This is a genomic window from Rhizobium sp. AN73 (genome assembly GCF_030757975.1).
GTDB lineage: Bacteria > Pseudomonadota > Alphaproteobacteria > Rhizobiales > Rhizobiaceae > Agrobacterium > Agrobacterium arsenijevicii.
In genome coordinates this window covers 757,844-814,914 of sequence record NZ_JARWME010000001.1, presented here as the reverse complement: position 1 = coordinate 814,914, position 57,071 = coordinate 757,844, and the positions used below count along the sequence as shown (strand labels likewise).

General features: G+C 59.6%; 50 protein-coding genes and 2 pseudogenes (1 of these 52 cut by a window edge). 18 read left to right on the top strand and 34 right to left on the bottom strand.

Translation table 11 applies throughout. The features are described 5' to 3' along the window. Window positions 1-199: 199 nt before the first annotated feature. Window positions 200-1,315: an RHE_PE00001 family protein gene (locus RBH10_RS03525; RefSeq protein ID WP_281039008.1), complete on the bottom strand. Its 1,116-nt coding sequence runs from the start codon at window positions 1,313-1,315 to the stop codon at window positions 200-202. Between the two features lie 224 nt (window positions 1,316-1,539). Here RBH10_RS03525 and RBH10_RS03520 point away from each other — a divergent pair, with 224 nt between their 5' ends. Continuing rightward, window positions 1,540-2,844, top strand: a complete 1,305-nt coding sequence (locus tag RBH10_RS03520) for an MFS transporter (RefSeq protein WP_045015641.1) — start codon at window positions 1,540-1,542, stop codon at window positions 2,842-2,844. 63 nt (window positions 2,845-2,907) lie between these two features. On the opposite strand, the gene RBH10_RS03515 is transcribed toward RBH10_RS03520, so the two are convergent. The 5 genes and pseudogenes from RBH10_RS03515 to RBH10_RS03495 form a co-directional block, all read right to left on the bottom strand. Continuing rightward, window positions 2,908-4,245 carry a HAMP domain-containing sensor histidine kinase gene (locus RBH10_RS03515; RefSeq protein ID WP_281039009.1) on the bottom strand — a complete coding sequence of 446 codons (1,338 nt, stop codon included), beginning with the start codon at window positions 4,243-4,245 and terminating at the stop codon, window positions 2,908-2,910. A 22-nt stretch (window positions 4,246-4,267) separates the two neighbouring features. Then, a complete protein-coding gene (locus tag RBH10_RS03510; RefSeq protein WP_045015643.1) occupies window positions 4,268-4,921 on the bottom strand; it encodes a response regulator transcription factor in 654 nt (217 codons plus the stop codon). A 65-nt stretch (window positions 4,922-4,986) separates the two neighbouring features. Then, window positions 4,987-6,643, bottom strand: a pseudogene (locus tag RBH10_RS03505) (phosphoethanolamine transferase). 211 nt (window positions 6,644-6,854) lie between these two features. Then, window positions 6,855-7,118 (bottom strand): hypothetical protein, encoded by a 264-nt coding sequence (locus RBH10_RS03500; RefSeq protein WP_281039011.1) that lies wholly within the window; start codon window positions 7,116-7,118, stop codon window positions 6,855-6,857. Window positions 7,119-7,375: 257 nt separating this feature from the next. Then, window positions 7,376-8,287, bottom strand: a complete 912-nt coding sequence (locus RBH10_RS03495) for a LysR family transcriptional regulator (protein WP_281039012.1) — start codon at window positions 8,285-8,287, stop codon at window positions 7,376-7,378. Window positions 8,288-8,479: 192 nt separating this feature from the next. Here RBH10_RS03495 and RBH10_RS03490 point away from each other — a divergent pair, with 192 nt between their 5' ends. The 6 genes from RBH10_RS03490 (at window position 8,480) to RBH10_RS03465 (ending at window position 15,623) form a co-directional block, all read left to right on the top strand. Beyond that, on the top strand, window positions 8,480-10,612 hold the full coding sequence (locus tag RBH10_RS03490; RefSeq protein WP_281039013.1) for a TonB-dependent siderophore receptor: 2,133 nt from the start codon (window positions 8,480-8,482) through the stop codon (window positions 10,610-10,612). Between the two features lie 26 nt (window positions 10,613-10,638). Then, window positions 10,639-11,541: an iron-siderophore ABC transporter substrate-binding protein gene (locus RBH10_RS03485; RefSeq protein WP_281039014.1), complete on the top strand. Its 903-nt coding sequence runs from the start codon at window positions 10,639-10,641 to the stop codon at window positions 11,539-11,541. Beyond that, window positions 11,538-13,502: a Fe(3+)-hydroxamate ABC transporter permease FhuB gene (gene fhuB / locus RBH10_RS03480; RefSeq protein ID WP_281039016.1), complete on the top strand. Its 1,965-nt coding sequence runs from the start codon at window positions 11,538-11,540 to the stop codon at window positions 13,500-13,502. The genes RBH10_RS03485 and fhuB overlap by 4 nt, the downstream gene beginning before the upstream one ends. A 34-nt stretch (window positions 13,503-13,536) precedes the next feature. Continuing rightward, window positions 13,537-14,346 (top strand): ATP-binding cassette domain-containing protein, encoded by an 810-nt coding sequence (locus RBH10_RS03475; RefSeq protein ID WP_281039017.1) that lies wholly within the window; start codon window positions 13,537-13,539, stop codon window positions 14,344-14,346. A gap of 248 nt (window positions 14,347-14,594) precedes the next feature. Further along, complete coding sequence (locus tag RBH10_RS03470) at window positions 14,595-15,122, top strand: DUF992 domain-containing protein (RefSeq protein ID WP_281039018.1); 528 nt, start codon at window positions 14,595-14,597, stop codon at window positions 15,120-15,122. Between the two features lie 90 nt (window positions 15,123-15,212). Next, window positions 15,213-15,623, top strand: a complete 411-nt coding sequence (locus tag RBH10_RS03465) for a cytochrome c family protein (RefSeq protein WP_372339765.1) — start codon at window positions 15,213-15,215, stop codon at window positions 15,621-15,623. A gap of 3 nt (window positions 15,624-15,626) precedes the next feature. Here the strand turns inward: RBH10_RS03465 and recX are convergent, their stop codons facing one another. The 6 genes from recX to RBH10_RS03435 all read right to left on the bottom strand — a co-directional run bounded on the left by recX (window position 15,627) and on the right by RBH10_RS03435 (window position 21,705). Beyond that, the gene (gene recX / locus RBH10_RS03460) at window positions 15,627-16,217 is read right to left on the bottom strand and encodes a recombination regulator RecX (RefSeq protein ID WP_281039019.1); all 591 of its coding nucleotides are present in this window, start codon (window positions 16,215-16,217) and stop codon (window positions 15,627-15,629) included. Window positions 16,218-16,288: 71 nt separating this feature from the next. Beyond that, window positions 16,289-17,209 carry an SMP-30/gluconolactonase/LRE family protein gene (locus tag RBH10_RS03455; RefSeq protein WP_281039020.1) on the bottom strand — a complete coding sequence of 307 codons (921 nt, stop codon included), beginning with the start codon at window positions 17,207-17,209 and terminating at the stop codon, window positions 16,289-16,291. A 35-nt stretch (window positions 17,210-17,244) separates the two neighbouring features. Beyond that, window positions 17,245-18,192: an ABC transporter permease gene (locus RBH10_RS03450; RefSeq protein ID WP_045015654.1), complete on the bottom strand. Its 948-nt coding sequence runs from the start codon at window positions 18,190-18,192 to the stop codon at window positions 17,245-17,247. Then, entirely contained in the window at window positions 18,189-19,130 is a 942-nt protein-coding gene (locus RBH10_RS03445) for an ABC transporter permease (RefSeq protein WP_112356988.1), read from the bottom strand. Before RBH10_RS03445 ends, RBH10_RS03450 begins: the two co-directional genes overlap by 4 nt. Beyond that, window positions 19,127-20,590: an ATP-binding cassette domain-containing protein gene (locus tag RBH10_RS03440; protein WP_281039021.1), complete on the bottom strand. Its 1,464-nt coding sequence runs from the start codon at window positions 20,588-20,590 to the stop codon at window positions 19,127-19,129. The genes RBH10_RS03445 and RBH10_RS03440 overlap by 4 nt, the downstream gene beginning before the upstream one ends. Window positions 20,591-20,688: 98 nt before the next feature. Beyond that, the gene (locus tag RBH10_RS03435; protein ID WP_045015656.1) at window positions 20,689-21,705 is read right to left on the bottom strand and encodes a substrate-binding domain-containing protein; all 1,017 of its coding nucleotides are present in this window, start codon (window positions 21,703-21,705) and stop codon (window positions 20,689-20,691) included. 295 nt (window positions 21,706-22,000) lie between these two features. Here RBH10_RS03435 and RBH10_RS03430 point away from each other — a divergent pair, with 295 nt between their 5' ends. Continuing rightward, on the top strand, window positions 22,001-23,236 hold the full coding sequence (locus tag RBH10_RS03430) for a sensor histidine kinase (RefSeq protein WP_281039022.1): 1,236 nt from the start codon (window positions 22,001-22,003) through the stop codon (window positions 23,234-23,236). A gap of 1 nt (window position 23,237) precedes the next feature. Beyond that, complete coding sequence (locus RBH10_RS03425; RefSeq protein WP_281039023.1) at window positions 23,238-23,960, top strand: response regulator transcription factor; 723 nt, start codon at window positions 23,238-23,240, stop codon at window positions 23,958-23,960. A gap of 3 nt (window positions 23,961-23,963) precedes the next feature. On the opposite strand, the gene RBH10_RS03420 is transcribed toward RBH10_RS03425, so the two are convergent. Together RBH10_RS03420 and RBH10_RS03415 are read right to left on the bottom strand one after the other, a co-directional pair. Beyond that, window positions 23,964-24,980, bottom strand: a complete 1,017-nt coding sequence (locus RBH10_RS03420) for a DNA topoisomerase IB (protein WP_281039024.1) — start codon at window positions 24,978-24,980, stop codon at window positions 23,964-23,966. A 104-nt stretch (window positions 24,981-25,084) separates the two neighbouring features. Beyond that, entirely contained in the window at window positions 25,085-26,314 is a 1,230-nt protein-coding gene (locus RBH10_RS03415; RefSeq protein ID WP_281039025.1) for a PQQ-dependent sugar dehydrogenase, read from the bottom strand. Window positions 26,315-26,502: 188 nt separating this feature from the next. On the opposite strand from RBH10_RS03415, the gene RBH10_RS03410 reads away from it, so the two are divergent. After that, window positions 26,503-26,688, top strand: coding sequence for a hypothetical protein (locus tag RBH10_RS03410; protein WP_045015661.1), 186 nt, complete (start codon window positions 26,503-26,505; stop codon window positions 26,686-26,688). Here the strand turns inward: RBH10_RS03410 and RBH10_RS03405 are convergent, their stop codons facing one another. The 3 genes and pseudogenes from RBH10_RS03405 to RBH10_RS03395 all read right to left on the bottom strand — a co-directional run bounded on the left by RBH10_RS03405 (window position 26,689) and on the right by RBH10_RS03395 (window position 28,635). Then, on the bottom strand, window positions 26,689-27,315 hold the full coding sequence (locus RBH10_RS03405; RefSeq protein ID WP_281039026.1) for a class I SAM-dependent methyltransferase: 627 nt from the start codon (window positions 27,313-27,315) through the stop codon (window positions 26,689-26,691). A gap of 8 nt (window positions 27,316-27,323) precedes the next feature. Further along, window positions 27,324-27,991: pseudogene (locus RBH10_RS03400) on the bottom strand (pseudouridine synthase). Window positions 27,992-28,047: 56 nt separating this feature from the next. Beyond that, window positions 28,048-28,635 (bottom strand): YigZ family protein, encoded by a 588-nt coding sequence (locus RBH10_RS03395; protein WP_281039028.1) that lies wholly within the window; start codon window positions 28,633-28,635, stop codon window positions 28,048-28,050. 67 nt (window positions 28,636-28,702) lie between these two features. On the opposite strand from RBH10_RS03395, the gene RBH10_RS03390 reads away from it, so the two are divergent. After that, on the top strand, window positions 28,703-29,932 hold the full coding sequence (locus RBH10_RS03390; RefSeq protein ID WP_281039029.1) for a TIGR03862 family flavoprotein: 1,230 nt from the start codon (window positions 28,703-28,705) through the stop codon (window positions 29,930-29,932). Here the strand turns inward: RBH10_RS03390 and RBH10_RS03385 are convergent. The 13 genes from RBH10_RS03385 to RBH10_RS03325 all read right to left on the bottom strand — a co-directional run bounded on the left by RBH10_RS03385 (window position 29,929) and on the right by RBH10_RS03325 (window position 45,798). Continuing rightward, window positions 29,929-30,984: a glycine betaine/L-proline ABC transporter ATP-binding protein gene (locus tag RBH10_RS03385; protein ID WP_281039030.1), complete on the bottom strand. Its 1,056-nt coding sequence runs from the start codon at window positions 30,982-30,984 to the stop codon at window positions 29,929-29,931. The genes RBH10_RS03390 and RBH10_RS03385 overlap by 4 nt on opposite strands. Next, a complete protein-coding gene (locus tag RBH10_RS03380; protein WP_045015666.1) occupies window positions 30,977-31,864 on the bottom strand; it encodes a proline/glycine betaine ABC transporter permease in 888 nt (295 codons plus the stop codon). The genes RBH10_RS03385 and RBH10_RS03380 overlap by 8 nt, the downstream gene beginning before the upstream one ends. Before the next feature lie 225 nt (window positions 31,865-32,089). Further along, a complete protein-coding gene (locus RBH10_RS03375; RefSeq protein ID WP_281039031.1) occupies window positions 32,090-33,088 on the bottom strand; it encodes an ABC transporter substrate-binding protein in 999 nt (332 codons plus the stop codon). A 199-nt stretch (window positions 33,089-33,287) separates the two neighbouring features. Continuing rightward, window positions 33,288-34,232, bottom strand: coding sequence for a glyoxylate/hydroxypyruvate reductase A (locus RBH10_RS03370; RefSeq protein WP_281039032.1), 945 nt, complete (start codon window positions 34,230-34,232; stop codon window positions 33,288-33,290). Window positions 34,233-34,363: 131 nt separating this feature from the next. Continuing rightward, a complete protein-coding gene (locus RBH10_RS03365) occupies window positions 34,364-36,712 on the bottom strand; it encodes a polysaccharide biosynthesis tyrosine autokinase (RefSeq protein WP_281039033.1) in 2,349 nt (782 codons plus the stop codon). Window positions 36,713-36,819: 107 nt separating this feature from the next. Then, window positions 36,820-37,725 carry a UTP--glucose-1-phosphate uridylyltransferase gene (locus RBH10_RS03360; RefSeq protein WP_045015670.1) on the bottom strand — a complete coding sequence of 302 codons (906 nt, stop codon included), beginning with the start codon at window positions 37,723-37,725 and terminating at the stop codon, window positions 36,820-36,822. An 82-nt stretch (window positions 37,726-37,807) separates the two neighbouring features. Next, window positions 37,808-38,803, bottom strand: coding sequence for a glycosyltransferase family 2 protein (locus RBH10_RS03355; RefSeq protein WP_281039034.1), 996 nt, complete (start codon window positions 38,801-38,803; stop codon window positions 37,808-37,810). Next, entirely contained in the window at window positions 38,803-39,747 is a 945-nt protein-coding gene (locus RBH10_RS03350) for a glycosyltransferase family 2 protein (RefSeq protein WP_281039035.1), read from the bottom strand. The genes RBH10_RS03355 and RBH10_RS03350 overlap by 1 nt, the downstream gene beginning before the upstream one ends. After that, window positions 39,744-40,742 carry a glycosyltransferase family 2 protein gene (locus RBH10_RS03345; protein ID WP_281039036.1) on the bottom strand — a complete coding sequence of 333 codons (999 nt, stop codon included), beginning with the start codon at window positions 40,740-40,742 and terminating at the stop codon, window positions 39,744-39,746. The genes RBH10_RS03350 and RBH10_RS03345 overlap by 4 nt, the downstream gene beginning before the upstream one ends. A gap of 17 nt (window positions 40,743-40,759) precedes the next feature. Then, a complete protein-coding gene (locus RBH10_RS03340) occupies window positions 40,760-41,941 on the bottom strand; it encodes a glycosyl transferase family 1 (RefSeq protein WP_281039037.1) in 1,182 nt (393 codons plus the stop codon). A 60-nt stretch (window positions 41,942-42,001) separates the two neighbouring features. Beyond that, on the bottom strand, window positions 42,002-42,793 hold the full coding sequence (locus RBH10_RS03335; RefSeq protein WP_281039038.1) for a glycoside hydrolase family 16 protein: 792 nt from the start codon (window positions 42,791-42,793) through the stop codon (window positions 42,002-42,004). Between the two features lie 4 nt (window positions 42,794-42,797). Beyond that, a complete protein-coding gene (locus RBH10_RS03330) occupies window positions 42,798-43,946 on the bottom strand; it encodes an acyltransferase (protein WP_281039039.1) in 1,149 nt (382 codons plus the stop codon). Window positions 43,947-44,319: 373 nt separating this feature from the next. Further along, window positions 44,320-45,798, bottom strand: coding sequence for a lipopolysaccharide biosynthesis protein (locus RBH10_RS03325; protein ID WP_281039040.1), 1,479 nt, complete (start codon window positions 45,796-45,798; stop codon window positions 44,320-44,322). A 119-nt stretch (window positions 45,799-45,917) separates the two neighbouring features. On the opposite strand from RBH10_RS03325, the gene RBH10_RS03320 reads away from it, so the two are divergent. Then, window positions 45,918-46,883: a glycosyltransferase family A protein gene (locus RBH10_RS03320; RefSeq protein ID WP_045015678.1), complete on the top strand. Its 966-nt coding sequence runs from the start codon at window positions 45,918-45,920 to the stop codon at window positions 46,881-46,883. Window positions 46,884-46,934: 51 nt separating this feature from the next. After that, complete coding sequence (locus tag RBH10_RS03315) at window positions 46,935-47,888, top strand: polysaccharide pyruvyl transferase family protein (RefSeq protein ID WP_281039041.1); 954 nt, start codon at window positions 46,935-46,937, stop codon at window positions 47,886-47,888. 210 nt (window positions 47,889-48,098) lie between these two features. Here the strand turns inward: RBH10_RS03315 and RBH10_RS03310 are convergent, their stop codons facing one another. Continuing rightward, a complete protein-coding gene (locus tag RBH10_RS03310; RefSeq protein ID WP_045015680.1) occupies window positions 48,099-49,091 on the bottom strand; it encodes a glycosyltransferase family 2 protein in 993 nt (330 codons plus the stop codon). A gap of 109 nt (window positions 49,092-49,200) precedes the next feature. Then, window positions 49,201-49,479 (bottom strand): exopolysaccharide production repressor protein, encoded by a 279-nt coding sequence (locus RBH10_RS03305; RefSeq protein WP_045015681.1) that lies wholly within the window; start codon window positions 49,477-49,479, stop codon window positions 49,201-49,203. A 340-nt stretch (window positions 49,480-49,819) separates the two neighbouring features. On the opposite strand from RBH10_RS03305, the gene RBH10_RS03300 reads away from it, so the two are divergent. Then, entirely contained in the window at window positions 49,820-50,086 is a 267-nt protein-coding gene (locus RBH10_RS03300) for a DUF6074 family protein (protein ID WP_045015683.1), read from the top strand. A gap of 74 nt (window positions 50,087-50,160) precedes the next feature. On the opposite strand, the gene RBH10_RS03295 is transcribed toward RBH10_RS03300, so the two are convergent. Together RBH10_RS03295 and rpsU are read right to left on the bottom strand one after the other, a co-directional pair. Then, entirely contained in the window at window positions 50,161-51,057 is an 897-nt protein-coding gene (locus tag RBH10_RS03295) for a tetratricopeptide repeat protein (protein ID WP_281039042.1), read from the bottom strand. Window positions 51,058-51,192: 135 nt separating this feature from the next. After that, entirely contained in the window at window positions 51,193-51,420 is a 228-nt protein-coding gene (gene rpsU / locus RBH10_RS03290) for a 30S ribosomal protein S21 (RefSeq protein ID WP_006313768.1), read from the bottom strand. A 317-nt stretch (window positions 51,421-51,737) separates the two neighbouring features. Between rpsU and RBH10_RS03285 the strand changes: the two genes are divergently transcribed. The 4 genes in view from RBH10_RS03285 to RBH10_RS03270 are tightly spaced (at most 12 nt apart) and all read left to right on the top strand, a layout consistent with a single transcriptional unit that may run on beyond the window. After that, the gene (locus RBH10_RS03285; RefSeq protein WP_004431781.1) at window positions 51,738-52,991 is read left to right on the top strand and encodes a sarcosine oxidase subunit beta family protein; all 1,254 of its coding nucleotides are present in this window, start codon (window positions 51,738-51,740) and stop codon (window positions 52,989-52,991) included. Then, the gene (locus tag RBH10_RS03280) at window positions 52,991-53,401 is read left to right on the top strand and encodes a hypothetical protein (protein WP_281039043.1); all 411 of its coding nucleotides are present in this window, start codon (window positions 52,991-52,993) and stop codon (window positions 53,399-53,401) included. The genes RBH10_RS03285 and RBH10_RS03280 overlap by 1 nt, the downstream gene beginning before the upstream one ends. A 12-nt stretch (window positions 53,402-53,413) precedes the next feature. Then, a complete protein-coding gene (locus tag RBH10_RS03275; protein ID WP_306180414.1) occupies window positions 53,414-56,686 on the top strand; it encodes a sarcosine oxidase subunit alpha family protein in 3,273 nt (1,090 codons plus the stop codon). Continuing rightward, on the top strand, window positions 56,679-57,071 hold the 5' portion of the coding sequence (locus RBH10_RS03270) for a sarcosine oxidase subunit gamma (protein WP_281039045.1). Its footprint extends 162 nt past the window's final position; the window shows 393 of its 555 coding nt (coding positions 1-393); the start codon lies at window positions 56,679-56,681; the stop codon falls past the right edge of the window. The genes RBH10_RS03275 and RBH10_RS03270 overlap by 8 nt, the downstream gene beginning before the upstream one ends.

Here is a 57,071-nt window from a genome sequence, read left to right as displayed (position 1 = left end):
AGGTTGCCAGAGCCGAATGCGGCCGCGTTGCCGGAGAAAAAATCGTTGCTGCAACGCAGCGAGAACATAGCCGCTTCACCCACCTACGCAATAGTTAAATTTTGTTAAGTTTCGTGATCGCGGCATTTTTCAGCCGGAAAAGGGGTCGAAAAAATATGATTTTTCGGAGTTTTAGCGGATTAAGGCGGAGCGCTGGACACTAAAGCATACCCCAGGCGCGGAAGCGGCCACGGCCGGTAACCTCCCGTAATTCCAGCTGATTGGCGAGCCCGATCGCCCCTTGCGGCGTGGTGCCGAGTTCCTTGACGATCATCGCCGCCGAGACCACCGGCCGGGAGACCACCAGCTCCACCAGCTCGGGCAGGCGCGAAGACGAGCGCCGGCCGGCCAGTTTGCGCATCATGCGCTCTCTGGCGTGGGTCAGCCTGTCATGTTCCTTCATGCTGGCCAGAGCGGCTTCGTAGAAACTGTCGAGGAGGGCTGCGAGGCGTTGTGTCTGGTTTCTGGCATGCCGACGCTCGCGGGGGACTGCGCGAAGACCGGCGCTGAGTGCCGGCAGGTGATCGGGCGCGACGGCCCCGTCGCGCAGAAAAGCGGCGGCCATAAGCCTGCCGAGCCAGGGGCTGCGTTGCAGAACCTCGATCATGTTCCAGGCATCCAGCAGGATTGCGGTCCGCAGGATCGCCGGCAGTTCGTCCGTCCGGCTGTGGACCTGCCGCCATTCTTGCAGCCTTTCCTCCTCGTCCCAATCGGGATCGTTGACCATTGGATTGCCTTCGTCCCGATGTATCACGGGCGGTAGCGCGTTGCCGGCAGTGATCGCGTTCAGCGTGGCAGCACTTCGCGCGAGAAGCGCGTCCAGTTCGGAAAAGGCCCCATCCAGCGGTGTTTCCCCGTCTGTGTCGACCTCTTCATCGCCGGAATGATCCACGGTTTCCGGGGTAAATGCCGTCTCGTCGGCGGCAATTGCCATCCTGCCGCGCAGGCGGGAAAGACCCGGTGCGGTGAAGGCCCAGCCTGGCGCGTTGGAAAAAATCAGCCGTCTCGACCGGAGAATCCGGTGCGCCGCCGTCATTTCATGGGTGGGCGCCCGCACATCCATATGGGCGTCATGCAGGACGAGATCTTCCATATGGACGAGTTCACCATCGACCCACATGGAGGAAATCGCATCGGTGAAATCCTGTCTCTCGATGAAACCGTGTTTCATCGGTGACCGGCTTATCCGCTCGTCCAGCCGCGCCAGCGCTTCGCCCGCGCGGGCGGCGGCAATGAGAAGCTTTTCGATCTGGATGTCCGATATATCGTAAATCATTGATATTTTTTAGTTTGAGCACGGCCGGGTGACAAGGTGGCTTGCAATGGTCCGGTGCGGAAGATGGGAAACCAAGGTGTCCGTCACTATGTTGCATTGCAGCGTAAACTTGCGCATTGCAATATGCCGGGTATATACCCCCTCCGAGAGCGACAAATTATCACACCTTCCGTTCGCCCTTCCATCTCCAGGCGAAGATGAATTGGAGTCAACCCGTGAATATTATGGCAAATGGTCCCGCCGCGGCACCGGATCAGAAAACCCGTTTGAAATCCATTATCGGTGGATCGGCGGGCAACCTCGTCGAATGGTACGACTGGTACGTCTATTCGGCCTTCACCCTTTATTTCGCACCGGTGTTTTTCCCCTCCGGTAACCAGACCGCCGAATTGCTGAGCGCCGCCGCCGTGTTCGCCGTTGGCTTTCTGATGCGGCCCATCGGGGCGTGGTTCATGGGAACCTATGCCGATCGCAAGGGCCGCAAGGCTGGCCTGACATTGTCAGTCACGCTGATGTGCCTCGGCTCGCTCCTGATCGCGATTACGCCCGGCCATGAGACGATCGGTATTGCAGCACCCGCCATTCTGGTGTTCGCGCGTCTTCTGCAGGGCATCAGCGTCGGCGGCGAATATGGCGCCAGCGCGACATATCTCAGCGAAATGGCCGGCAAGAACCGTCGCGGCTTCTTCTCCAGCTTCCAGTATGTGACGTTGATTTCTGGTCAGCTTCTGGCGCTGGCGGTGCTTTTGGTCCTGCAGCGGGTTCTGACACCGGAACAACTCGGCTCCTGGGGCTGGCGCATTCCCTTCTTCATTGGCGGCGTTCTTGCGATTGCGGTGTTTTACATCCGTCGTGGCCTCGCCGAGACGCAGTCCTTTGCAAACGCCAAGGCGGGCGCAGCAGACAAGCCGAAATCCAGCGGATGGGCGCTGTTCAAGCACTACCCGCGGGAGGCGCTGATGGTCATGGCGCTGACATCAGGCGGCACGCTCGCCTTTTACGCCTATACGACCTATCTGCAGAAATTCCTCGTCAACACCTCCGGCTTCAGCAAGGAAAGCGCGACCGAAATTACCACGGCGGCACTCTTCGTCTTCATGCTGTGCCAGCCGATCGCCGGTGCGCTGTCGGACAAGGTGGGTCGCAAGCCGCTGATGGTGGGCTTCGGTATTCTCGGAACGCTGTTCACCTATCTCATCTTCACCACGCTGGCGACGACGACCGATCCGATCATGGCTTTCGCTCTCGTTCTGGTCGGCCTGCTGATCGTCACCGGCTACACGTCCATCAATGCGGTGGTGAAGGCGGAAATGTTCCCCGCCCATATCCGGGCGCTCGGCGTTGCTCTGCCCTATGCGCTGGCGAACACCATTTTCGGCGGAACGGCGGAATTCGTTGCCTTGAAGTTCAAGCAGATCGGCCACGAAAACTGGTTCTTCTGGTATGTGACGATCATGATTGCACTGTCGCTGGTGGTTTATGTGAAGATGCGCGATACGCGCGATCACAGCCATATCCACGAGGATTGAGCGATCAAAATTTATATCAACGAAAGCCCCGTCTTCTGGCGGGGCTTTTTTGTTTTCAGGGATTCAGGCGGCCTCGACCGGAAGCACGATGCGAGCCTCGAACCCGTCCTGTCTGCCCGGTGCCGGAGATGAAAGTACCAGTTCGCCGCCGATCTGTTCCATCAGGCTTTTGACGATGGCAAGCCCAAGCCCGGTGCCGTCCGCTTCTGACGGACCTCTGACAAAACGTGTCGTCAGTTTGGGAAGCAGCGCCTTGTCGATGACCGCGCCGGAATTGATGACACGGATCGTGCCGTTCTCGTCGGCCAGTATCTGCACCGGGCTTTCCGCCGGGCTGTGAATCAGGGCATTTTCGAGCAGGTTGCGTACGATTATGCCAAAGGCATCCGTGCCCAGCTTGCAGTAAAGGCCGCCTTCGCAGCGATTGGTGAAGCGGATACGGGACGTGCCGATCGCCGTTCTCATCATGTCGTCGATGACGAGTTCGAGAACGGGGATCAGGTCGGTTGCCGTATCGGTTACCCCGATCCGGGCTTCCGCACGCGACATCTGCAGCAGTTTTTCGGCGAGATGGCCAAGATGCAGCAGTGATTTTTCGATATTTTCCACGCGCGGCGCAAGTTCGGGCGGAATATCGGCATGCAGCCGCTGCGCCTGCGCCAGCGCGCCGGCAATCGGCGTGCGCAATTCATGGGCGCTGTTGGCGGTAAATTCCCGCTCCGCCTCGATTGTCGATCTCAGCCTTCTCAGCAGCAGATTGACCGACCGGGCGATCGGGTGGAGTTCGGCCGGAAACGGCTGGGTTTCCACAGGCGCGAGATTGCCGCCGTCCTTTCTCCCGATCTCGTCGCGCAGCGTCTGTATCGGTTGCAGGGTTTTCCGCACCACGACGATGACGGCGAAGATGCTGGCGGGGATAAGAATGAGAACGGGGAGCAAAAGTGCGGTACCCGCTTCCTCGATCGCCTCACGCCGGTTGGCGAAGGCATCTGCGACCTGAAGGAAATAATTCCCGTCCGGTGTCGCGACCGTATAGATGCGCTTTGTGGCCGTTTCGGAAAAACCGGGGTCGAGCGAGACCTCGAAAGGTTCGGTCGAGCTGTCGTGCGAATGTAATACGACCTGTCCCTCGCGGTCGCGAACCTGATAGGTCAGATATTCCGCCGCATGCGCCGACTGGTTGAGTTTTTGCGAGGCGGGGCCTGTGTTGTTTTCCCTGAGATCGTCCACCAGCAGCGGCAGCAGCCTTTCGGCGGTTTCCTCGACGCCGGAGTCGAAAATCTCGGCGAACTCGTCCTGCATCACCATCACGCCAAGTCCGCAGGCGATAAGCCAGGATATGGCGACAACGCTGGTCAGCGCCGTGACGAGCTTGCGGGTCATGCTGGTCGGTCTGGCCATCTCTGCCTACTTGTAGTTCTGCTTACCTGATGGTGTAGCCGACGCCGCGCACGGTCTCGACGCGGTCATGGCCGATTTTCTTGCGCAGTCGGCTGATATAGACCTCGACCGTGTTGCTCTCTATTTCAGCGCCGAATTCGTAGAGCGTGTCGTGCAATTGCGATTTCGAAACGACCGCGCCGGGATGTTCGACCAGCTTTTCAAGCACGGCCCATTCTCTGGCGCTGAGTGTCTGCGCCGTTCCGTCGACGACGATATTGCGCGCTACCTGGTTGATTTCGATACCCGGTAGGCGAATGACCGGGGCGGAACGCCCCTCGTAACGCCGCGAGACCGCCAGCATGCGCGCTGAAAGCTCGTTGAGATCGAAGGGCTTGACCAGATAGTCGTCCGCGCCGGCATTCAGCCCGGCAATTCTGTCGGAGACCTGATCGTGCGCCGTCAGAATGATAACCGGTGTCGAGTCGTCACGGTTGCGCAGCGATTGCAGAAGGGTAATACCCTCGCCATCCGGCAACCGCATGTCGAGCAGGATCAGGCCGTAAGCCATGGTCAGCGTCGCCGCCGTGGCATCATCCAGCATCTTGAACCAGTCGACTGCGTGGCCAGCCGCAGCGACATGGTCCCGCAGCGCCTCTCCCAGCACATGATCGTCTTCAACAAGCAGAACCCGCAAGACAGCTCCTTTATCGCGTCGTCCTGCGTATCGCTTTCACGGGATAAGCGTCAAGCACTGTCTGTTCAGCTATTCTGGCGCTGGGTGCAGCCGCCGAACACGTCCTGCGAGGAATCGTAGACGGAAGTGGAGACGTTCATCATTCCAAGGATGCTGTGGAAATAATTGTCGTGGGAGCGACCGCCCTGTGCCGCGCCTTTGGCAAGGCAGGCCCGATCCAGTCCCATGGATTTGGCGAAATCGTCGTCGAACCATACGAGAAACGGCACATGCGTCTGCTGGTCGGGCGCGAGCAGATAGGGTGCGCCGTGCAGATAGACGCCGTTTTCGCCAAGCGATTCACCGTGGTCCGAGGCATAGATCATGCCCGTTGCCAGCTTGTTCGAGCGCGCCTTCAGCTTGTCGATCACGGTCGCCAGGAAATGATCGGTGTAGAGAAGCGTGTTGTCGTAGGAATTCACGATCTCGGCGTCGGTGCAATTGCCAAGTTCGGCGGTCCGGCAGTCCGGGGTGAATTTGCGGAATTCGTCGGTGTAGCGCAGATAATAAGTCGGCCCATGGCTACCCATCTGGTGCAGCACGATGACGCTGTCCTTCTTGACGTTGTCGAGCCAGGCGTCGAGCTTGTCGTAGAAAATGTCGTCGCGGCATTCGCCACCGGTGCAGAAGCGGGCGTCATTGGTGGAAGGCAGGTCCAAAAAAGGGAATGCGGTCGGCCACGTTCTTGCTGCCGGTATTGTTGTCCAGCCAGGTTGCACCGACACCGGCATGAACGAGAACATCCATGACGTTTTCGTTGGCAAGCGCCTTCTTGTGGCTGTACTCCGAACGCGGGAATTTCGAGAACATGCAGGGAATGGAAATTGCCGTCGCGGTGCCGCAGCTCGTCGTGTTCGGGAAATAGATCACATCGCGCTTTGCCAGTTCGGGGTTGGTGTCGCGCCCATAGCCGTTCAGGGAAAAGTTCGCGGCGCGGGCGGTCTCGCCCGCCACGATGACGGTGATGCGCGGCTTGTGGATGCCGCCCAGTGCCGGCAGAACCTTAGCATCCGTGCCGATCGGGCTTACCTGTATGTCGGCTTCCGTTTTGGCCTGCGTCAGATAATGAACGGTGGATATGATCGGCGACAATGGATTGGCGCTTTTGACGATATCCTTGTGCTGGCGCACGGCAGTGGTGAATGTTTTGGAATTCGCGAAACTGATGATGCCGGCAACGGTGAGACAGATCAGGATGCTGATGGTGTTCCACAGCAGCGTGCCGAGGATCGGCCGATGCCGAACCCGGACGGCAATGATGACGAGCGACGGCACCAGCCCATAGATTGCCAGATGCCAGAGAAAGCCCGGCGTCATCAGGTTGCCCGCTTCTGCCCGCGTCGTCTCCATGGCGTTACGGATCATGTCGCTGTCGATGATGATGCCGTATCGATCCATGAACCAGGAGGCTGCGGCCGCGGCAAATACCAGCAGGATCAGAAACGGCTTGATGAGATATTTGGCGGAAAAAATCGTGATGAGGGCGCCGAAAAGCGCCGCCATGGCAACATAAAGCCCGACGATGGCGACCGGATAGGCGGAAAGATAGGTGTGAACCTTCGACCAGAACGTCTGGTTCGTGAAAAACAGCAGATAAGCCGACGTCAGCAGACAGAGCGGCACACTGCCGATTTCCGGACGAAAATTTACAGTTCCTGTCGCTTTCGCGGAAAAAAGAGCCAATATCAGGTCCCACCGGTTTCATAAGAGCGGGCGCAAGCAAAGATGGTGCTTGAGCGCCCGTATTTGAGCTGCCTCAGAGGCTAATTGATGGCGGTTGCATCATTTAGCTGACGTCAACCTGAATGATTGTCATATATTTGTCATGTTGCGCCGCGTCATTCGGTGACGATTGGGTTTTCAAGTCGATGACGAGATGGCGATGGAGTGTCATTTAGTTCAGCCCGACGATGCCCGTTGCGGTCGTGCGCGTTGAAAAGACGCGCGTGGCGCGAACCGGCAGCAGGCTGCCTGCGGGCAGGTTCTGGAAAGTCACCGTCGCCCCGGAGAGCAGGGTCAGGCACAGCTGCCCGCCATTGCCGACATAAATGGCGCGTGTGACTGACGGAAGCGGGTTCGTATCATCAGGAACGATATCGAAACCGTGGGATGCCGGTGATTCGAGGCCGGCGGCATAATGTGTGTAAGTCTCAGCCATTGCTGTCTCCCGTAAATCAAAATCCGCCGTGATTATGCGGCGGCCCGGGATGGCGGGGAAAAGCGGGGAAGACAAATGTCAGGCCGGGGCTCCGGTCCTGCACCCGGCTCAGCTGAAGAGAATGTCGTAATCTCATGCGGTTGGCGACACTGGTGGTATCGCCATCCATACCGGCCAAACGGAAGACGGCAGATTTTTCGTCCCCGGATCGGGAGGCATGGTTTGGCCGTTCGGCATCCGGGCGGACGTCTTCGGCCTCAGTTACGCGTATGGAGAATAAAGGCTCTCACGGCGGGAGAGGCTTCCGTCTTCCGATGGGCGATGGCGAGGTCCGAGGTTGTCGAACTTGCCGCAAGCGACACGTAACGCACGCCCGGAAGCCGCAGGCAATCGAGCGAGCGCGGCACCAGCGCGACACCGAGGCCGATGGCCACCATGCTGGCAATGGTGGTGTAGTCCCGGCCATCCGGGCTGATGACGGGCTGGAACCCGGCCTCGTTACAGGCCTCGATCGTATTGTAGTGAAAGCCGACATCCGGCGGCTGTCGCGGGGTGATGAAGGTTTCTGCGGCGAGGTTCTTGAGATCGATCTGTAACGCAAAGGCCAGGGGATGATTTTCCGGCAGCGCGGCCATCAGCGGTTCGCGCAGGACCACATGCATCGCAACGCCTTCCGGGATGGGCGCGGGCGGGCGGATGAAGGCGAAATCCAGATTGCCGTCGGCGATCTTGGCCAGTTGCAGCCGCATCTCCATTTCGATCAGCTGCAATTCGACATCCGGATGGGAGGCGCGGAAACTGGCGATCGACTGGATGAGCAGGCCGGAATAGGCAGCGGATGCCACATAACCGATGGAGATGCGGCCGGTTTCCCCACGGTCGACGCGCTTCAGCGCCGCAAGCGTCGCTTCGGCATTGGCAAGGATTTTCCGGGCGTCCTCGTAGAGAAGCTGGCCGGGGGTTGTCAGCTTCACCGACCGGCGCGTCCGGTCCAAGAGCGGCATCCCAACAATGTCCTCCAGCGCCATGATCTGCTGGCTCAGCCCCGGCTGGGCAATGCCGAGGCGGGCGGCGGCGCGCTCGAAATTGCGTTCATCCACCAGCACGGTGAAATAGCGCAGGTGTCGCAGCTCAAATGTTTCCGCCCGGCTTGCCGGTTTCCTGCCCATCGTCACGGCCTTTTTTAGCAGATTTGAATAATTCCAAGCTATTATCCGGCGACATTTTCATAATCAATACTTCTGAAAAAAACCGGCGTCGCTTATTGGATCAAAATCTACACCTTGCGTAATAAGATGAGTTAAATTCTCCAGAAAAATATCCGCCCTTGTGGCGGCGCGGGTTGATAAAGGGTCTTGGCGGTGCAGGGAAAAACCAAACACATTTCCATTCTGGCGGGCGGTTGCGCCGCCATTGCCTATGTGGCGTTTTTGTCCGCGGGCGTCGCCCTTGCGCAGGAGGCCGGCACCACGGTGCTGCAGACCATCACCGTAGACGGCGTAAAAAAGCAGGATCCCAAGGCCCCGGTGAAGGGCTATGTGGCAAAAACCAGCGCCAGCGCCACCAAGACGGGGAGGTCCCTGATCGAGACACCGCAGTCGGTTTCCGTCATCACCAAAGATCAGATGGATGCACAGAACGTTCGCAATCTCAGCGAGGCGCTGAATTATGTTCCCGGCGTCGTCGCGCAACCGTCAGGTTCCGATCCGCGTTTCGATGCGCCGCGCATTCGCGGTTTCGCGGGAAACCAGCTGCAATTTCTCAACGGTCTTCGGCTGATGCGCACGGCGGGTGCGCCCTCTTACGAGGTCTACGGTCTGGAGCGTGTGGAGGTCATTCGCGGGCCGGCTTCCGTGCTTTATGGTCAGGGTAATCCTGGCGGCCTCATCAACCTCATCAGCAAGCGGCCGACCTTCGAGCGTTTCGGCGAGGTGGGCGCGCAGATCGGCAGCTTCGATTATTACCAGTCGATGTTCGATATTGGCGGGCCGGTGGCGGATAGTGACAGCCTTGCCTATCGCCTGACCGGGGTTGCCCGCAACGCCCATGCCCAGACGGACAATCTGCAGAACGACCGTTATTTCATCGCGCCGGCGCTCACATGGCAACCCGATGAAGACACGAAGCTGACGGTCCTTTCTTCTTATCAGCACGACAATCCAAGCTCGCCCTCCGGCCTTCCGCCGGCACTCACCTTTTCCCGCCCGGGCAACATGCTGGACCGCAGCTTTTATGTCGGTGATCCGTCGTTTGATACGTCAAACCGCAAGTTCACCAATATTGGCTACGAATTCGAGCACCGTTTCGATGAGACCTTCACCTTCCGGCAGAATGCGCGTTATTCCAGTTTCGACTGGTCCTACCGGGCACTTGGCATGTCCTCGACCAATAGCGGCATGATCGGCAACCTCATCCGCCGCAATGCGACGTTCCAGGACGAGTTGCTGAACACCTTCAACATCGACAACAGCCTTCAGGCCGATTTTTCGACGGGACCGGTCGATCATACTCTGCTCGTTGGGCTGGATTATCGCTATTTCGACAATAACGTAAAAACCGAATTCTGGGCGGCGACGTCGCTTGATCCTGTCAATCCGGTCTATGGCGGGCCGATCAGCCTGACTTCGCGCACGCTTTATGCCGATGTGAAAACGGACATATCCCAGATCGGTCTTTATGCGCAGGACGAGATTTCCTACGAAAACTGGCGGGTTACCGCCGGCCTGCGGCAGGATTGGGCCAGCACCAGCGGCACCACCTTCAACGGCACCACCTATCGCGCGCTCGACAAGGATGACAATAAGCTGACCGGCCGCGCCGGCATCAGCTATCTCTTCGATGGCGGCATCGCGCCCTATATCAGCTATGCCACCTCTTTCGAGCCGGTGCCGCAGCCGGCTGTCGGGGATGCGCCGAAGCCCACCACCGGCGAACAGTGGGAGGCGGGCATCAAATACCAGCCCGAAGGCTTTGACGGTTTCTTCTCGGCCGCGATCTACGATCTGAAGCAGAAAAACGTCACGACAACAGTCGGCGGCGTGACACAGCAGATGGACGAGGCGCATGTGAGAGGCCTCGAGCTTGAAGGCGTCGCAAGCCTTGCTGATGGGCTCGACCTGCGCGCGGCCTATACCTACATGGACAGCGAAGTTTCCGGCCGCGTGAACAATGGCAGGGAGCTGGACAACACGCCACGCCATTCCGCTAGCCTCTGGCTCGACTATACCTTCGCGGAGGATACGGCGCTTGAGGGCTTCGGCATCGGCGGCGGTGTCCGTTACATCGGCGAGCGTTACGGTGATGCCGCCAATGCATTTGAAATGAAGGGGCTTACCCTTCTCGATCTCGGCGTTCATTACGAGAAGAACGGCTACCGCGCCTCGCTTCTCGTGCAAAACTTGACTGATAAAGAATATATTTCTAGTTGCTCCACTTTCGGATGCTATTACGGTGACGGAAGAACCGTTATGGGCAAGCTGACCTACCGGTGGTGACCCAAATCAAGTGAAGCAGCAGGGGCATGAAGCGTAAGGATCGATGGATGTCGCCCCTCTGGGGGCGGCGGGAGTTTTTGGGCCTGCTTGCCGCTTCGGCGCTTGCGGGCAAGGCGCGGGCGGCGGTGACGCCGCGCATTGCCGCTATCGACTGGGCCATGCTGGAAACATCCGTGGCGCTCGGCGTCATGCCGGTTGCCGCAACCGAACTCATCCAGTTCAGAGCAGGTGCCGTCGAACCTGAAATTCCGGAAACCGTCGCAGATCTTGGTCTGAGAGGCGCGCCGAATTTCGAGCTGCTGCAACTGACCCGGCCGGACCTTATTCTCATTTCGCCTTTCTACACGCGCTACACCGGCCGGCTGGAAGCAATAGCGCCGGTGTTTTCACTGCCTTTCTACGTGAAGGGCGAGCCGCCATTTGAAAAGGCGCTTGCCGCTGTTTCCGCGCTTGGTGAAAAGCTCGGGCGGGCCGAGGAAGCACGAAAGGTTCTGGAGGAAACGAACCATGCGCTGCAAGCCATGCGGACGCGCCTCGAAGCCTTTGCGGCAAGGCCGACCTATGTGATCAATATCGGCGACTCCAGGCATTTCCGGGCTTTTGGCGCAGACAGCATGTTCGGTGATGTCATTGGCCGGCTGGGGCTGGCCAATGCCTGGGCGAACCGTTCGCAATTCACCTTCGCAGCGCCTGTCCCGCTCGAAAATCTTGCCGGCTCAGCCGATGCACGCATCGTCATCGTTTCAGATATTCCAGTCGAGGCCCGTGAGGGCCTGCGCAACAGCGCCATCTGGCGCGCGCTTCCGGCCGTGCGGGAAAACCGTGTGGTCATGCTCGGCAATGTGGCCCCCTATGGCGGCATCACTGCGGCCATGCGTTTCGCGCGGCTTCTGACCGAGGCCCTGACAACGCGGGGAGAGGCATTGTGACGGCACGGCCTCTCCAGTTTCTCTTCGGCTTCGTCTTTCTTCTGGCCTGTGGTCTTTCCCTTCATGCCGGCCTGTTGCGGCTGCCTTTTGGCGCATGGCCGGGCCTGCCATTCGATGCCGCGAGCATGTCGATGGATCAGGTCATTTTCGCCTTCAGTCTGATGCCGCGTGTGGCGGTCGCCATTCTGGCGGGCGCGATGCTGGGATTGTCGGGCGCGCTGTTCCAACAGTTGCTGCGCAATCCGATTGCCGATCCCTCCACGCTCGGCATCTCCGCCGGTGCCCAACTGGCGATCGTTATCGCAACCCTGTTCTTTCCCGCGGTGCTGGATGGTAACCGCGCATTGGTGGCGCTCGGCGGCGGTGCCGCTGCGGCTGGTGTGGTGTTTCTTCTCGGCTGGCGGCGATCCTTCGAGCCCGTGACCATGGTGGTGTCGGGGCTCCTTGTCGGCATTACCGCTGCTTCCGTCTCCGCCGCGCTGACGCTTGCGCAGGGCGAATATCTGATGTCGCTCGTCGTCTGGAATGGCGGCTCGCTCAGCCAGCAGGACTGGTCGAATGCGTTTCTGCTTGCCGCTCAACTTCTTGCGGGCCTTGTTCTCACCGGGCTGCTGATAAGACCACTCACGGTTTTCGGCCTTGGTGATTCCGGTGCGCGTTCGCTTGGCGTATCGCTGTTTTCAATCAGGCTGGCGGTTGCCGCGGTTGCGGTCATGCTGGCTGCCTTCGTTGCCGCAGCGGTCGGCCTTGTCAGCTTCATCGGCCTTGCAGCACCTGCGCTTACCCGCGCGCTCGGCGTGCGGCGGGCATCCTCCGTGCTGTTCGTTTCACCGCTGCTGGGCGGTCTGCTGCTCTGGTTCTGCGATGGTCTCGTGCAGCTTCTGGCGAGTACGACGGCTGAAGTTTTCCCGACAGGTGCGGTGACCGCTCTTATCGGTGGACCGCTGCTACTGTGGCTGCTGCCGAAAATCCGGCCGACCGATGTGCATCGCGCCGAAGGTGTGGACCTTGCGACAAGACGCCGGCTCGCGACCCTTTTGCCAGTGCTTGTCATCATGGCCGGGCTGGTTTTTGCCGCGCTCGCCATCGGCAAGGGGCCGGATGGCTGGACGGTGCTGAAAGCCGGCGACCTGCAAAGTCTTCTGCCTTTCCGCTGGCCGCGGCTGATGGCGGCTTGCGCTGCCGGCGGTCTTCTGGCGATGGCTGGTGCGCTTCTACAGCGGCTCACCGGCAATCCCATGGCAAGCCCGGAAGTGATTGGCGTCAGCGGTGGCGCGGGCCTCGGTTTTGCCGCCGCCATCACGCTTTTTCCGGCTGCCGGTCTGTTCGAGCTGTTTTGTGGTGCGGGCATCGGATCGGCCGCCGTTATGATCCTCGTTTTGTTTTTTGCGGTGCGCCGGCATCTGGCGCCGGAAAAAATATTGCTCGCCGGCATCGCCATCAGTTCGCTCTGCTCGGCGGTGCTTTCGGCGCTGCTTGCGATCGGCGACCAGCGCGCCTGGCAAATTCTTTCCTGGCTCAGCGGTTCGGGTTCGACGGCAACGCCCACTTCGGCGATCTTTCTTGCCGTGCTTTCCGTGGTGTTGCTTGCCGCCGCTTTGTCGGTAACGCGCTGGTTGACGATCCTGCCACTTGGCCGGGATGTGCCGCTCTCCCTCGGTTTGCCATTAAGCGCGGCGCGCATCGCCGTCATCGCGGTGGCCGGCATTGCCACCGGGGCCGCCTCGTTGCTGGTGGGTCCGCTGAGTTTCGTCGGGCTGATGGCGCCGCACATCGCGCTTCGCGCCGGTTTCACCACGCCGCGTGACCACCTGTTCGCCTCGTTCCTGTTCGGTGCGGTGCTGATGGCGCTTTCCGATCTCGGGGCGCGAACCGTGACATTTCCCTATGAGCTGCCGCTGGGTCTCTTTGCGGCGCTCGCCGGTGCGCCTTACCTGATCTGGCTTTCAGGCAGGCGATGATGATATTTTTGAATGACTTCTGGAGATGACATCCATGGCCCAGGCAACGCTTGCCGTCGATTATGACGATGTTCCGCTTTTTTCGCTGGAAAAAGTGACGATGGAAGTGCCGGGCAGGACATTGCTGCATCCGCTGACCGCAAGCTTTGCAACCGGCAAGACCATCGGCCTGATCGGTCATAACGGTTCGGGAAAGTCGACGCTGCTCAAAATCCTTGCGCGTATCCAGGAGCCGACGGCGGGCAAGGTATCGTTCGAGGGTCAGGCGCTGGGGAGCTGGGGCAACCGCGAATTTGCGCGGAAGCTCGGCTATCTGCCGCAATATACGCCGGCCGCCTCGGGCATGCTGGCCAAAGAGCTGGTGGCGCTCGGTCGTTATCCCTGGCACGGCGCGCTTGGCCAGTTCACCAGGGCCGATCAGGAGAAGGTGGATGAGGCGATTGAGCTGACCGATACCGTGGCCTTCAGGGACCGATTGGTGGACACGCTTTCCGGCGGTGAGCGCCAGCGCGTGTGGCTCGCCATGCTGGTTGCCCAGAACGCCGAAAGCCTGCTTCTGGACGAACCCATTTCGGCGCTCGACATGGCGCATCAGCTGGAGGTTCTGTCTCTGGTCCAGAGACTGTCGCGCGAAAAGGGTCTCGGCGTCATCGTGGTGCTGCACGATGTCAACATGGCGGCGCGGTTCTGCGATGAGATCGTCGCACTGCATTCCGGCCATCTGATCGCAAGGGGAACGCCGCAGGACATCATGACGCCGGAGACGCTGGAACGTATCTACGGCGTCCGAATGGATGTCATGACCCACGCCGCAACCGGCTTTCCCGTCGCCTTGCCGCTTTGATGCTGTTGCAGCAAAACAACGCGCGGAAACGCTCGTCTTTGACAGCAATTCCACAAGCGTTTCCCGCCCTAACAATGTCTTAATGGCATCCTACCGCCGGTAGACATTGTTAACTGTTTTGCTTTCCTTGCATCCAATTCAGTTGTTTTGGATCGATTTCGGGGAACAAACGTTAACAGTGCGGAATTCAATATCCGGAGAGGGCAAGAAGGGCTGCTGCGGGTAGGAATAAAACAGGAGAAAATCAGATGAAAAAGGCTGTTGCCGTAACTTTTGCCGCATTGACCATGGGCCTCGGCGGAACCGTTTCCGCTCTCGCTGCTGACCTTGCAAGATATGAGCCGGCTCCTCAGGAGCAGGACGACCGCAACGGCGTCAAGATCGGCTATCTCACCTGCGATATCGGCGGTGGCGTCGGTTACGTGATCGGCTCGGCCAAGGAACTGGATTGCACGTTCCAGTCCACCATGGGCGCACGCCGCACCGACCGTTACACCGGTGCTATCCGCAAGATGGGCGTTGACCTTGGCTTCACCACGCAGGGCCGTCTGGTCTGGGCCGTTTTCGCCCCGACAGCCGGTTACCACCGCGGTTCGCTCGGCGGCCTTTATCAGGGCGCAACGGCTGAAGTGACTGTCGGTCTCGGCGTTGGCACCAACGTTCTCGTTGGCGGCACTTCCGGTTCCATCCAGCTTCAGACGGTCAGCGTGACGGGTCAGGTTGGCCTCAACCTTGCAGCGACCGGTACTTCCGTGACGCTCACGGCCATGAACTAATTGGCAAGCGCGCCCGGTGTATTGCACCGGGCATTCTGTCGCATGTCAAAACGCGCCCTCTTCGTTGTCAGACGGGGAGGGCGTTGTATTATGCGGGTCATGACGACCTTCGCATTAAAAACTCTCCGGGTTTCTTTCGCTTTTTCCCTCTTTCTTGCTGCGACTGCCTTCGCCGAAGGCGATGCCGTCCATGGCGAGAAGGTTTTCAGCCGCTGCTCCACCTGTCACAGCATCGATGCGCCGCGCACCCGCATGGGTCCACATCTGATGGGCGTTGTCGGCAGGCCAATGGCTGGGGTGGCTGATTACGGCCATTATTCGCAGGCGCTTACGGATGCCGGTGCGGCTGGCCGGGTGTGGACGGAGGAGGAACTGCAAAAGTTCATCGCCAGTCCGAAGAGGGCAATGCCGGGAACCTCGATGCGGTTTTTCGGGCTCTGGAGCGAAACGGATATCGCAGATCTGATCGCCTATCTGAAAATGCATCCGATGCCGCAATAACCTTCAGAACGGCGCATCCGCGAGAATCTCTTCGGCATCCTCCACCGTCATCGCCATGACCTTTGAACCAATCTCAAAGCCGAAGCCGTTGCGGGCAAAGGCGGAAAATTCCTTCGACTTGCGTTTTTCATCGAGTTCGACACGGCGAAAGGGTCCGAAGGCGCGTTTGCGCGCGAAGATGACGGCCGCAACCAGATCGTTGGTTTCCTCAAGCGCGACTGCTGCCGTTTCCCGGTCGATGCCCTTGATCTGAAGCTTCTGCGCAAGGCCGCGTTTCGACTTGCCGCTGCGCTGGCCGCTTCGCACGGCAATTTCGGCGTAAGCCGTGTCGTCAAGCGCCTTGATGCCATAAGCGAAAGTCACGGCAAACTCGCCGAGCGCCTTGGCCTGTGCCGTGCTGATATCCTCGAATTTTTCTCGCGCCTTGCGCGTGATCGCGTCGCGCAGCTGCTTTTCCGTCATCATGCGCTGTTCCAGCCGGTAGAGAGCGGAATTGCGCGCCCAAGAAAGCATCCTGCTGGTGGGTTCGCTGGACTGCGTTTCGCCATCCAGGGCCATATCGTCGGTCAGGAAGGGGCTGGAATCATCGTTCATCCCGCTTTTATAGCGCGGTAAACCTGTCTTGCCAGTTCCTTCCTGCCCAATGAATTTCGGTTTTCAGCGCCTCACGGCGTCTGCGCACCGGTTGCTGCGACATAGACCGAATAGAGCGATTTCGTTGCGGTAATGAACAGGCGGTTCTTTTTCGGGCCGCCGAAGGTGAGGTTTGCGACCGTCTGCGGCACCTTGATCTTGCCGAGCAGCGTACCATCAGGCGAAAAGCAGTGGACGCCGTCGCCGGCACTGGTCCACAGGTTGCCCGCCGTATCCAGGCGGAAGCCGTCGGGCAGGCCATTGTCGAGATTGCAGAATTCCCGGCCATTGGTGAGCTTCACGCCGTCCACCACGTCGAAGACGCGGATATGGCGCGGGCGGGATACGTCATGGCTGTAGGAGCTGTCGGCAACATAGAGCTTCGTTTCATCAGGCGAAAAAGCAAGGCCGTTCGGCTGCACGAAGTCGTCGATGGCGATCGTGATCTCTCCGGTTGCAGGATCGAGCCGGTAGACGTTGCGCGTCTTCTGCTCGGGTTCCGCCTTGTACCCCTCGTAGTCGGAAAGAATGCCGTAGGTGGGGTCGGTGAACCAGACGCTGCCATCGGATTTCACCACCACGTCATTGGGTGAGTTCAGCCGTTTGCCGCCGTAGCTGTCGGCAAGAACCGTGATCGAACCGTCAACCTCGGTGCGGGTGACGCGGCGGCCGCCATGTTCGCAGGAAACCAGTCGTCCCTGCCGGTCGCGGGTATTGCCATTGGTGAAGTTGGAGGGCTGGCGGAACACCGAAACCCCACCATCAGGCACCCAGCGCAGCATGCGCTCATTGGGAATATCGCTGAACAGCAGGCAGTTCAGATCGGCAAACCACACCGGGCCTTCGGCCCAGCGGCAGCCGGAATAAAGCTCTTCGAGTTCCGCGTTGCCGACGATCAGCAGGCGGAAGCGGTCATCGTGAATTTCGAAAGGGGAGGTGTTGTCTGTGGTCATGAGCGTGGTCCGCTTGAGGGCTTGTCGTTCGGGGTTCAGCGTGTGGCCTTGGGGCCGCTTGCCAGAAGGATGACGGAAATGATGATGAGGCCGGTAAGAATGAGGCGGATGCCCGCGCCGAAACCATAGGTGTTCAGCATCGAGACCACCAGGAACATGAAGAGCGAAGCGCCCCATATGCCGGGAACGTTGGAATCACCGCCCGCAACCGCCGTGCCGCCGATCACGACCACGGCGATGGACATCAAGAGATATTCCGATCCCATGTTGAGCGCCGCACCGCCGGAGAAGCTGGCGAGCAGATAACCGGCAATCGCCGCCAGCACCGCGCAGAGCACATAGGTGATGAAGCGGGTTCCATCCACCGGAATGCCGGTCATGCGGGCGGCGAAGGTGCTCTGGCCGATGGCGGAGATCCAGCGTCCGTAAAATGTGCGGTCGAGCAGCAGCCAGGCGATGACCGAGAGCAGCAGCGCGACAAGCGCCACGTTCGGAATGCCGAAAGAACTTGATGTGGCGAAAGTGGCCAGTGTTTCCGGCGGCTTGATGCGCAGGCCGCGGTTGGACCAGATGGCGATGGACTGCACAATGAAGCTCATGGACAGCGTCGCGATGATCGGCGGGATGCGCAGGAGCTTGATCAGCGTGTAATTGCCGATGCCGATAGCGATGCCGATCAGGATGGCGATCAGCAATCCCGGCAGGATGAGACCGTCCGACACATCCATGAATTTGAGCGCCAGCGTGCCTGATAGCGTCATCGTTGCGGGAACGCAGAGGTCGATATTGCCCGGTCCGAGCGTGATGACGAACATCTGGCCGATGCCGACGATCACGGAAAAGGCCGCGAAGGTCAGCGCTGCGTGTGACAGCCCGAAGGAGCTGGCGCCGCCGGTGAACATGACGGTTACGATCCAGACCGCAGCCGTTGCGGCAAAAGACCAGATCCATGGTTTTTTCGAGAAGGACGAAAGCCCGTTCATTGGTTTTTCTCCCGCTTTTCGAGACGGTTGAGCAGGAGGCGCAAGGCAAGCACGATGATGAGGATCGCGCCCTGGGCGCCGATCTGCCAGTCCGGCGAAATGCGCATGAATGACAGGAAGGAGCCGGCGAGCGTCAGCGTCAGCGCACCGATGACGGCGCCTATCGGTGAAACCCGGCCGCCGACGAATTCGCCGCCGCCTAAAATGACACCCGCAATCGATAGCAGCGTGTAACGAAGCGCGATGTTGGCGTCAGCCGATGTCGTCAGCCCGACAAGTGCGATGCCGGACAGCACCGCGAAGAAACCGGCCAGCGCAAAGGTGGCGGCGCGTATGCCGATGACCGACCAGCCGGAGCGCTCGACGGAACGGAAGTTACCACCGACGCCGCGCATCAGCACGCCGAAGGAGGAGCGCATGACGATGTAGTGTGCGACCACCGCGATCACGATGCTGGCGACGATGGCGATCGGCACGAGCGGCGGTTTTGCCGTCATCAGTGCCCGGATGAAGGCAGGTGCCTGGCCGCCGGGCGAGGGGAGGATGAGGACGGCAAGGCCGCCCCAGACGAAACTCATGCCGAGCGTGACGACAATGGATGGCAGGGCGCGGATATGGATGATGGCGCCAAGCAGTGCGTAAACCGCAATCGCACCGGCAAAGATAGCAATACCAAGCAACGGCGTGGTTTGCAGGAAGGTGGCAGTGACGCAGGCGCAGAAACTGACGAAGGTGCCCATCGACAGATCGAGATCGTTGACGGACATGATCAGCATCTGCGCAATGGTGGCAAGCGCAATCGGCACCGCCAGATTGAACAGCAGGTTGAGGCCGTTATAGCTCATGGCGCGCGGCTGCATGTAGAAAACGGCGGCGAGCAGGAAGGCGAGCGAGGCGGCGGGAATGATGAGGCGAAGGGCGCTGGCGGAGAGTTTCATGCGTGCTCTTCTCCGGAAAAGGAGGCGGCCAGCACATTCTGCTCGGTGATGTCCTCGCCCACCAGTTCGGCCTGAATGGCGCCGTCACGGAAGACATAGACGCGGTCACAAAGACGGATTTCGTCCATTTCGGTGGAGTACCAGATGAAGGTGCGGCCGTGGGAGGCTTCGGTTCTCAAGATATCGTAGACTTCCTGTTTGGTGCCGATATCGACGCCGCGCATCGGGTCGTCCATCAGCACGGTGCTGGCCGTGGTGGCGAGTGCGCGGGCAAAAAGCACCTTCTGCTGGTTGCCGCCGGAGAGCGAAAGAATTTTGTTGCCCATGTCGGGTGTGCGGATTTCGATGCGCTTTTTCCACTGCGCGCCAAGTTCGGTTTCCTTGCCCCTGTCCACCATGCCTGCCGATGAAATATCCCGCAGCGAGGCGATGGAAAGGTTCTTCAGGATGCTCCACAGTGGAAAGGTGCCGTTCAGGCTGCGATCGCCTGCGACGAAGGCAATATCCGTCTTGCGTGCGGGTAGCCAACTGCTGTTGCGGGCAAGGTAGAGATCGAGAAGCGCTTCCGTCTGGCCGTGGCCGCCGAGACCGGCAAGGCCGATGATTTCGCCGCGGAAAGCCTCGAATGCGAGGCCTTCGCCCCGGCGTGCCGGCATGGCAAGCACCTTTTCTCCGGTCTTGCGGCTTTCGCCCTTTTGCCTGTCCTGTTCCTTGACGACGCTGCCCATGGCTTCCACCAGCGTGCGTGTCGTGAATTCCGCAGCCGCCCGATCGGCGACCACGCGGCCGTCCTTCATCACGACGATGCGGGTGGCTGTCGAAAGAATCTCGCCGAGGATATGCGAAATCAGTAGAACAGAGCCGCCCGTGCGCACGAAACGGCGCACATAATCCATTAACTGCTCGGCGAGACCGGCATCAAGCGAGGAGGTCGGCTCATCGAGGATGACAAGTCTCGGGGCCTCCGGGGTTCGACAGAAATTGATGGCGATTTCCACCATCTGCCGCTCGGCGATGGAAAGTTCGGCGATCGTCAGTTCGCAATCGATGCCGTGGCCGGGAAAAATCTCGTCCAGCGTATGCCGGATCATGGTGAGCGCACGTCCGCGCCAGTTCCGCCCGCTCATCGCGGCATGCATGATGCGGACGTTTTCGCTGATCGTCAGGTTGGGGCAGAGCGACAATTCCTGAAACACGCAGCGAACGCCGCTGGCGCGCGCTGCGGCAATGCCGTGGCGACCTTGCTCGCCGCGATAGGAAATGGAACCCTCATGCGGTGTCAGCCCGCCATTGATGACGTTGACGATGGTGGATTTGCCCGCGCCATTATGGCCCACGAGCCCGAGGCATTCCCCTGCGCGGATGACGAGATCGGCCCCATCCAGCGCCCTTACCGCGCCAAATACGACCTTCACGCCGCGCGCAGCGACGACTTCTTCCGCCTCGATGATGTCATTCATGAGCATTTACGCCAGTGATCTGAAAATGGGATATCGGTGGCCGTTGCGGCGCCCGTTCAGGGAGCGCCGCAATCGTTCATGTCCGGAGAGTGTCCAGACTATTTGGCGGAGGCGATGGCCTTCTCAGCGTCTTGCTGTGAATATTCCACATTCGCCACGCCACCCTTCTGGGTGTTCTTGAGGTTGTCCTCAAGATTGCCCTGGTCGATGCGCAGGAACGGAACCGTCAGGTCCTTCTTCACGTCCTTGCCGTCGAGGATCTGCTGCGCAACCCAGAAAGCGAGTGTGGAGACGCCGGGAGCGATGGAAACCGACATGGTCTCGTAGCCGCCCGCATCCTTCTGCTGTTTCCACCATTGCAGTTCGTCTTCGCGGTTGCCCATGACGATGGTGGGTGTCGGGCGCTTGGCGGCGGCGAAAGCCTGTGCCGCACCGTAACCGTCGCCACCCTGCGTCACGACTGCCGCAACTTCGGGAAGGCTAGGCAGAATGCCTGCGACGGCACGCTGTGCGACGTCCTGCGCCCAGTCACCATTGACCGAACCGACGATCTTGAACTGCGGGTTCTTGGCGACGGCATCGACGATGCCGGCATGGATTTCATCGTCCACCGAAACGCCCGCGAGGCCGCGGATTTCGAGCAGGTTGCCACCCTTCGGCATCGCCTTGGCGAGATAGTCGATCTGGCTTGCGCCCATCGCCTTGAAATCGACCGCAATGCGCCATGCGCAGGGCTCGGTGACGATGCCATCGAACGAGACGACGGTGATGCCGGCGTCACAGGCTTCCTTGACAGCGCCGTTGAGGGCGGTTGGCGAGGCGGCGTTGATGACGATGGCGTCGTAACCCTGAAGAATGAGGTTCTGGATCTGTGCTGCCTGCTCGGTCGCCTGGTTTTCGGCTGTCGTGAAGGCGTCAGCGGCAGCAACCTTTTTGTCGGCAACCGCCTGCTTGGTGATCTTGTCCCAGCTCGTCAGCATTGCCTGACGCCAGGAATTGCCCGCGTAATTGTTCGAGAGCGCGATTTTCTTAGCCGACGTGTCGGCGTGAGCGGTGATCGGCAAAGCTGCGCATGCGACAGCGGCCGATGCCAGAAGCATCTTTCTGAAAGCCATTGATTTTCCTCCCTGGTGGCTTGCCCTTTTTGAGCTCGGAACCCGCTTTCCCGCAAATCTCCTCGACGGCAGGCGGAATTCCTTTGCACTGGAGCTCCTTTCCCCAGTAAAAGCGAGAATGACCAAGAAGGTTTGGCTTGTACAGGCGGATCACGGCAATCTTCCTGCGGGTTTCCGCAGAAAGCATGCGGGAACCCGCAGGACGAAACGCCACCGCCGGGCGCAGAATAGCCGATACGGGGCAGGTCGCGCCGCCACAAGTTGACGACGCAGGCGCTTGGGAGGGTGTCCGCACATGCTGGATACGCCGAAAAGCGCTCTTTTCCATCACTATATGGGTATTTCGCGGCTGCTTGCCGGGCAGCTCGAATTCAACGCCATCATTCAGGCGGTGGCCACCGAGATCACCCATATCATTCCGCACGTCCATCTGGATGTCTGCATCAAGCAGCTGGATGACAAATTTCACATCGCCTATGAAAGCGGTCTGGAGAGTGCCTGGAGCCGGCAGCCGCCGGCACTTCTGACCGGTAGCCCGATCCGTTCCCTGCTCTCCGGCGAGGTCGAGTACCTCCTGAGCGGCGACGCCTGCGCCGATCCGCGCTTTCATTTCGAAGGGGCATTTTCCAGCCCGATCATCGAACTCGATCTGCATAGCCGCCTGCATGTGCCGATGAAGGTGCATGGCGACATTATCGGTGCGCTCAGTTGCTCCTCGCACCAGTCGGACGCCTATACGATGGAGGATGTCGCCAATGCCCGCGCGGTTGCGGATCTGCTGGCGCCCTATTTCTATGCCATCCGCGCCGCCGAACAGGCCAAACGGTCTGCCATCGAGGAAGCGCGCGCCAATGCCCGCGAGGAGGGTTTGCGGCTTGCTGCCTTGCAATTGACCGAGGCGCTGGAGGCCGAGCGGCAGCGGATCGGTATGGATTTGCACGACCAGACGCTGGCGGACCTGACGCGGCTTGCGCGGCGCATCGAGCGCATGAGCCATGCGGCGGATGTATCGGGCGAGATGCTGGAGCCGGTGGTGCGCAGCCTGCAGCATTGCATGCAGGATCTGCGCGAGATCATCGAGGAGGCGAAACCCTCCATCCTGCAATTGTTCGGCGTCGTGCAGGCAATCGAGACCTATGTGGATCGCTCCGTGCGCGACAGCGGCTCTGCGATCGACTGGTCGGTCACGGACGAGACGGACGGACTGGTCGAAACGCTCGACAAGACGGTAGCGATATCGCTGTTCCGCATCGTGCAGGAGGCCGTCAACAACGCTATTCGCCATGCCCAGCCTGAAACGATTGCCGTGACACTTTCGTCGGTGGATGGAGGCTTGCGGGTGACGGTGAGCGACGACGGAAGTGGCTGCGGTGAGCGCGGCACCGCCGGTGGCCTCGGCCTCGGCAATATGAAGACGCGGGCGCGGCTGATTTCAGCCAGATTCGACATTGGCGCCAATGGCAAGGGTGCGGGAACCCGCATTACCGTGACGTTGCCGGAAAGCGCCTTCGACCGGCGGAAGGAATTATGACATGGACGTGCTGATCGTCGAGGATGATGCGCTACACCGCGCCTATCTGAATGAGGCGGTGAGAGCCGCACTGCCGGAATGCGACAACGTGCTGGAGGCGGCAAACGGCAGAACCGGCGAAAAGCTTGCGCGGGAAAACCGTGCCGCCCACATCGTTATGGATTTGCAGATGAACGAGCGCAACGGCATCGAGGCGGCGCGCACCATCTGGAAGGAGCGGCCGGATACGCGCATCCTGTTCTGGTCCAACTATTCCGACGAGGCCTATGTGCGCGGTGTCTCCCGCATCGTGCCTGAAGGTGCGGCCTATGGTTATGTGCTGAAATCGGCCTCCGACGATCGGTTGCGGCTGGCATTGCGCAGCATCTTCATCGAGGCGCAATGCGTGATCGACCGTGAAGTGCGCGGCCTTCAGGAAAAGAGCCTCGGCAAGGCGCATGGCTTTACCGATTCCGAATATGAAATCCTTGTCGATGTCGCGCTCGGCCTCACCGACAAGGCGATTGCGCGCCGCCGCAACCTGTCGCTGCGCAGCGTGCAGAACCGTCTGCAAAGCCTCTATGAGAAGCTCAACGTGCATCAGGCGGCGGGCGACGACGAGGCGGAAGGCCGCTATAATCTGCGGACCCGCGCCGTCACCGTCGCTTTTCTGCGCAAGCTTTTGAACTATAGCGCTCTCGAAAGGGCCGAGCGGGAACTAGCGGAATGGGCGACAAGCCGCTGATCGTCAGGGTAGGAAGGCCAATAGCCGTCTTTCATCGGCCCTGAGGCCGGAGACGGGTTTTGCCCCGACCTTCAGGATGCGGCCAAGCTTCTTCTGCGCCTTCTCCTCCGCCGCGATATCGAGAACAGCGGGATGGACGTAGCTTTTGCGGCAGATGGCGGGCGTGTTGGAAAGCTCAACCGCCGCTGCCTGGCACATGCCCTTGATGCTGGGTTTTTCACCTGATGCTACATGTTCCATCGCATGACAGAAGGCGGCAAGGGTGCCGCCCCAGGTGCGGAAGGTCTTGGCGGAAATGCCTTGGCCGCCGATGCGGGAAAGATAGGCGTTGAGATCACTTGAATCGACGGAATGCACCCGGTTTTCGCTGTCCTGCCAGAGAAACAGCTCCTTGCCGGGCAGATCGGCGATTTCTTCGAGGATTTTCTGAAGGCGGGGATGGCGCAGCTGGCGCTTCACCTTCTGCCCGCCCTTTGCGGCAAACCGCAACTCGATGGTTTCACCGAAAGACACGTGCCGTTTGAGCAATGTCGTCGCGCCATAGGTGCCGTTGGTTTCGAGATAGGAGCGGTTGCCGACGCGCAGATAGGCGGCATCGAGAAGTAGCGTGAGCGCCGCCAGCGTCATGTCCTGCCCATGATCCTGCCTTTCGATATCGGCAATGGCACGACGGCGGATGGCGGGCAGCGCCTTGCCGAAGCTTTTCAACTGGAAGAACTTCGTCTCGCCCCGCAGGGCGTGCCAGTCGGGATGGTAACGATATTGCTTTCGCCCGCGCGCATCAAAGCCCGTGGCCTGCAGATGCCCGGCGGGATCGATACATATCCAGACGTCTCTATAGGCAGGCGGTACGCCGAGCGACTTGATGCGCTTCAGTTCAACACTGTCGGACAGGAGTTCGCCGCCCGGCAACCGGTAACAGAAACCGCGCCCGCGTTTTTCGCGGGCTATACCCGGTTCCTGATCGTTGACATAGGCAAGTCCGATTTTTGCAAGAAGGCGGGTGGGTGGTTGTGGCATCGTTTTTTCCGGCAGGTTTCACGCTGCGGCAAACGAAAAACAGGCCGCCTTCGTTCCGGCGGCCTGTCGTGTCGATCATCCGTTTTTATCAGCCGGCTTTTTTATCAAATGGCTTTGGCAATCCGCAGGATCTGCGACTCGCCGCCACCGCGCCCTTCGGTCACGGCATAGACCGCTCCGTCAGGCCCGACCTTTACGTCGCGGATGCGCGCTTTGAGCGGTACACGGCTCTCGGTTGCGACCTTGTCGCCATCCATATGCAGGATGACGAGACCCTGGCTCACCAGACCGCCAACGATGAAAGCGCCCTTCCATTCGGGAATCTGGTCGCCGTCATAATAGGCCATGCCGGAGGGGCCGATGACCGGGTCCCAATAATAGACCGGCTGCTCCATGCCTTCTTTGGTGGTTACACCCTGGCCAACCGCCCGGCCGCTATATTCGATGCCGTAGGTGATGACCGGCCAACCGTAGTTCAGGCCCGCTTTCGGCATGTTCAGCTCATCACCGCCCCTCGGACCGTGTTCCACGGTCCATAGCCTGCCTTGACCATCAAGCGCTGCCGCTTGCAGGTTGCGGTGGCCGTAACTCCAGATTTCTGGAAGGGCGTTCTGCTGGCCGGCGAAAGGATTACCCTCGAAGGCCTTTCCCTGTGCATCGATGCGGAAGACCTTGCCGAGACCGCTCGAAAGTTCCTGTGCCTGCACGCGCGGCGTCGCATCCGAACGTTCGCCGACGGTGACGTAAAGCTCGTTGTTCGGCCCGAAAACAAGGCGGGAGCCGAAATGCTTGTCGCCGTCATAGGTCGGCATCTGGCGGAAGATCACCGCGACGTTTTCAAGTTTCGCCGTGCCGCCCTCTTCGGTCAGCTTTGCCGAGGCGACCGAAGTGCCGTTGCCGCCTTCACGCGGTTCGGAGAAGGAGAAGAAGATGGTGCGCGATGTTTCGAAATCCGGTGCCAGCGCTATGTCGAGAAGCCCGCCCTGTCCGGCGGATGCGACTTTCGGCACGCCCGCGATCGCAGGTCCGGCCTTGCCATCGGCTATGATGTGCATCGCACCTTCCTTGGCAGCCACGATCATGCGGCCATCAGGCAGGAATTCCATCGACCAGAGATGCGGCAGTCCCTTGGCAATCACGGTTTTTTCGATGTTCGGCTGATTGGTGGCCTGCGGCGCGCGGGTCTGACCCTCGAAGGCCGGTTTCTGATCCGGCGCATTGGGCCGTTTCGTTTCGGCAGCCGGGGCAGTCTGTGCGTGGGCCGGACCGGCAAGCGGTATGGCGAGCAAGGCGCACAGCATTGTCGAACTCAGAAATCGGTTGTTGCGGAACATGGGTCTCCCTTCCTTTGTCTGCATCGGGCAGAGAACAATTTGGGGAGGATTTCGTTTCTTGCGATAACCTCAAGAAAACTTGATGAGGCCGTGTGCAGACGGCATGCCCTTTTTTCATCCATGCGAACTAGTGGGGAACCGCAAGCCCGCGCCCGCGTTTTCCCTCTGGTTACACGGAGGGCGCCGCCATGCAGATCATCGACAACAAGACCATAGACGGGAACAGAGCCAAGCCGATCCTCAATGTTGCGGAATTCTGCCGCCGTTACCGGCTGGACAAGGCCGAGGAGACACGGCTGAGAAAACTGTTCGGCGAATTTGCATCCCGGCACGAACTTTTGATGAATGCACAGCGCAAGCCGACTTTCCGCTGATCATTCCTCTTGGTCGAGAGATTTTCCGAAGATCATGAAGACATCATAACGGGTGTTCTTGCCCACTATCTGATGCGAAGGCTTGCGGATGCCCGGCATCGGCTCGGCGCGCAGCGGCCATTTCAAAACCACCCGTTTCGTCGCATTTTCAAGTGCTGCTTCCATCAGTTCAATCTGGTCCGGGTCTGAACCCACCAGTTCGCGCAGCACCCTCATTTCCTTTTTCACCAGCGCCGTATTGTGGCGCGGCGGATGCATGGGGTCGACGATCACCACCTCCGGGCAAAGCTCTTTCAGCAGATGCCGTGAATCGCCTTGCAGCAGCGTCATGCGCGAGGCGGCCTCGGCATAAGCTCCGCCCGCCTCCAATGCGCGGCGAATGCCGTCGGCAAGGTGAGCGTGCATGCCCGGCGAGCGCTCGATCAGCGTCACATCCGCGCCGAGTGACGCCAGCAGGAAGGCATCCCGCCCAAGCCCCGCCGTGGCATCAACGATTTTTGGCGTGCGGCCTTTGGTAAAGCCCGCGGCTTTCGGCAGGGCCTGTCCGCGCCCCTCGCCGGAGCGGAAACGGTGACCGACCGCACCGCCGACAAAATCCACCACGAAGCTTTCGTCTTGTTCTTTCATCGCAGGCCTCAGAACGGGCAGGGCACGGTATAGGTGACGTCGCGGCCATCCGGGTGGCGAAAGCCCACCTCTTGCGCATGCAACATCAGGCGAGGGGCGGCGGCGAGCGCCTCACCCTCGGCATAAAATTCATCGCCGAGGATCGGATGTCCGAGAGCCTTCATATGCACCCGCAATTGATGGGTGCGGCCGGTGAGGGGGTAAGTGCCAGCCGCGTTGCGGGAAGTGGCAATCTTTCCAGCACCCGCCACAGGCTTTGCGACGGCTTGCCATGTTCGTGGTCGACGCGGTGGCGCGGCTTGTTTTCGGGATCGATCGCCAGCGGCAGGTCCACCTTGCCCTCTTCGCCTTCGATCTCTCCCCAGACGATAGCGACATAGGATTTGCGGGTCTGGCGGTTCTCGAACTGGGCGGCGATTGCCGCATGTGCCTTGCGGTTCAGGGACATCAGCACGATGCCTGATGTATCCTTGTCCAGCCGGTTGATCATCAGCGCTTTCGGGAAGCGTTTCTGCACGCGCGTCAAAAGACTGTCGGAGAGCGCGGGATCCCGCCCTGGCACGGACAGAAGCCCGCTCGGCTTGTCGAGCACCAGCAGATCATCATCCCGGTGCACAATGGTCAGCCAGGGTTCGAGCGGCGGATTATAGACGGGATTGGAAAGCTCAGATGACATTGCGCTTCCTTAGCACAAATCGCGCAGCGGGCCAGATGCCCGTCCGCAATATGATATTAGTCCGGAATATGGAGATTGACGCGCCCGCTGGTCAGGTCGCTGATAAGCCGTGTCAGGCGTTCCGCTTCCTCTGCCGGAACCGAAAGCACCATATCCGCGCCGGTGCCGGTGAAATCCTCCCGTTCCAGCCGCAGGTTCTGTGTGGCGGAGAGGCGCGATTTCACCAGCGCCAGATCGGAGAAAGGGCAGCTCAGCGTCGCGCTGACATAGGCGATGACCGGTGAGGTCTCGCCAAGCCGAAGGCAGGCCGCCGCCGTGCCGCCATAGGCGCGCATGAGGCCGCCGCTGCCGAGCAGAATGCCGCCGAACCAACGGATGACGAGAACCACGACATTGTCCAGCACCTGACCATCGATGGCCTGAAGGATCGGTTTTCCCGCCGTGCCGGAAGGTTCGCCGTCATCGCTGAAACGATAGGTCTGGCCGGTTCGCCATGCCCAGCAATTGTGGTTTGCATTAAGGTCTGAATGCGCCGCAAGAAAATTTTTCGCGTCCTCCTCGCCGGTCACAGGTGCGGCAAAGGCAATGAAGCGGCTTTTCTTGATATCCTGCGAAAAGGTAACGGGGCGGTCGAGCGTGAACATGCGCGTTTCAATATCGCATATATTCGCGCGCGGAAATCGGTATAAGGCCACGATGGCGAAGATGGCGATGGAGACGGTTTTGAAGAAGGCAAGGCAGGTCGCGATTGTCGGCGGCGGGCCGGCGGGCCTGATGGCTGCCGAAGTGCTGTCTGCGGCAGGCCATGCCGTGACGGTGTTCGAGGCGATGCCGACCGTCGCGCGCAAATTGCTGATGGCCGGAAAATCCGGTCTCAACATCACCCATGCGGAAGATTACGGAAATTTCCTCCACCGTTTTGGCGATGCCGAGCCGCGGTTGCGTGCCGCCCTTGATGATTTCACGCCCGACATGTTGCGCGACTGGGCGCATGGTCTTGGGCAGGAAACCTTCGTCGGCACGTCCGGCCGGGTGTTTCCAACCGCCATGAAAGCCTCGCCGCTGTTGCGGGCTTGGCTTGCCCGGTTGGAGGCGCAGGGTGTCGTTATCAAGACGAGACATCGCTGGACGGGTTTTTCCGGGGACCAGTTGGTTTTTGCAACGCCCGAAGGCGAGGTTTTCGTCAAGGCCGATGCCGTTCTTCTGGCGCTTGGCGGCGCAAGCTGGCCACGTCTGGGTTCTGATGCCGTCTGGGTTCCCGCGCTTGCGGCCAAGGGCGTGGAGCTTAACCCTTTCCGCCCGGCCAATTGCGGTTTCGATGTCGACTGGAGCGATGTTTTCCGGCAGCGCTTTGCCGGCGAGGCGCTGAAATCCGTCATCACCATTTCCCCGGCCGGAGCGTTTCAGGGCGAGTTTGTGATAACGCAGCACGGCATAGAGGGCAGCGTCGTTTACGCCCATTCCGCCGCACTTCGCGACCAACTGGAACAGACGGGCAAGGCGACACTCGCCGTCGATCTGGCGCCGGGCCGTACCGTGGAACGCTTGAGCCTGGATCTGGCAAAGCTTGGCCGCAAGGAGAGTTTTACAAACCGGTTGCGAAAGGCTGCCGGCCTGTCGGCCGTGAAGGTTGGGCTTCTGCGGGAAATTTTTGCCGATATATCGGCGATGCCTGATGATCTTGTCGCCGCAAGAATTAAACATGCGGAGATACCGCTTGCGCGGACGCGACCAATTGCCGAGGCGATTTCATCGGCAGGCGGCGTTGACTGGTACGGTCTTGATGAGAACTACATGCTGGAAAAGCTCCCCGGCATCTTTGCTGCCGGGGAAATGCTGGACTGGGAGGCGCCGACTGGCGGTTATCTGCTGACGGCCTGTTTCGCCACCGGCAAGGCCGCCGCCGCCGGCATGGCCAAATGGCTCGAAGGCTCAGCCTAACCGGCCTCGGCCAATAGTTTTTCCGCGCTCGGCGTGGTCCTGACGAGGCAGCGCATGATGGCGTCAGTGGTGACTGAGCCGAGTGCCTTGCCGTTTTCACCGACGACGACGGCGCTGCTAACATCTTCCCTGACGAGTGCGCGCAGGCCTTCCTCAACGGTCATGCCCGCATCGAGCTGAAGACGCGACTGGCCGGAGAATTCCGGTTCGACAATGGCGCCGAGGCGAATGACCCGGCCGCGATTGACCTCTTCCACGAAGGCTTCAATGTAGCTGTCCGCCGGGCTCATGACGATTTCGGCGGCGGTACCCTGCTGGATGATTTCGCCGTCACGCAGGATGGCGATCTTGTCTCCCAGCCGCAGGGCCTCGTCCAGATCGTGCGTGATGAAGACGACGGTCTTCTTCAGCTCTTTCTGCAATTCCAGCAGTACGGTCTGCATGTCGACGCGGATGAGCGGATCGAGCGCCGAATAGGCCTCGTCCATCAGCAGGATTTCGGCATTGTTGGTCAATGCCCGGGCCAGACCAACGCGCTGCTGCATGCCACCGGAAAGCTGGTTCGGATAATGGCTCGAAAAGCCTTCCAGTCCCACCCGCTTGATCCAGACGTCGGCCTTTTCTTCCCGCTCGCCCTTGTCGACGCCCTGAACCTCCAGGCCGTAGACGACATTTTGCAGCACGTTGCGGTGCGGCAGCAGGCCGAATTTCTGGAACACCATCGCCGTCTTGTGGCGGCGGAATTCCAGAAGTTCAGCTTCGTTCAGGCGGCACACATCGGTGCCGCCATAAAGGATTTCGCCGGCTGTCGGGTCGATCAGGCGGTTGACGTGGCGGATCAGTGTCGATTTTCCGGAGCCGGAAAGCCCCATGATGACGGTGATCTGCCCGCCCGGCATCGTGATGTTGATGTCGCTGAGGCCGAGCACATGGCCGTGCTTGGCGTTCAGTTCCGACTTGGACATGCCGCCCTTTACGGCGTCGATGTAGCTTTCCGCCTTGGAGCCAAAAATCTTGTAAAGGCTGCGGATTTCGATCGATTGACTAGCCATGCGCCACTTCCCGGTGTTTTTGCAGACGAAGGCCATAGGCCTGGCTGATGCGGTCGAAGATGATGGCGATGCCGACGATTGCTAGGCCGTTGAACACGCCGAGCGTGAAATACTGGTTGGCGATTGCCTTCAGAACCGGCTGGCCGAGGCCCTGCACGCCGATCATCGAGGCGATGACGACCATGGCGAGCGCCATCATGATTGTCTGGTTGATACCCGCCATGATGGTCGGAAGCGCAAGCGGCAGCTGCACCTTGAACAGCTTCTGGCGCTTGGAGGAACCGAAAGCGTCTGCCGCTTCGAGAACGTCCCGGTCGACCATGCGGATGCCGAGATTGGTAAGCCGGATCATCGGCGGAATGGCATAGATCACGACGGCGATGACACCAGGCACGCGACCGATGCCAAGCAGCATGACGACGGGAATGAGGTAGACGAAACTCGGCATCGTCTGCATCACGTCAAGGATGGGGTTGACGATACTCTGCAGGCGGTTGGACCGTGCCATGGCGATGCCGATCGGCAGGCCGACGACGATGGACAGCACGGCGCAGACGAAGATCATCGAGATCGTCTTCATCGTGTCTTCCCACATGCCGAACCAGCCGATCGCAAACAGGATGCCGCAACAGAGCGCAACAATGGTGGCGCTACGGCTGGCAAACCAGGCGAGCACACCGACAATAATAATAACGACCGGCCAGGGTGCGCCGATCAAAAGCCTTTCCGCCCAGATGAGGAAGCTCTGGAGGGGAGTAAACAGCCCCTCTATCGCGCTGCCATAGGTTCGGGTGAATGCCCGGAAGCCCTCGTCGATCACTTTTTTCAGCGCGCGCAGGGCATCATCATTCATGGCCGGAAATTTAAAAAGCCAATCCATATCCTGTTCTCCATGACGAACCGGAGGCGGGGACCGATATCCTCCGCACTCCGGGAGTAAAATCGCCAGAGCGCCGCGCATCTGCTTATACGCCAGACGGGACGCTCTATCTTGTTGAACCGGCGCTTCACGCCTTGCGAAAACCGCAAGGGGGTTTCAGCGCCGATCCGGCCTGGCGCCGCCATTGGCGGACGCCTTCTGCCGGGCAGATATGTCGCCCCGTCCTTAGAGGGCGGCCTTGACCTTCTGGGCGACGTCAGGAGAAACCCAGCCCGACCAGAGGGCTTCGTTTTCCTTCAGGAAGTGCTTGGCACCATCTTCGCCGGTCGCCTGATTGTCGGTCATCCAGGCAATCAGCTTGTTGACGGTGGCATTGGTCCAGGCGCGCTTGTTCAGGTAATCCATGGCCGGGCCGGCGCGGTCGGCGAAGCTTTTGCTGACCAGCGTCTGCACGTCGTCAACCTGCCATGCATTGGGCTTCGGGTCCGGACAATCGGCAATCGAGGTGCAACGCTTCCATTCGCCCGCATCATAGTCGGTGCCGAAGCCGAGCTTCACCATTTCATATTTGCCGAGCAGCGAAGTCGGTGCCCAGTAATAACCAACCCATGGCTGCTTGGCTTCGTAAGCCTTGGCGATCGAGCCGTCCAGACCAGCGGCGGAGCCGGTGTCAACCAGGGTGAAGCCGGCCTTTTCGCCGCCGAAAGCCTTGAAGAGCTGGGCAGTGACAACAGTGCCGCCCCAGCCCTGCGGGCCGTTGAACACGGCACCCTTTGCCTTGTCTTCAGGCGAGGGGAAAAGTTCCGGGTGTTTGAGGAGATCAGGAATGCTCTTGATGCCGGGATTTGCGTCGGCAAAATATTTCGGAATCCACCAGCCCTGTACAGCGCCGTCCGACAGGATCTTGGCAGCTGCGACGACCTTGCCGCCTTCAAGTCCCTGCTTGACGATTTCCGGCTGCAGGCTGACCCAGGCTTCCGGCGCGATGTCCGGCTGGCCCTTTTCGGCCATGGAGGTCAATGTCGGTACGGTGTCGCCGGTGACGATTTCGGCGGAGCAGCCGTAGCCTTTTTCAAGAATGAGCTTGTCGAGATTGGCGGCAACTTCGGCGGATTGCCAGTTCATGCTGGCGATGGTTACGTTTCCACAGTCGGCAGCATAGGCTGCACCGCCTGAAAAGGCGAAACCGGCGGAAAGAATTGTGGCACCCAAAAGTATTTTCATTTTTGTTCCCTCTGGTCGCGGTGTGGCGGAGACCGGACGCAGACGGCACCGCCACCGTCAGCCCTCGTATTGAGCGTTAATAATTCCTTCGTTGCCGTTCCGTTTGCGGCAATTTCTGGCGTATTGAGGATGGCAATTATCAATCAATCGCCCGGCTCGGTTGCCGAATTTATAAAATTTGCGACATGCGGCCGCTGGCTCAGTAGCCGCGCTCCATATCGATGGTTTCCGGCAGGACGCCCGTTTTACGCCATGTCCTGATATTGTCGGCCACGATCCTTGCCGAGCTTTCCCGGCTTGTCGGCGCGGAAATATGCGGCAGGACGGTGACCTTCGGGTGCTGCCAGAAAGTGGAATCCACCGGCAGCGGCTCCTGTTCGAACACGTCGAGAACCGCATGTGAAATTTGCCCGGATTGAAGTGCCGCAATCAGGTCGTCGGCGACGATGACAGCTCCACGGGCAAAATTGATGAGGGCTGCGCCTTTTTTCATTGTGGCGAAGCGGTCTGTATTCAGAAGGCCACGCGTCGCATCGGTGAGCGGCACCAGGCAGACGAGAATGTCGCTTTTCTCAAGCAAGCCTTGCAGCCCGTCATCACCCGTCAGCGTTTCCACCCCGTCGATGGCTTTGGCCGAGCGGCTCCAGCCGGCAACGTTGAAACCCGCGTGGCGCAGGCGTTCCGCCGCAGCCGTGCCGAGAGCGCCAAGGCCGAGGAGGCCGATGGTCATTTCACCGGGATGACGGTAATCGAATTCGTGCCAGAGGGCCTTTTGCTGGTTTTCGCGATAGGCCGGCATGTCGCGTTGCAGGTAATAAGTCCATGCCAGCACGGCCTCCGCCATGACGCGTGAAAGCTCCGGGTCTTTCAGCCTGACGATCGGCGGCGCCTTGTCTCCCAGTTCCAGCACGAGCCGTTCGACACCCGCCCACAGGCTATGGATCCAGGAAAGGCCCGGCAATGCGGCAATATCGGCCGGATCGGGGTTGGCAACGATGGCGAAGTCTACCGCGCGTTTCTGCTCCGCGCTCAATTCGGAGAAGCAGAGAATTTCCTCTTCCGGCATGGCGGCACAAAGCGCCTGCTTCCAGACGGCCTCCGTCTGCGCATTCATCCGCGAAACAAAGGCGATAGGTGATGGCATGAAACTGGTCCTGCTTGCTGGCGATTGATTGGTCGCCATCAATGCGCAATTTTGCAGGCAATGCCATAGGCGGGATGGAGGAATTTGTGTCGCAAAAAGAACGGCCCGGTTTTTACCGGGCCGCTCCACATTCAGGCGTTTTCCTTCACCGGCGGTTTGGCGTCGCCGTAGTAGGCCGCAAACGTCTCGTGATAGTGTTCCGAACCACCGGGGCCGGCATAACGCTGCAATTCCGTCATGTCGGTCTTGTTCAGCACGATACCCAGCGTCTTGTTAGCGATCTGCGGTTCGTTGGCCATCAGGTTCTGTACCATCTGGATCGGCGTCTTGCCCCATTCCGTCACGAAGACGAAACCGTCCACCTGCGGCGCGAAGGCTTTCGCGTCGATGACGGGAACGACGGGTGCAAGGTCGACGATGATGTAGTCGCAGGCCTCGCGCGCGGATTCGATGAATTTGCGCATGCCGGAGGAGGCAAGAAGCTCGCTTGAATGGGCAAACTGGTTGCTGGTGGAAACCGGCAGGATGCCCATTTTCGTGCGGGTATCGACCTTCACCGCCTGCGTCCACGGTATCTCGTCAAGCACGACCTCCACCAGACCGGCGGATTGCCGCGTTGTCAGCATGCGGCTGAGGCCGGGGTTGCGGATATCGGCATCCACCACAAGCGTGCGCTTGCCGGTGGAGGCGATCAGACCGGCGAGATTGAGCGCCACGACCGATTTACCTTCGTTCGGCAGGCACGAGATGACGCCGATGACCCGACACTGGCGTTCCTGAATGACGACATCCGCCGTCAGCTTCACGTTGCGAAGCGTCTCCGCAAAGCTGGAGCGCGGGCTGTCGACGGCAAGGCGCAGCATTTTCTGGAATGAGACCTGACCGTTTTCGTCGATGGACGTGCTCTCGCTGCCGGGGGTGGCGGCAGCGGTGCCCGACTTTGCGGTTTCCGCACCCCTTTCCCCGATAAAGGGCAGGTAGCCCAGAAAACGCATGCGCAGATTGTCGCGCACATCATTGCCGGTGTGGAAAAACCGATCCCGGAACTCAAGTAGCGCTGCGATGCCGCCGCCCAGCATCAGGCCGAGAATGACCGAAAGCGCCATGGTCATGGTCTTTTTCGGGCTGGAAGGTGCTGTCGGCAGACCCGCTTCGGAGATGATACGGGCCTTGGCGATCGGCAGCGACTGCTTCTGCGAGGCCTCCTCGAAACGTCCGAGGTAGGACTGGTAAAGCGTGCGCAGCGCGGTTGCCCGTTGCTCAAGCTCACGCAATTGCACCATGGTGATGTTGGCCTGCGAATTGCGGCCCGCCACGCGGTCGATATTGTCGCGCAGCGATTGTACACGGGAATTGGAGACGTCGTATTCGTTCTTCAGGCTGCCCGTGACCTGCTGCAGTTCCTGGAATATCTGCCTTGCAATCTCTTTCTTCTCACCCTCCAGCGCTGCCGCCTGTGGATGATCGGCACCGAACTGCTGGATGACGCCCTGCAAACGGTCCGAGATTGTGATGTAGCGCTTGCGAAGGTCCTGAATGACCGAATTGTCGGCATCCCGTGCGGAAACGACCGCATTGTCGACGGCCGCATCCGGTCCCCGGTCGATAATGGATTTATACTGACCATAACGGGCCGCAGCCGTCGCGACATCCGCCTGCGCTGCAATCAGCTGGCCGTTGAGATCGGCCAGCTGGCCTTCCGACATCAGCTCGCCGCGCGAGGAAACGATATTATTGTCCGTCTTGAATTTTTCGACCGCAAGCTGGGCGGCCTGCGCCCGCTGGTTCAGGTCGCTCATGCGCTCCTGCAACCACACGGAAGCGCGCTCGCTGGCGTCGAAATTGGCATTCAGCTGTTCGGTCAGATAGGCCTGCGCATAGGTCTTGGCGATGAGCGCCGCAAGCTGCCGGTCCGTCGAGCGGGTGGAGATGGCGATGACCGAGCTGCGGCCGACACGCTCCACGATCAGCGATTGCTGCAGCACGGCGGCGGCCTTTTCGCGGCGTCCGGCGCGGATTGCCGCGTCGGAGGCTGGGGGATCGCCCGGCAGGATGAGGTCGACGATGCCGCGCACGGAGGATTTGACGAGATCGACCGGCGACATCGACGGATTAACGATGGTGTCGTTCTCATCGAGCTTGGCCTTGTCGACCACGGTCAGCGCCATTTCCTTGGATTTCAAAATTTCCACGGCGCTGGCGATGCGGTTGTCGACGATCTGGGCGGCGGGTACCGGCGATTCCTCTTCCGCGTAGCGGGAAAGACTTTCATCCAGCAACACCTGCGTCATCGCGGTGTAAACGGGGGTCGCAAGCACCAGATAAAGGCCGGCCAGAACCACGGCGGCGATGACCGAGGCGGCAATGACATTGGCGCGACGCACCACGGCGGCCCAGAGGCGGTCGAGGTCGATGAAGGTGTCGGCATCCTTGCCGGGATCCGGAAAACCGATGCTGGATTTAAAGGTCTTGTGGTGCATGGACCTACCTTGTGAATTAAAAATGGTACGCGGGAAGCCGAGCCACGCTCGCCTTCCCGCCCCCCGTTATTGGTGCGCCGGCCGCCTCCCCGGTGGCGCGATTAAAATCATGCCGCCTGAACGCGGCTTTCGTGGTTTGCGACCAGTTCCTTGACGGAGGCAAGAACCTGCGCCTCCATGTCGGCGCGCATCAGCGAGAAGGCGACGTTGGCGGCGATGAAGCCCTGCTTGCTGCCGCAGTCGAATGTGCGCCCGCTATATTTCTGCGCATGGAAGGCCTGCTTTTCGGCGAGCCGTTTCATGCCGTCGGTCAGCTGGATTTCATTGCCCGCGCCGCGCTCCTGCTTGGCGAGGATATCGAAGATTTCCGGCTGCAGAATATAACGGCCGTTCAGGTAATAATTCGAAGGCGCCTTGGATGGTTCCGGCTTCTCGACCATTTCGGTGACACCAAAGCCGTGGTGGACTTTCTCACCAACGCCGACGACGCCATAGGACGACACTTCTTCCGGCAGGCACTCCTCAACACCGAGAATATTGCCGCCGACCTCGTCGTAAAGTTCCATCAGCCCGGCAATGCAGCCGCGTGCGCCATAGGAAACCATATCAGGCAGAAGCAGCGCGAAAGGCTCCTTGCCCACCAGTTCGCGGGCACACCAGACGGCGTGGCCGAGACCGAGCGGCACCTGCTGGCGCGTATAGCTGACGGTGCCGGCGACCGGCAGCATCTTTTCAAGCTGCAATACCTGCACCGTCTTGCCGGAGCGGGTCAGCGTGTTGATAAGCTCGGGCGCGCTGTCGAAATAGTCTTCGATGGCGGTCTTGTTGCGGCTGGTCACGAAAATAATATGCTCGATGCCGGCCTGCATGGCTTCATCGACGGCATATTGCACGACCGGCCGGTCGACGATCGTCAGCATTTCCTTCGGCATCGCCTTGGTGGCGGGCAAAAACCGCGTGCCGTTGCCGGCTACGGGAATGACGGCTTTTCTGACAGTTCTGTTCAGGTCCATCGCGTTCTCCTTCATCAAGGTTTGATCTGTCCCCAGTCCGCTTGCAGATCCGCCCGCTTGCAGACTTGTCCGCTCGCAAATCTTACGAAATCTGCCTTTTCACCCCAGTATTTGCCGCGGGCGCAAACATCGCGTCCCGCAACCTTCTTAGCCGTACCGCAATGGGCATTCTTAAATGGCCCAGCACGGCAGGATCTCTGATCGTGGTCTTCAAGGCGCCGATAATCGAGCGGCGCTTGAGGTCTTCCACCAATGTCAGGAAATTATAGGCCAGCCGCAGGCTGCGGTTTCTGGCCTGCTGCGCATCCATGGCGGCGGGCAGCAGCGTGTAATGGCTCAAAAACGTCTGATCCGCCTTCATCATCGCTTCGACGTGATGAATTTCGAGCACGCGCGAGATCGAGCCTTCGCGGATATTATATATGTAACCCGGTTTCGGCTCGATGACGCAGAGGCCGCCGGCGGCAAGCGCCGAGGCCAGCAGGATATAGTCCTCGCCGATGCGGATATCTTCCTGGAAGCGCAGCCCCTCCGAATTCAGGAAATCGCGCCGGAACATCGGCTTCATGTAGCCGAAGTTGAAGGTGGAGCGGAAAAGGATGTTGGAGGAAATGAAGTCCTCAAGGGTGAGGACGGGCCTTTCCTCCAGAAATTCTTCCGGAAACATCGTCTCCATCGCCCTGCCGTCGGCATAGGCGACATCGAGATTATCGACCGCAATCACCGCATTGGCGGCCTCTGCCCGGCACAACATGCAGGCGGAGCGTTCGGGACGGATGACATCGTCGGAATCGAGCACGGCGATAAAACGTCCCATTGCGGCGTCGATGCCGGCATTGCGTGCGCCGCCCGGCCCGAGGTTTTGTTCGAGCGCAAGCAGCTTGACGCGCGGGTCGGTGGCGGCGATTGCCTCAACGAGCGGGATCGTCTGGTCGGCGGAGCGGTCGTCCACGATGATCACTTCCAGCGTCACTCCCTGCTGGTCGAGCGCGCTTTGAATGGCGGCTTCGACCGTCTCGGCGGCATTATAGGAGGCGATGACGAAGCTGATATCGGGCTGAGGGTTAAGGTTCTCCATCAGGTCGCCTCCACCGTGCCGTATTGGCGAATTTCACGCACCCCAAAGGCGCCGCTGACCGAGCCCATATGCAAGGCACCGCGCAGCGCATAGCGGTTGCGGCGCACGGCGTTGAAACCGTTCAGCGCGGCAAAGACGGCGCAATAGAGCACTTTCGAGCCGGCCTTCACCACCTGTATCACGCGTCGTGCGCCGGGCTTCTTTTCCGCCAGCACACGGCCATGGGTCTGGCCGGAGCGGAAGCGGCGTTTGGCAAGCCACATGAAACGGGCGCGGCGTTCCGGCACCGGCTCGGAAAGCATGGCGTTTTCCGCAAAGGCGATGCGACCGCCCGCGGCGTGAAGATGCGAGAAAAAATGGGTGTCTTCGCCGCCGCTCTGGCCGAGCGCCAGTGCGAAACGCCGGTCCTTCACCGATGGCGCATCCATCTTGAGAAGCGTGTTGCAGGTATAACCGGTGATGATCTCGCCACTCACCCAGACTGGAACGGTCGAGTGAAAATCGCCGCGCTTCATCCAGCTAGGTGCGTTTTCCCGATAAACCGCCGTCACGGGGCCGAGGACGACTTCCGCATCGGTTTCCTCAGCTTTTTCGAGAAGCGCTGCCAGCCAGTGTGGCGGGGCCGTCTCATCGTCATCGATAAAGGCCAGATAGTCGGCCCGGCATTCCGACAGGCAGGCATTGCGGGCAATCGAGATGTTCGATTTCGGGCAATGGACATAGGTGATTTCGAAAGGCGAGGTTTCGCGCAGCCGATCCACACTTGCCCTGGCGCTCGGCTGCTCATCGTTGTCGGCGACGATCAGGCGAACGGTCACGCCTTCAGGCACTTCCAGCTCGAAGAGTGACAGAAGTGTGGCAACCAGCGCCGGTCGTCTGTAGGTGCAGATGCCGATATCGACGGTCTTTGAATTGCGTGGGTCGGCGACGGTGAGGTCGGTCATGAGACAGCCTTTCTTCCCCGGAATTTCAGGAGTTCCAGCCAGAAGCCGGTGGACCACGCCAGATGCATCACCATTGCTGAAAAGGCGGCGAGCGGGCCGTATGGGTTTTTCTGACCTATTGCCATCCACAAGCCATAACCCACACATGCGGCGATCCAGAGGCCGAGCGGAATAAGAGCTGCCCAATGCACAAGCGACAGCAGGGCAAGCACGAAAACCGGCAGGACGGCGAGCGGAATCATCTGGCGGATCTTCGGGATCGAGCGATGTTTCAGAAGGTTTTTCGCGCGGCCACGGCCATAGGCGAGATATTGCCTAAACAGCGGCATGACGCTGTCGCGCGGATAATAGGTCATGCGGGTCTTGTCGGTCATCCAGATGCGGAAACCGGATTTGCGCAACCGGAAATCCAGTTCGGCATCCTCGTTGTGACTGAAACTTTCATCGTAACCGCCGACGGCGTCGAATGCGGCGATCCGCATCAGCGCGTGGTGGCCGTGGTCGATCCAGTGTCCCTTGGCGCCTTCACGATGCTTGGAACCGCCATTGCCGAGCTTGGAGTTCTGGGCAATTGCCGTTGCCTTCTGGAACAGGCCGTGGCCGACCGTATCCATGGCGACAACGATGGAATCCGCGCCGGTGCGCTCCGCATCCTCGATCAGCCTTTGGCAATAATCATCAGGATAATCGCCATGGGCGTCGATGCGGATCAGATAGTCGAAATCTTCGCCGAAGGTGGAAACGGCAAGGTTGATACCGGCGCTCTGGATGCGTTTGGGATTGGGAAGGAGTGTGACGCGATCATCTGTGGCGGCAAAGGCGGAAACGATGTCACGGGTTCCGTCCTTGCTGCCGCCGTCGGCAACGACGATGCGGAAAATACGTCCCTCCATCGCGCCGGTGAATTTGTTGAGCAGCGCTTCGATCGTCTTTGCCTCGTTGAGGCACGGAATGACGATCAGAGTTCTGATGCCGGATTTGACGCGACCTTCCATGATTTGCCCCCTACGCATTACACGGGTGAAAACGCAGCTTCACGGGCATGGCCGGAAGCGGATTTGGCGAGAGAGGACAATTGCTGGACCAGCTGACGGCAATCGTCGCGGTCGGTCAGCCATTGTTTTTTATCGAGCGTCGACAGGGCGCCGAAGGCGTCCGTGTAGGTTTGCGGTGTCATGCTCTCGAAAAGAGCGGCCAGATTGTCGGCTCCTGCGTTTTGCAGGGCAAAACCGATATTGCGTTTTTCGATGAAGCGGGCGGTTTCCGTGCCGGCAAGCGCAATCGGCAGGGTGCCATAAAGGCAGCCCTCGTAAAGCCGGTTGGGCAGCAGCCAGCTCGAATTCTGGCCTTCCTCGAAAAAGTCGATCGCCCAGGTGAACTGCACTTCATTGTAGATGGCGGCCAGATCCTCGGGGTTCTTGTAGGCGCCGTGGAAATGCACATGCGGAGCGGCGGCCACGAAGCCATCGAAATCCGCAAACTCGGAATAGGCCGGCCGGCCGCGCAGGATGATTTCGACCTTGCCATCCATGCGCCGTGCAAATTCAGCGAGGATTTCGAGCGACTTGCGGCAGCGCAGCGCGCCGAACCAGCCGATTTTCCACGGCTCGCCGGGGGCAGGCGGGCGCGGTTGCGGGGTGGCTGCAACAGTGGCGTCTAGCGCCAGCACCTTGTTTTCCTGCAACAGCACGGGAAGGTTAAGGCCGGAGACCGGTTTGAAATAATGCTCCACGAAAGCCGGTGAACTCGTCACCAGCAGCTTGGCGTCGCGGGCGAAATAACGCTGCGCCGCATTGAGGAGCTGCCCGGGCTTGCCCTCGTTGAGAAGCAGGCGGTGAATATCGAGGCATTCGTAAACCAGCGCAGGTTCTCGGTCGTAAAGCGACATGGCCCGTTTCGCCAGAGCCAGCATTTCCAGATTTCTGGCAAGAATGACATCGGGCGTGGGGATGCCGCGCAATGTTTTGCCAAGCGAAAGGCTGGCTTTCGCCACCGCCGCCATGCGCTGGAGAAACTGCCCGTCGGCGGTTTCTCCGAGAATGACGGGTACGACGCCGTCGATCTCCGCAAGCCGGTTCTGTCCGCGCCGGAAGCCCGCCAGCGTGACCCGCGCTCCGCCCGCAAGCAAGGTCAGCACCCGCCGGCGAATGGCGGGGTCCGACAGATCATGCGCGAGATAAAGAATATGGGTCATGCATGGGTTCCGGTTGGTTTCATGCGTCAAGGACGCCGCGGCTCAGGTTGAAAAAGGCGGTCAGTTGAGCGCGCAGGCGATGGATTCGGGAAACTGGCATTTGTCGCCGAGCGCGGTGAAGGCGAAGCGGTCAACGGTCATCTGGGTCGTGCCGGAATAGGAAAAGGCACCCATCCAGTCCTTCAGCGTGTCGGTTCCCCACAGGCTGAAGAAAATCTTCTGGGCGTTCTGCGGGATTTTCGTCGCGTCCGTGACTTCGTGGACGAGCTTGCCGTTGACGTAATAACGCAGGCGTTGCGGCTCCCACACGAAGGCGTAATCGTTGAAGCCGGCATCGGCCCCACCTGCCACCGGCACCAGCTTCTCATTGCCGCCCTTGGCGGAAACATACTGGTTCAGCTGTACCTGAGCCGTATTCTTGCCGAGAACCTCGAAGTCGATTTCATCATGGGGCTTTTTGTCGGTTGGGCCGATATAGGTGAAGAAAGCGGAATTCAGCCCGGAGCCGGTGGCGGCTTTCAGCCGTGCTTCATAGGTGCCGTAGCGATACCGCCCCTTGGTCTGGATTTCCCCGCAGGCGAAGTTGCGATCGCCAGCCTTGGCTTCTTCAAAACCGAGTGTCAGCTGGCCGTTTTCAACTGTTGCCAGCTTCTTCGACCAGGTGCAGTTCTGATGCGAACCGTTGTTCCAGCCGTCGGAGACGTACCAGAACGACCTGTCCATCGTGTCGAAGTTCTCGATGAAGGATGTACCGTTGCCTTCTTGTGCCTGGCTCGGTGTCGTGAAGGGTGTCGCCAGCAGGGCGGCGGCGAGAAGAATGCGTGTCTGAACGCGGGTGACAAATGTTGTCATTGGTTCACCTCTGTCGTTGCGAATAAAGTGTTTCGGATGTGGGCGGACCGATCATAGAGGCCCGTTTTGCGGCAAAATCGGCCGTCGTCTTGCGTTTGCCGTTCCGGCTTCCGGTCAGCACGGCATAGACGGCCGGCAGGTATTTGCGGGTCTGGGCGTTGCTGACCACCAGAATAGCAAAGGCGGAAAGCGTCGCGATAACGTAGAAGGCGGGGTAGAAATCGGGTCCGCCCTTGTTCCACACCATCCACATGATGACGAGCAGCGGATAATGGGCGCAGAATATCCAGAAGCTGAGGCTTCCGGTTTCGGAAAGCCGCTTGCCGAGCCTGCTCCGGATCAAAAGCGCCGAAGACGCCCAGAAACCCAGCGCCCCGAAGACCGCGAGCAAATTGCGCGACATGTTCAGCCAGAAAGTAAATTCCGGGCCGGTGAAATAGAGGCCCGTCGCCAGCATGGCCGCGGCGACAAAGGTCACAGCCATGATCGGGAAGGCATAAGGGTCGAGCGCCTTGACATTGACGCGGTGCAGGGCAAGCGCGATGCCGAGCGAGAAGCTGAAAAGGATGGATTTTTTCTGGACGATGAAGATCGTCAAATCCGGCAGGGCGGTGATGAACAGCAGGAGAGCGAGCGTCGGCAGCGCAAAGCGGCGCATGAGAAAGGCGAGCACCGGCGACAGCAGGATGCAGACAAACAGGTCGCGCAGGAAATAGAGCGGCACATTCACCGGCAGTTCTTCAAGTGCGGTTCCATGGCTGATGATTTCACGCGCGGTGGCGTTCCAGAGATCCGGGAAATAACCCACACCGACATCGAACAGCTGGACCAGCAAAACGACGCCAAACAGCGCACCGTTCCAGATGAAGAAGGGCAAGAGCACTGTCTTCGACTTCGAGCGGATCGTCGCCGAGTAATCGAATTCGCTCATGCCGCGGCGAAACAGCAAATATCCGGAAATGGCGCTGAGACAGGGCACACCGATGCGAAACAGGGCATCGCCCAAAAAAATGCGCAGCCAGTCGAAGAAGCCGTAAAGGCCAAGAAATGGGCTGGTTTCGGCATCGTGCGGCACATGGACGAACACGATTCCGGAGATCAGCAATATGCGCATCAAATTGATACGGGAGGATAGGTTCTGATCGACAGTCACATCAGTCACCCCTAATTGGGCGGCGTCCACCCACGCCGCGTTGCAACCAGAGCGAACTTAAGCCCGCACTCGTAATTCTGGTTTCGACTTTAGGGTAAAATGTGGCGACGCGGGAAAAACACAAGCTTAGATATTGCGGGTGATTGTCTGGCGTTCCGGTATTCCTGGAGAGTTTAAAAAATCAACTAACTGAAATTATTTGTATTTTTGTAATTTCCAGTCATCGTTAAAAAACGTCGAAGGGTGCGTTATTATCGTCGGTCGCGATATTGCGCCGCAAAAAGAATGGTTTTGCCACTCCGTCACGGCGGACTTATCCGTGACGGGAAGGGCCGGTTAGCGGCCGAAATGAGGCACTTCCGGTCGTTGGCTGCTAACCTTGGGTTGCGTTTTCACGCATTCGCCGCGATTTGACCATTCCGAGGATTTTTCGAAGCAGCGCGCGTTCGGTCAGCAGGATCAACACCGCATAGATGACGCCGCCGACCGCGGCGCCGACGAGGACCTGGAGGGTTGCGCTGGGGATGCGTTCGGCAAGGATGTGAAGCAGGTAACGCACCGAAACGGCCATGACCAGAGCCGCTATCATCGGCCTGCTGCTGACATAGAGGCCGCTGAAAAACGGCGTATCGCTGGCCCTGAATACGGCCCAGGAATAGGCGATCAGCGTCACCGCATTGACGATGCAGAGCCATATCATCGCGTCGATCAGGCTGCCGTAAACGGCAGCGGCCCAGACGGCGACCGTGGTGACGATGGCGCGGATCGTCGCCGACCAGAACAGCACGCGCCCATAACCGGCACCCTTGAGATAGGGGATGAAAGTGCTGCAGGGCGTGAGAATCGCCTTCGACAAAGCCAGAAGGCCGAGAACTGGCCAGGCATAGGCCCAGTTCTGACCGAAGATCACTAGCATGGCCGGCTCGGCCACCGCCCATAGGCCGAACATCATCGGCGCAAGCAGCACCGTCAGCACCTGTGTGCTGAACATCAGCGCATCACGCCGGCGTTGCGGATCGTCCATCATGCGGCTGAAGGCGGGAAACAAAACACCCATGACGGCGGACAGCACGACCTGATTGGGAATGCTGGCAAAGCGGTTGGAGGCGGAATAGGCGCCGGCATCGGCAAGGCCAAGATGCCGGGCGATCACCACCATCGGCGACTGGAAGGTGACGAAATTGGCGATTTCCGACCCCATCAGGCCGGAGCTGAAGCCGAGAAGCGGCACCAGACGGCGCGGTTTCATGACGAAACGCGGGCAATAGCGGGAAACGGCGTAAAGCCCGACAAGCCTGATGAGAGCAGCGGCGAAAAGCTGGATGATGAGGGCCCAGACGCCGAAGCCGAAAAGGGCCATAGCAACGGCAACCACCGCCGCGATGCTTTCGGACGCCATACTCCACAGCGCGTCCTGGCTGAAGTTCATGCGCCGGGCAAGCAACGAATAGGCGACATCACCCGCAAGTTGCAAAGGGATGAGAAAGGCCATGATGCGCAGCAGATAGGCGCTTTCCACCGCACCCAGAAGCCCGCCGAAAAACTCCGCGAAGATGTAGAGAACGGCGGCCATGGTGCAGGAAATCGCCAGATTTGCCCAGAAAACGGTATGGATCGTATCCATATCCTCTTCTTTTTCGACAATCAGCGCCGAGGTTAGCCCCGCTCCGGCTATCATGGTGAGGAATTGTACAACCGTTAGTCCTACCGCCACCACGCCGAATTCTTCTGGGGAAAGCAGTCGAGCGAGAATGGGGACGGTGACAAATTTAAGCCCGAATGTCCCTGTCTTAGACAGAACGCTCCAGCCGACATTCGTGGTGATGGTCTTTACATTTGGAGCTGGGGGCATACAAGCATCCTGTTTCTGGAGGCCGGCGGGGAGGAACGCCGGTGGGGAGTTGCCGATACCATCGGGGCCGCTTTTAGGATCGGGCCCGACACTTCTTGATCAACGCAAGGGGCGAAACAATGGCAAGATTTACTGTCGTCATTCCCTATTATCAAAAGCAGCACGGAATTCTTGGACGTGCGCTCGCATCGGTTTTTGCGCAGACTTACCAGGATTTCGATCTTGTTATCGTCGATGACGAATCGCCATATCCGATAGACAATGAGCTTGCAGAACTTTCGCAAGCGCAGAAAGACCGGATTATCGTCATTAAGCAGGCCAATGGCGGGCCGGGTGGGGCGCGCAATACCGGTCTCGACCATGTTCCAGATGGCACCGATTACGTGGCGTTTCTTGATTCGGACGATATCTGGACGCCCGATCATCTCCAGAATGCGACCTTCGCGCTCACGACATTTGGCGGTGAGTGCTACTGGGCATCCATGCAGGCAAGTGACGAATTTTATTACCATTTCGCCATTTCCGAGCTGGAAAAGAACGAGGGTGCCGCAAGGCTTTCGGAGCGGCCTCTGGTGATCGAGCTGCCGGATCTGGCAAGCGTGATGCTGCGCAACTGGAGCTTCCTGCACCTCTCCTGCATGGTGATCGGTCGTCCCCTGTTTGAGAAGATACGCTTCGATCCGGCACTCCGGTTGGCGGCGGAAGATGTGCTGTTTTTTTGCGATTCCATCCTCGCATCGAAGCGCACGCTTCTGTGTGACGATGCCGGCGCGATGCGTGGCATGGGCGTCAATATCTTCCACAGCATCGACAACACCTCGCCGGAATTCCTGCGCCAGCAGTTCAATACCTGGGTGGCGCTCGATACTCTGGAGGGGCGTTTTTCGCGGCGGCCGGACGATGTGGCATCGATAGCTTCCTATAAAAACACGGCGCGAAAACAGGCGCTGTGGAGCCAGGCGGGCAATCTGAAACGGCGCAAGCTGCCCGAATTCGGACTGCTGCTGAAGTGGGCGATGCGCGATCCAGCACTTCTTCGAGCCGCTTTTGAGCTCGGCGCGGGCAAAATAGTGCGGACAAGATGATCGAATTCTTGCCTGCAAGAATTTATATGTTTTTCACCCAGGAGTGACCTCATGAAACCTTACCACTGGGAATCGCATCACGGCAATTTCGGCGACGATCTCAATCTGTGGCTGTGGGACTTTCTGCTCCCCGGGCTGCGGGACGTGCATGATGACGTGATGCTTGTCGGTGTCGGCACGGTTCTCAACGATACCCTGCTGCCCGCAAAACAGCGCAAGCTGGTGATCGGCAGCGGTTATGGCTACGGCGCGGTGCCTGACACGAGCACCGGATTTTGGGATATTCGCTGCGTGCGCGGCGAAAAAACCGCAGCCAAGCTCGGACTTGCTCCCGAAAAAGGCATCGTCGATCCCGCCGTTATGGTGACCGAGATGCCCGAGTTCAAAGGCTTGCCAAAACTGCACAAGAAAACCTTCGTTCCCCACTGGGAATCGGCGGAATTCGGCATGTGGGAAACCGTCTGCGAACCGGCGGGGCTGACCTATCTCGACCCGCGCGGCGAGGCAATGTCGGTCATCCGCGCCATCGCTCAATCGGAATTCATCGTGGCGGAATCCATGCATGGTGCCATTCTTGCCGATGCGTTCCGTGTGCCGTGGGTTGCGGTCAGCACATCTCCCTCGATCAACAGCTTCAAATGGAGCGATTGGGCGGGCACAGTGGGTGTGGAATATCAGCCGCGTTACGTGCCCGTTTCGACCCGCGCTGAGGCAGCGAAAAAGGGTTCGCGTTTCTGGGGCATGAACTTCCCGCCGCCGCCTGCTGCTGTCGTTGCCGAGACCGGCTCTGTCCCGTCACATGAGGGCGATGTGCTGGTGCGGCCGCAGGAAACGCAATCCCTGTCGCTGCGCAAACTGGCAAAGCAGGTGCTGGCAGCACCTTCGACGCTGGCCTTGTGGCAGGCGAGCCGTGCCGAGCCGCGTCTTAGCCCGGATGGCAGGCTGGAGGAACGCAAGGAGCGTTTTTCCGCCGTTCTGGAAACGGTCAAGCGCGATTATCTCTAGGGGTCAAATGTCGGGTGCGGCAGGAAATTTTTTGCCGTTCTTGCTTAAAGATAATATCCTCTGACTTCTCTACCGTCATGCTCGGGCCTGTCCCGAGCATCTGCAACCGACTGATTTAATGCGACGTGGTTGGATCCTCGGGACAAGCCCGAGGATGACGGCGGAGTGTTGGGCAAGATTGTCTCCCCAAACCCCGCACGCCGTTTTCCCTCACGAAACCGGCGTGCCGTCGAGCAGATAGCGAACGTCCCGGACCGGTTGCGGCGGTTTGCGAAAGCGGGCGGTCTTGTCGGTCCAGATACCGCGTGTGATGGCGGGCAGGGCAGGCAGACGTGCAAGAGCGTGGGACAGCGCGCCGCCCATGCCTTTCTGCTTTTTAGCATCGAGAAAATGGCGAAGCTCGAATTTGGCGCGGATGTGTTTTTCGTGCTCACGCAGGATCGCCGTCTCGCTGGCGGAAAGTTTGCAGTCGGCGAGAATAGCCTTGTCGGCCTGGTATAAACGGCGGAGATCCTCGGTGCTGTGGCGGCCGCTCAGCGAGTTGCCACGAACGATCGCCCCGTAACCGCAATGGCGGATGACCTTGTAGCGGGCGCCGGCGGCAAGTGCGCGGGTGTAGAGCTCGTAGTCTTCGCCTAGACGCAGGCGCTCGTCATAACGCAGCGCGTGTTTGTCCAGAAAGGCGCGGCGGATCACCGGTTTCAGAAAGCCGGTTTCTCCGCGCTCCACGCCGGGTCGGGAAATATTGCCTTCCACAAATTCCGTCAGCGACAGGAACCGGGCCTGTGGTTCAAAGCGGGCCGGCTGCATGGACGATGCGCCCGGAACCGATTGCTGGATGAAGGCGATATTGTCGGCGACCAGATCCCAGTCGTCATCGGCCAGCATGGCGGCAAAACGACCCCGGAAAAAGAAGTCGTCCGCATCGAGAATACTGATGAGCGGCGCGGATGAAATCGAGATCGCATGGTTGCGGGCAGCCGAAGGGCCGCGATTGACCTCGAATCGCACGACCCTCAAACGGCCCGTGCCGTCATCCGCCGCATGCGCCACATCGCTGGTCGCATCGGTGGAGCCATCGTCGATCACCACGACTTCGGCGACCTCCGGTTCCACAAGGGCGGAGCGGATGGCGATCTCTATTGTTTCAGATGCGTTTTTCGCAGCGATGATGACGCAAATGGGCTGTGAACCGCTCACCATGTGTTGTCCTTCTGCTTTGACGAACCGTCAGGATTTGGCCAGCAGAAAGTGTCAGGGGTGTGGATGCAAGCGATTTTTTGCGACGCAATAAAAGAATATACGCGAGAGGTCACATATCGGTCAGTTTTGCGCCGTGTGGCGGGGCGCTGCTTACCGTGTCCGTCGTCATGGTCTCGGCGCTGAGATCACGGGCAAAGGTTTCGCGCATCCGGCGTTTTTCCCGGGCAACGAGAACCAGAATTGCTATAAAATAACCGGTTTGCAGGATGACGGCGCAGATAAGGGTCTGGATGAAAGCTGTATAGAACGAGCCGTGAATGAAATATGTAGCAACCGCAAAAACAAGCAATGCACCGATCATGCTGAAAAAGACACGAGGTGCATACATGGTGCTCTCCTCCCGAGAACGACTTCTCCGTTTTTGGCTGCGCTGCGGCATTCTTTTTTCTTTGCAAGAAATATACGATGAGACCGGTGTTGTTTCAACACACATATACTTCTTCTATCTCCCACGGCATGAAATTTCGGTAATCTTGATTGGTAAATTCCTTGGTAATCGGCGATTTGCCCGAATCGGGGCCGTCTGACACCGCAGATTCTTGCATCTGACCGATCGCAAAGTCCGTCTGTGCAAGGCCTTCCCGGCCTTCTCTCTCGCTTAGCAGACTTCGTTAACCATCCAGCCTTTAAAAAGTCGGTATTGATTCCTCGAAGAGCAAGGTGCCCGCGTGACGACGAATTCGGAAGTAATCGCCTTTCCGGCAAAGAACCGTATTGCCAATGTAAAACGGTGCGCAACCATGCTCGACCGGCTGCATGGTGTGGAGGCGAATGATTTCTGGCGCAGGGAGTGCCGTGAACTGGCCGCCTATCTGACGGGCCTCGGCTATGAGGACGCCGCCATGCGGCGCGAAGTCATGGAATTTCAAAACGCGGTGCAGGCTGAATTGTGGACGGGCGATGCTGCGCCCGAGGCGCGCCGCGACAGCCACTGAGGCATCAGCGTTTCCCATTAAAAAAAGCCGGCAGGTGTTAAACCTGCCGGCTTTTTTGTTCTTGCCTGTTTTGATCAGGAAGCGCTGGCGCCACGCGTGCGGGCAACGCCGTCGAGCGCGGGCTTGTATTTCGGGTCAAGCCGTGCCGCGTGGGAATAGGACTTGGCGGCCTTGGCCATCTCGCCGCGCCGCTCATAGACCAGCGCCTGGTTGGCCCAGGATTCCGCCACCTTGTCATCCAGCGAAATGGCGTGGTTGAAATCGGCGAAGGCGTTTTCGTCGTCGTTCAGCGCGACATAGGAAAGACCACGGCCGTTATAGGGTTCCGGCGAGGTCGAGGATAGCGAGATCGCCTTGGAGAAGTCCTCGATGGCCTGGGCGTGCTGGTTGCGCAGCTGGTAGATCAGGCCGCGATTGTGCCATGCGCGTCCATCGGTGGTTTCGAGTTCGATGGCGCGGGAGAAATCGTTGAAAGCCTCGTTTACCCGTCCGGACTGGCGATAAAGATTGCCGCGGCCGATCAGGGCCACGTCATAGCTAGCATTGATCTGCAAAGCGGCGTTGTAATCCTGCAAGGCCTGCTGCTGCTGGCCGGAGTTGCGATAGACAAGCGCGCGGTTGGCATAGGCCTGGTAGAAGCGCGGGTTCAGCTGCAGCGCCTTGTTGAAATCTTCGATGGCGCGACGCGAATCACCGGCGCGGCCATAAGCGGAGCCACGGACATTATAGCCCTCCGGATCCTGCGGATTGGCGTTGATGACCGAGGTGAGCGAGGCGATGTTTTCCTGCGAGCCCTGGGCACGGTCGATCCGGAAGACGTCGTCAGTCTGGTTGGATGTCGCACAGCCGGAAAGGCCGGCAAGGACGGTGCAGACGACAAGGGTAGCACGGAATCTTTTGTTGTTTTTCAGGGGAACCCGGCGCGTGGAGGCATCGGAGTTTTTCACAACACAGGCATCAACAGCGGTCATTCGGAGTGGGTTCCCTCGCAGGCCGGTCTCAAAATCGTTGTCCCACGATCGGTCTCCGGCCACAAACACAAAGAGCGGCGGCGAATTTATCGCCCCCGCCCAACAAGCATTCAAAAACGTCCAAAAGACGGCCTATTAACGGCTCGCGCGCGGAGCTGCGATCAGACCTTCGCGCTGTGCGCGCTTGCGTGCCAGCTTGCGAACGCGGCGAACAGCTTCAGCCTTTTCGCGGGCGCGCTTCTGGGAAGGCTTTTCGTAATAATCGCGCATTTTCATTTCACGGAAAATGCCTTCGCGCTGCATCTTTTTCTTCAGAGCGCGAAGCGCCTGATCAACGTTATTGTCGCGGACTAGTACCTGCACGTGAATCCCGTTCCTTTTTTATCTGGTTGTATTGCTGTGAGAATAAAGGCATTCGCACGCAAATAAAATCGTTCGTTCGGCCGTCGAGCCTAGCGATTGGTGACGTGCAATATCAGATCATTTGCAGCGAGTCCAGACGGTAGCGCATATTCAACAGCCAAAATCCCGCTATCCCGGCATTCTGCCCGTGATGTCGAAACAAAAGCATTGCCGCGTCGCAAAATGGATATTGCCTCCGATGCCGATTTGCCATGTGTATAATATGTGCCGGAGCTATGCTTTCGGCTTCTGGCCGGTTCTTGAGGAGCAGACTGCGAATGCGCAAATATTCCGTTTTTGCCGTGGCGCGCGAGGCGTTGCGGGGTCATAAAGGGTGGGATGCGCAATGGGCGTCGCCCGAGCCGCGCAAGGAATATGACGTCATCATTATCGGCGGCGGCGGCCACGGTCTGGGGGCCGCCTATTATCTTGCCAAGGAACACGGCATTACCAATATAGCGGTGCTGGAAAAGGGCTGGCTCGGCGGCGGCAATACCGGCCGTAACACCACCATTATCCGCTCCAACTATCTCTATGAAGAGAGCATGGATATCTATGAGCATTCCCTGAAATTGTGGGAAGGCCTGAGCCAGGATCTCAATTACAACGTGATGTATTCGGCGCGCGGCGTGATGATGCTGTCGCACAATATTCACGACCAGCAGTCCTTCAAGCGGCATATCAACGCCAACCGTCTTTACGGCATCGACAATGAATGGCTGACGCCGGAGCAGGCCAAGGCCTATTGCCCGCCGCTCGAAATTTCCGGCAATGCGCGTTATCCGATCAACGGCGCCGCCCTCCAGCGCCGTGGCGGCACGGCGCGCCATGATGCGGTGGCCTGGGGCTATGCGCGCGCTGCCTCCGATCGCGGCGTCCACATCATCCAGAATTGCGAGGTCACGGCCATTCGTCGCGGACCGGACGGGGCGGTTACGGGTGTCGAAACCAATCGTGGTTTCATCGGCGCAAAGAAGATCGGCGTTTCCGCCGCCGGTCACTCCTCCGTTCTGATGAAAATGGCGGATGTGCGTGTGCCCCTGCATTCCAACCCGTTGCAGGCGCTGGTGTCGGAACCGCTGAAACCGATCTTCCCCTGCGTCGTCATGTCCAACACGGTGCATGCCTATATCTCCCAGTCCGACAAGGGCGAGCTGGTCATCGGCGCGGGCACGGACCAGTATAATTCCTATTCCCAGACCGGTGGCCTGCAGATCATCACCCACACGCTGGATGCGATCTGCGAGCTGTTCCCGATCTTCCGTCGCGTCAAGATGATGCGCCAATGGGGCGGCATTACCGACAATACACCGGACCGTTCCGCCATTCAGAGCGTGACGCCGGTGCCGAACCTCTTTGTCAATTGCGGCTGGGGAACGGGTGGTTTCAAGGCAACGCCGGGTTCGGCCAACCTGTTTGCGCATCTCATCGCGCGCGGCGAACCGCACCGTCTGGCGGCGGGGCTGACGCTCGACCGTTTCCGCACCGGACGCCTCATCGACGAGGCCGCAGCTGCTGCCGTGGCGCATTGATGCTGGCGGCGGTTCTGCTTTCGGCGAATATGGGTTTTGCGGCGGCGGTCGTGCCGGCGGGTAATCTCATTCCCGAGGTTGGGGATTTTCGCAGCCAGAAAATCCAGAAAATGCAGGGTGAACGCGACTGGCCGTTCGTGGCGGAAAAAGGCGTTCTTCTCTGCGCGCCGAGCCTGGCGAAGAAGATGGTCTATTTCGTTGGCGTGAAGGACGATGGCGAGCACGATTACCCCTTCGCGATCGATACTGACATGATGGCGGTTGCCATCGCGAATATGGGCCGCGCTTCAGCGCTGAAACCATTCGATAATTTCGAGCAACTTTTGAAGCGGCTTTCCCCCTTTGTTGCGATGGGAAAGCGGCTGTGTGACCAACCCGCCGGAAGCATTCTTCCGGACAGTTCTCTTTAAGGTGGAGCGACGATGCTTCTGATCCATTGCCCTTATTGCCGGGAAGACCGTTCCGAACTGGAATTTCGCTGGGCGGGCGAAGCCCATATCGCCCGGCCGGAAAACATTGCCGATATTTCGGACGAGGCCTTCGCCGAGTATTTCTTCATTCGTGACAATGACAAGGGGCTCGTTTTCGAGCGCTGGCGCCACATTCACGGTTGCGGACGCTTCTTCAACGCCGCCCGCGATCTCGGTCAGCGACAAATTCCTGATGACCTACAAGGCAGGCGAACCGAAACCGGATGCCGAAGCGGTCCTTTCCGCGCAAAAGGGAGCTGCGTCATGAGCGGCGATTATCGTATCAAGGGCGCAGGCCGTCTGACACCCGCCAGAACGGCACGCTTCACCTTCGACGGCAAGATTTATCAGGCGCTGGAAGGCGACACGGTTGCGTCCGCACTGCTGGCGAATGGCGTGCATCTGATTGGCCGTTCGTTCAAATATCACCGACCGCGCGGTTTTCTCTCCGCAGGTCCGGAAGAGCCGAATGCGCTGATCGACGTCTCGCGCGACAGCCTGCGCAAGCAGCCGAATGTGCGCGCCACGGTGCAGGATGTGTTCGATGGGGCCATCATAGCCTCGCAGAACCGCTTTCCGTCGTTGTCCTTCGATGTGAGCGCGATCAACGATTTCCTTTCACCGATGTTTGCGGCGGGCTTCTACTACAAGACCTTCATGTGGCCGAAGGCTGCCTGGCATAAAATCTATGAACCGATCATCCGCCGCGCCGCCGGTCTCGGCAAGGCGCCGACCGAGCCGGATGCGGACCATTATTCCGGCCGTTATGCCCATTGCGACGTGCTGGTGGCCGGCGGCGGCGTGGCCGGGCTGACGGCGGCGCTCGCCGCTGCAAAAACCGGTGCCAGCGTCATTCTGGTCGACGAGAATGCCGAAATCGGCGGTGCTCTGCGTTTTGATACCGGCGTGGTCATCGACGGCCTGCCCGGTTACGAATGGGCGCAGAAGGTTCTGGCCGAGTTGAAATCCCTGCCCAATGTGCGTGTTTTGACCCGCACCACGGCATTCGGTTATTACAACCACAATTTCGTGGCGCTGGCCGAGCGCGTGACCGATCACCTCGCCACGCCGGCCAAACACCAGCCGCGTGAAAGACTGTGGCAGGTGCGCGCCAGGAAAGTCGTTCTGGCGGTAGGCGCGATCGAGCGTCACATGGTCTTTGCGAATAACGACCGCCCCGGCATCATGCTGGCTTCCGCTGCGCGTATCTATCTCAACCATTATGGCGTGGCCGTCGGCAATAATGTCGGTGTCTACACCGCCCATGATTCTGCCTATGAGACGGCCTTCGATCTGAAAAAGGCGGGCGTGAAGATCGCTGCCATCGTCGATTGCCGCGAGAACCCCGACCGGCGGTTGCTGGACGAGGCGCGGGCGCTGGGCATCGAGGTGCTGGCAGGCCACAGCGTTTACGACACGTCAGGTCGGCTGCGCGTTTCGTCCATGAGCGTTGGTCGCAATGGCGGGTCGAACAAGCGCAAGATCGCCATCGACGCGCTCGTCGTTTCGGCGGGCTGGACGCCTTCGGTGCATCTCTTCTCGCAATCGCGCGGAAAGCTGAAGTTTGATGCGGCAAACCAGCGGTTCCTGCCTGATATCCATGTGCAGAACTGCGTGTCCGTGGGTGCCTGCAACGGCACGGACGATTTCGCCGCGCTGATTACCGAGGCTGCGGCCGCAGGTGGCAGTGCCGTGGAATTTTCCGGTGAGAATGCACGGGCCTGGACCGGCGGCATGATCGGCGCTGCTGAAGGGGCAGGCGAGGGCACTGGCGTCAAGGCTTTCATCGATTTCCAGCACGATGTCTGCGCCAAGGACATTCGCCTTGCCGTGCGCGAAGGCATGCATTCGGTCGAGCACATCAAACGCTTTACGACGAATGGCATGGCGTCCGATCAGGGCAAGATGTCCAACATGCACGGACTGGCGATTGCCTCGGAAGCGCTTGGGCGTGATCTGCCTAAGGTGGGCCTCACCACCTTCCGTCAACCCTATACGCCTGTCACCTTCGGCACGCTCATCAACCATTCGCGCGGTGCGCTGTTCGACCCGACCCGCAAGACGCCGATGCATGACGAAGAGGCGGCCGCAGGTGCCCTCTTCGAGGATGTGGGCAACTGGAAACGCGCATGGTTCTTCCCGCGTGGCGGCGAGGACATGCACGAGGCGCTCAACCGTGAATGCAAGACGGTTCGGACAAGCGTCGGCGTGTTCGATGCCTCCACGCTCGGCAAGATCGAGGTCGTTGGTCCGGATGCGGCGAAGTTCCTGAACCTGATCTACACCAATGCCTGGGATACGCTGAAACCCGGCCGCTGCCGTTATGGCATCATGACCCGCGAAGATGGTTTCGTTTACGACGACGGCGTTGTCGGGCGTCTTTCCGAAGATCGTTTCCATGTAACGACGACGACGGGCGGCGCGCCGCGTGTTCTCCAGCACATGGAGGATTATCTCCAGACCGAATTCCCCGAGCTGAATGTCTGGCTGACATCGGCCACCGAACAATGGGCGGTGATTGCAGTGCAGGGACCGAAAGCGCGGGAAGTGATCGCGCCTTTCGTCGAGGGCATCGATCTGTCTCCCGAAGCTTTCCCGCATATGGCCGTGGCCGAAGGCACCTTCTGCGGCGTTCCCACGCGTCTCTTCCGTGTGTCCTTCACGGGTGAGCTTGGTTTCGAAATCAACGTTCCCGCCGATTATGGCGCTGCCGTCTGGACCGCGATCCGCGAAAGGGCCGAAGCCGTGGGCGGTTGCCTTTATGGCACCGAAACCATGCATATCCTGCGTGCGGAAAAGGGCTACATCATTGTCGGACAGGATACGGATGGTACGGTGACGCCTGATGATGCGGGGCTTGCCTGGGCCGTTTCCAAGAAAAAGACGGATTTCGTCGGCATTCGTGGCCTCAAGCGCCCGGATCTGATGCGGTCCGGCCGCAAGCAGCTTGTGGGTCTGAAGACGAAGGACCGGCTGACTGTTCCGGAAGAGGGCGGCCAGATCGTTGCCGACCCGAACCAGCCGAAACCCATGACCATGCTCGGCCATGTCACCTCCGCCTACTGGTCCGAAAATCTCGGCCACTCCATCGCCTTCGCACTGGTGGCGGATGGCAGGGCGCGCATGGGCGAAACGCTCTATATCCCTCTTGCCGATAAAACAATTGCCGTCGAAGTGACCGACATGGTCTTCATCGACAAGGAAGGAGCCCGTCTCAATGGCTGACAAGCTTCACGCAAAACGCAAATCCGTGCTTGAGGATTTCCATGGCGGCTCACCTTTCGTCTCGCTGAAGCCCGCCGCTTCCGCATCGCGACTGTCGCTGCGCGCAAGGGAAAGCGCCGTGTCGGCCCTGTCGGAGGCGCTTGGTCTCGCTCTGCCGACGAACCCGAAAAGCTCCGTCACATCGGGTCTGCGTTCCGCTCTCTGGATCGGCCCGGACGAATGGCTGGTAATCGATCAGGGCGAAAGCGACCTGATGGCGGCGCTCTCCGGCGTCTCCGGTCTGTTCTCGGCAACCGACGTTTCCCACCGCAATACGGCCGTCATCGTCTCCGGCCCCGGCGCGGAGGCTGTGCTCAATGCCGGTTGCCCGCAGGATCTGTCTCTT

Coding starts and splice junctions, on each gene's coding strand:
- RBH10_RS03430 (WP_281039022.1), top strand. CDS start 22,001: ATGCTGGATACGCCGAAAAGCGCTCTTTTCCATCACTATATGGGTATT.
- RBH10_RS03350 (WP_281039035.1), bottom strand. CDS start 39,747: ATGACCGACCTCACCGTCGCCGACCCACGCAATTCAAAGACCGTCGAT.
- RBH10_RS03310 (WP_045015680.1), bottom strand. CDS start 49,091: ATGGTGAGCGGTTCACAGCCCATTTGCGTCATCATCGCTGCGAAAAAC.
- RBH10_RS03500 (WP_281039011.1), bottom strand. CDS start 7,118: ATGGCTGAGACTTACACACATTATGCCGCCGGCCTCGAATCACCGGCA.
- RBH10_RS03355 (WP_281039034.1), bottom strand. CDS start 38,803: ATGGAGAACCTTAACCCTCAGCCCGATATCAGCTTCGTCATCGCCTCC.
- RBH10_RS03275 (WP_306180414.1), top strand. CDS start 53,414: ATGCTTCTGATCCATTGCCCTTATTGCCGGGAAGACCGTTCCGAACTG.
- RBH10_RS03320 (WP_045015678.1), top strand. CDS start 45,918: ATGGCAAGATTTACTGTCGTCATTCCCTATTATCAAAAGCAGCACGGA.
- RBH10_RS03475 (WP_281039017.1), top strand. CDS start 13,537: ATGGCCCAGGCAACGCTTGCCGTCGATTATGACGATGTTCCGCTTTTT.
- RBH10_RS03280 (WP_281039043.1), top strand. CDS start 52,991: ATGCTGGCGGCGGTTCTGCTTTCGGCGAATATGGGTTTTGCGGCGGCG.
- RBH10_RS03335 (WP_281039038.1), bottom strand. CDS start 42,793: ATGACAACATTTGTCACCCGCGTTCAGACACGCATTCTTCTCGCCGCC.
- RBH10_RS03370 (WP_281039032.1), bottom strand. CDS start 34,232: ATGCCATCACCTATCGCCTTTGTTTCGCGGATGAATGCGCAGACGGAG.
- RBH10_RS03515 (WP_281039009.1), bottom strand. CDS start 4,245: ATGGCCAGACCGACCAGCATGACCCGCAAGCTCGTCACGGCGCTGACC.
- RBH10_RS03375 (WP_281039031.1), bottom strand. CDS start 33,088: ATGAAAATACTTTTGGGTGCCACAATTCTTTCCGCCGGTTTCGCCTTT.
- RBH10_RS03390 (WP_281039029.1), top strand. CDS start 28,703: ATGGAGACGGTTTTGAAGAAGGCAAGGCAGGTCGCGATTGTCGGCGGC.
- RBH10_RS03360 (WP_045015670.1), bottom strand. CDS start 37,725: ATGGACCTGAACAGAACTGTCAGAAAAGCCGTCATTCCCGTAGCCGGC.
- RBH10_RS03450 (WP_045015654.1), bottom strand. CDS start 18,192: ATGAACGGGCTTTCGTCCTTCTCGAAAAAACCATGGATCTGGTCTTTT.
- RBH10_RS03520 (WP_045015641.1), top strand. CDS start 1,540: ATGGCAAATGGTCCCGCCGCGGCACCGGATCAGAAAACCCGTTTGAAA.
- RBH10_RS03385 (WP_281039030.1), bottom strand. CDS start 30,984: ATGGCTAGTCAATCGATCGAAATCCGCAGCCTTTACAAGATTTTTGGC.
- RBH10_RS03405 (WP_281039026.1), bottom strand. CDS start 27,315: ATGAAAGAACAAGACGAAAGCTTCGTGGTGGATTTTGTCGGCGGTGCG.
- RBH10_RS03465 (WP_372339765.1), top strand. CDS start 15,213: ATGCGGGTCATGACGACCTTCGCATTAAAAACTCTCCGGGTTTCTTTC.
- recX (WP_281039019.1), bottom strand. CDS start 16,217: ATGAACGATGATTCCAGCCCCTTCCTGACCGACGATATGGCCCTGGAT.
- RBH10_RS03415 (WP_281039025.1), bottom strand. CDS start 26,314: ATGTTCCGCAACAACCGATTTCTGAGTTCGACAATGCTGTGCGCCTTG.
- RBH10_RS03445 (WP_112356988.1), bottom strand. CDS start 19,130: ATGAAACTCTCCGCCAGCGCCCTTCGCCTCATCATTCCCGCCGCCTCG.
- RBH10_RS03470 (WP_281039018.1), top strand. CDS start 14,595: ATGAAAAAGGCTGTTGCCGTAACTTTTGCCGCATTGACCATGGGCCTC.
- RBH10_RS03380 (WP_045015666.1), bottom strand. CDS start 31,864: ATGGATTGGCTTTTTAAATTTCCGGCCATGAATGATGATGCCCTGCGC.
- RBH10_RS03440 (WP_281039021.1), bottom strand. CDS start 20,590: ATGAATGACATCATCGAGGCGGAAGAAGTCGTCGCTGCGCGCGGCGTG.
- RBH10_RS03285 (WP_004431781.1), top strand. CDS start 51,738: ATGCGCAAATATTCCGTTTTTGCCGTGGCGCGCGAGGCGTTGCGGGGT.
- RBH10_RS03420 (WP_281039024.1), bottom strand. CDS start 24,980: ATGCCACAACCACCCACCCGCCTTCTTGCAAAAATCGGACTTGCCTAT.
- RBH10_RS03435 (WP_045015656.1), bottom strand. CDS start 21,705: ATGGCTTTCAGAAAGATGCTTCTGGCATCGGCCGCTGTCGCATGCGCA.
- RBH10_RS03315 (WP_281039041.1), top strand. CDS start 46,935: ATGAAACCTTACCACTGGGAATCGCATCACGGCAATTTCGGCGACGAT.
- RBH10_RS03425 (WP_281039023.1), top strand. CDS start 23,238: ATGGACGTGCTGATCGTCGAGGATGATGCGCTACACCGCGCCTATCTG.
- RBH10_RS03455 (WP_281039020.1), bottom strand. CDS start 17,209: ATGACCACAGACAACACCTCCCCTTTCGAAATTCACGATGACCGCTTC.
- RBH10_RS03410 (WP_045015661.1), top strand. CDS start 26,503: ATGCAGATCATCGACAACAAGACCATAGACGGGAACAGAGCCAAGCCG.
- RBH10_RS03305 (WP_045015681.1), bottom strand. CDS start 49,479: ATGTATGCACCTCGTGTCTTTTTCAGCATGATCGGTGCATTGCTTGTT.
- RBH10_RS03345 (WP_281039036.1), bottom strand. CDS start 40,742: ATGGAAGGTCGCGTCAAATCCGGCATCAGAACTCTGATCGTCATTCCG.
- RBH10_RS03295 (WP_281039042.1), bottom strand. CDS start 51,057: ATGACCGCTGTTGATGCCTGTGTTGTGAAAAACTCCGATGCCTCCACG.
- RBH10_RS03340 (WP_281039037.1), bottom strand. CDS start 41,941: ATGACCCATATTCTTTATCTCGCGCATGATCTGTCGGACCCCGCCATT.
- RBH10_RS03495 (WP_281039012.1), bottom strand. CDS start 8,287: ATGGGCAGGAAACCGGCAAGCCGGGCGGAAACATTTGAGCTGCGACAC.
- RBH10_RS03365 (WP_281039033.1), bottom strand. CDS start 36,712: ATGCACCACAAGACCTTTAAATCCAGCATCGGTTTTCCGGATCCCGGC.
- RBH10_RS03395 (WP_281039028.1), bottom strand. CDS start 28,635: ATGTTCACGCTCGACCGCCCCGTTACCTTTTCGCAGGATATCAAGAAA.
- RBH10_RS03325 (WP_281039040.1), bottom strand. CDS start 45,798: ATGCCCCCAGCTCCAAATGTAAAGACCATCACCACGAATGTCGGCTGG.
- RBH10_RS03485 (WP_281039014.1), top strand. CDS start 10,639: ATGAAGCGTAAGGATCGATGGATGTCGCCCCTCTGGGGGCGGCGGGAG.
- RBH10_RS03525 (WP_281039008.1), bottom strand. CDS start 1,315: ATGATTTACGATATATCGGACATCCAGATCGAAAAGCTTCTCATTGCC.